This window comes from Flavobacterium micromati (assembly GCF_900129585.1).
Taxonomy (GTDB): domain Bacteria; phylum Bacteroidota; class Bacteroidia; order Flavobacteriales; family Flavobacteriaceae; genus Flavobacterium; species Flavobacterium micromati.
Window position 1 is genome coordinate 170,842 of sequence record NZ_FQWF01000006.1, and the last position, 43,972, is coordinate 214,813.

Annotated in this window: 36 protein-coding genes and 4 tRNA genes (1 of these 40 cut by a window edge); 30 read left to right on the plus strand and 10 right to left on the minus strand. The window is 33.4% G+C overall.

Annotated features, from left to right (window positions below; all coding sequences use genetic code 11):
- The 4 genes from BUB42_RS08300 to BUB42_RS08315 all read left to right on the plus strand — a co-directional run.
- Positions 1-1,618: the 3' portion of a putative porin gene (locus tag BUB42_RS08300; RefSeq protein ID WP_073019074.1), read on the plus strand. It extends 335 nt beyond the left edge of the window; 1,618 of the gene's 1,953 nt are visible here — the last part of the coding sequence; the start codon falls outside the window, past its left edge; it ends in the stop codon at positions 1,616-1,618.
- 249 nt (positions 1,619-1,867) lie between these two features.
- Positions 1,868-3,229: a pyridoxal-phosphate dependent enzyme gene (locus BUB42_RS08305; protein WP_073019143.1), complete on the plus strand. Its 1,362-nt coding sequence runs from the start codon at positions 1,868-1,870 to the stop codon at positions 3,227-3,229.
- 136 nt (positions 3,230-3,365) lie between these two features.
- A complete protein-coding gene (locus tag BUB42_RS08310; protein ID WP_073019076.1) occupies positions 3,366-4,637 on the plus strand; it encodes a DUF2851 family protein in 1,272 nt (423 codons plus the stop codon).
- Between the two features lie 152 nt (positions 4,638-4,789).
- Entirely contained in the window at positions 4,790-5,017 is a 228-nt protein-coding gene (locus BUB42_RS08315; protein WP_073019144.1) for a PspC family transcriptional regulator, read from the plus strand.
- Positions 5,018-5,958: 941 nt separating this feature from the next.
- Here BUB42_RS08315 and BUB42_RS08320 read toward each other — a convergent pair.
- Positions 5,959-7,410 carry an amino acid permease gene (locus tag BUB42_RS08320; RefSeq protein ID WP_073019078.1) on the minus strand — a complete coding sequence of 484 codons (1,452 nt, stop codon included), beginning with the start codon at positions 7,408-7,410 and terminating at the stop codon, positions 5,959-5,961.
- Positions 7,411-7,691: 281 nt separating this feature from the next.
- Here BUB42_RS08320 and BUB42_RS08325 point away from each other — a divergent pair, with 281 nt between their 5' ends.
- Both BUB42_RS08325 and BUB42_RS08330 read left to right on the plus strand, forming a co-directional pair.
- Positions 7,692-8,579: a ComEA family DNA-binding protein gene (locus BUB42_RS08325; protein WP_073019080.1), complete on the plus strand. Its 888-nt coding sequence runs from the start codon at positions 7,692-7,694 to the stop codon at positions 8,577-8,579.
- A 168-nt stretch (positions 8,580-8,747) separates the two neighbouring features.
- On the plus strand, positions 8,748-9,917 hold the full coding sequence (locus BUB42_RS08330; protein WP_073019081.1) for an acyl-CoA dehydrogenase family protein: 1,170 nt from the start codon (positions 8,748-8,750) through the stop codon (positions 9,915-9,917).
- A 152-nt stretch (positions 9,918-10,069) separates the two neighbouring features.
- Here BUB42_RS08330 and BUB42_RS08335 read toward each other — a convergent pair whose 3' ends face one another.
- The gene (locus BUB42_RS08335) at positions 10,070-11,137 is read right to left on the minus strand and encodes an endonuclease/exonuclease/phosphatase family protein (RefSeq protein WP_073019083.1); all 1,068 of its coding nucleotides are present in this window, start codon (positions 11,135-11,137) and stop codon (positions 10,070-10,072) included.
- A 104-nt stretch (positions 11,138-11,241) separates the two neighbouring features.
- Here BUB42_RS08335 and rpsU point away from each other — a divergent pair, with 104 nt between their 5' ends.
- The 18 genes from rpsU (at position 11,242) to BUB42_RS08425 (ending at position 27,225) form a co-directional block, all read left to right on the plus strand.
- Positions 11,242-11,436, plus strand: coding sequence for a 30S ribosomal protein S21 (rpsU, locus tag BUB42_RS08340; RefSeq protein ID WP_035670421.1), 195 nt, complete (start codon positions 11,242-11,244; stop codon positions 11,434-11,436).
- A gap of 67 nt (positions 11,437-11,503) precedes the next feature.
- Positions 11,504-12,400 carry a tyrosine-type recombinase/integrase gene (locus tag BUB42_RS08345; protein WP_073019085.1) on the plus strand — a complete coding sequence of 299 codons (897 nt, stop codon included), beginning with the start codon at positions 11,504-11,506 and terminating at the stop codon, positions 12,398-12,400.
- Positions 12,401-12,433: 33 nt separating this feature from the next.
- Positions 12,434-12,736, plus strand: coding sequence for a ribosome hibernation-promoting factor, HPF/YfiA family (gene hpf, locus BUB42_RS08350; protein WP_073019087.1), 303 nt, complete (start codon positions 12,434-12,436; stop codon positions 12,734-12,736).
- A gap of 90 nt (positions 12,737-12,826) precedes the next feature.
- Positions 12,827-12,900: transfer RNA gene (locus tag BUB42_RS08355), tRNA-Thr, on the plus strand.
- Positions 12,901-13,051: 151 nt separating this feature from the next.
- Positions 13,052-13,132 (plus strand) — tRNA-Tyr (locus tag BUB42_RS08360).
- A 51-nt stretch (positions 13,133-13,183) separates the two neighbouring features.
- Positions 13,184-13,255, plus strand: a tRNA-Thr gene (locus tag BUB42_RS08365).
- Positions 13,256-13,308: 53 nt separating this feature from the next.
- A complete protein-coding gene (gene tuf, locus BUB42_RS08370) occupies positions 13,309-14,496 on the plus strand; it encodes an elongation factor Tu (protein WP_073019089.1) in 1,188 nt (395 codons plus the stop codon).
- A gap of 60 nt (positions 14,497-14,556) precedes the next feature.
- A tRNA-Trp gene (locus tag BUB42_RS08375) sits at positions 14,557-14,627 on the plus strand.
- Between the two features lie 16 nt (positions 14,628-14,643).
- The gene (gene secE, locus BUB42_RS08380) at positions 14,644-14,841 is read left to right on the plus strand and encodes a preprotein translocase subunit SecE (RefSeq protein ID WP_073019091.1); all 198 of its coding nucleotides are present in this window, start codon (positions 14,644-14,646) and stop codon (positions 14,839-14,841) included.
- 10 nt (positions 14,842-14,851) lie between these two features.
- Positions 14,852-15,403, plus strand: a complete 552-nt coding sequence (nusG, locus tag BUB42_RS08385) for a transcription termination/antitermination protein NusG (protein WP_073019093.1) — start codon at positions 14,852-14,854, stop codon at positions 15,401-15,403.
- Between the two features lie 68 nt (positions 15,404-15,471).
- Positions 15,472-15,909: a 50S ribosomal protein L11 gene (gene rplK / locus BUB42_RS08390; RefSeq protein WP_073019095.1), complete on the plus strand. Its 438-nt coding sequence runs from the start codon at positions 15,472-15,474 to the stop codon at positions 15,907-15,909.
- Between the two features lie 13 nt (positions 15,910-15,922).
- Positions 15,923-16,612, plus strand: coding sequence for a 50S ribosomal protein L1 (gene rplA / locus BUB42_RS08395; protein ID WP_073019097.1), 690 nt, complete (start codon positions 15,923-15,925; stop codon positions 16,610-16,612).
- A 22-nt stretch (positions 16,613-16,634) separates the two neighbouring features.
- Positions 16,635-17,147 carry a 50S ribosomal protein L10 gene (gene rplJ / locus BUB42_RS08400; protein WP_073019098.1) on the plus strand — a complete coding sequence of 171 codons (513 nt, stop codon included), beginning with the start codon at positions 16,635-16,637 and terminating at the stop codon, positions 17,145-17,147.
- Positions 17,148-17,237: 90 nt separating this feature from the next.
- Positions 17,238-17,606, plus strand: coding sequence for a 50S ribosomal protein L7/L12 (rplL, locus tag BUB42_RS08405; RefSeq protein ID WP_073019100.1), 369 nt, complete (start codon positions 17,238-17,240; stop codon positions 17,604-17,606).
- Between the two features lie 274 nt (positions 17,607-17,880).
- Complete coding sequence (rpoB, locus tag BUB42_RS08410; protein WP_073019102.1) at positions 17,881-21,693, plus strand: DNA-directed RNA polymerase subunit beta; 3,813 nt, start codon at positions 17,881-17,883, stop codon at positions 21,691-21,693.
- Positions 21,694-21,922: 229 nt separating this feature from the next.
- Complete coding sequence (rpoC, locus tag BUB42_RS08415) at positions 21,923-26,233, plus strand: DNA-directed RNA polymerase subunit beta' (protein ID WP_073019103.1); 4,311 nt, start codon at positions 21,923-21,925, stop codon at positions 26,231-26,233.
- Between the two features lie 81 nt (positions 26,234-26,314).
- Positions 26,315-26,620, plus strand: a complete 306-nt coding sequence (locus tag BUB42_RS08420; protein ID WP_073019105.1) for a DUF3467 domain-containing protein — start codon at positions 26,315-26,317, stop codon at positions 26,618-26,620.
- 251 nt (positions 26,621-26,871) lie between these two features.
- Entirely contained in the window at positions 26,872-27,225 is a 354-nt protein-coding gene (locus BUB42_RS08425) for a hypothetical protein (protein ID WP_073019107.1), read from the plus strand.
- A 113-nt stretch (positions 27,226-27,338) separates the two neighbouring features.
- Here the strand turns inward: BUB42_RS08425 and BUB42_RS08430 are convergent, their stop codons facing one another.
- Complete coding sequence (locus tag BUB42_RS08430) at positions 27,339-28,928, minus strand: peptide chain release factor 3 (RefSeq protein WP_073019109.1); 1,590 nt, start codon at positions 28,926-28,928, stop codon at positions 27,339-27,341.
- 583 nt (positions 28,929-29,511) lie between these two features.
- On the opposite strand from BUB42_RS08430, the gene BUB42_RS08435 reads away from it, so the two are divergent.
- The 4 genes from BUB42_RS08435 (at position 29,512) to BUB42_RS08450 (ending at position 36,546) form a co-directional block, all read left to right on the plus strand.
- A complete protein-coding gene (locus BUB42_RS08435) occupies positions 29,512-30,921 on the plus strand; it encodes a peptidylprolyl isomerase (protein WP_073019111.1) in 1,410 nt (469 codons plus the stop codon).
- 117 nt (positions 30,922-31,038) lie between these two features.
- Positions 31,039-31,992, plus strand: a complete 954-nt coding sequence (locus BUB42_RS08440) for an AAA family ATPase (protein WP_073019113.1) — start codon at positions 31,039-31,041, stop codon at positions 31,990-31,992.
- Between the two features lie 274 nt (positions 31,993-32,266).
- Positions 32,267-34,528, plus strand: coding sequence for an aconitate hydratase (locus BUB42_RS08445; protein ID WP_073019115.1), 2,262 nt, complete (start codon positions 32,267-32,269; stop codon positions 34,526-34,528).
- 584 nt (positions 34,529-35,112) lie between these two features.
- Positions 35,113-36,546 (plus strand): C40 family peptidase, encoded by a 1,434-nt coding sequence (locus tag BUB42_RS08450; protein ID WP_073019117.1) that lies wholly within the window; start codon positions 35,113-35,115, stop codon positions 36,544-36,546.
- A gap of 59 nt (positions 36,547-36,605) precedes the next feature.
- Here the strand turns inward: BUB42_RS08450 and BUB42_RS08455 are convergent, their stop codons facing one another.
- Positions 36,606-37,115: a pyridoxamine 5'-phosphate oxidase family protein gene (locus BUB42_RS08455; protein ID WP_073019119.1), complete on the minus strand. Its 510-nt coding sequence runs from the start codon at positions 37,113-37,115 to the stop codon at positions 36,606-36,608.
- Between the two features lie 265 nt (positions 37,116-37,380).
- Between BUB42_RS08455 and BUB42_RS08460 the strand changes: the two genes are divergently transcribed.
- Entirely contained in the window at positions 37,381-38,385 is a 1,005-nt protein-coding gene (locus tag BUB42_RS08460) for a TlpA family protein disulfide reductase (protein ID WP_073019146.1), read from the plus strand.
- 162 nt (positions 38,386-38,547) lie between these two features.
- Here BUB42_RS08460 and BUB42_RS08465 read toward each other — a convergent pair whose 3' ends face one another.
- Together BUB42_RS08465 and BUB42_RS08470 are read right to left on the minus strand one after the other, a co-directional pair.
- Complete coding sequence (locus BUB42_RS08465) at positions 38,548-39,600, minus strand: glycosyltransferase family 9 protein (protein WP_073019121.1); 1,053 nt, start codon at positions 39,598-39,600, stop codon at positions 38,548-38,550.
- Between the two features lie 139 nt (positions 39,601-39,739).
- Positions 39,740-39,961: a hypothetical protein gene (locus BUB42_RS08470; protein WP_073019122.1), complete on the minus strand. Its 222-nt coding sequence runs from the start codon at positions 39,959-39,961 to the stop codon at positions 39,740-39,742.
- Between the two features lie 257 nt (positions 39,962-40,218).
- On the opposite strand from BUB42_RS08470, the gene BUB42_RS08475 reads away from it, so the two are divergent.
- A complete protein-coding gene (locus BUB42_RS08475) occupies positions 40,219-40,446 on the plus strand; it encodes a CDGSH iron-sulfur domain-containing protein (RefSeq protein WP_073019124.1) in 228 nt (75 codons plus the stop codon).
- Between the two features lie 319 nt (positions 40,447-40,765).
- Here BUB42_RS08475 and BUB42_RS08480 read toward each other — a convergent pair whose 3' ends face one another.
- The 4 genes from BUB42_RS08480 to BUB42_RS08495 form a co-directional block, all read right to left on the minus strand.
- Entirely contained in the window at positions 40,766-41,461 is a 696-nt protein-coding gene (locus tag BUB42_RS08480; RefSeq protein ID WP_073019126.1) for a hypothetical protein, read from the minus strand.
- Between the two features lie 96 nt (positions 41,462-41,557).
- A complete protein-coding gene (locus tag BUB42_RS16730) occupies positions 41,558-41,863 on the minus strand; it encodes a Crp/Fnr family transcriptional regulator (protein WP_244533907.1) in 306 nt (101 codons plus the stop codon).
- Positions 41,864-42,680: 817 nt separating this feature from the next.
- The gene (locus BUB42_RS08490) at positions 42,681-43,088 is read right to left on the minus strand and encodes a type II toxin-antitoxin system VapC family toxin (RefSeq protein WP_073019128.1); all 408 of its coding nucleotides are present in this window, start codon (positions 43,086-43,088) and stop codon (positions 42,681-42,683) included.
- Complete coding sequence (locus tag BUB42_RS08495; RefSeq protein ID WP_073019130.1) at positions 43,088-43,327, minus strand: DUF6364 family protein; 240 nt, start codon at positions 43,325-43,327, stop codon at positions 43,088-43,090. The genes BUB42_RS08490 and BUB42_RS08495 overlap by 1 nt, the downstream gene beginning before the upstream one ends.
- Positions 43,328-43,972: the final 645 nt, after the last annotated feature.

A 43,972-nucleotide genomic window follows, 5' to 3' on the forward strand; every position in this document is an offset into this window, starting at 1 on the left:
AGCAAAACATTTTAACTTTCTAGAAGCTAATCAAATTAAGTATTTTTCGGTGGCAACTCCTGTTACTGAACTCTATTTTAAAAGCACCATACGTAAAGGACAGTCTGTCGATGCGCTTATAACTTTAAATACATCGCAGAATTTAAACTTTTCAATTGCGTACAGAGGATTGCGATCTGAAGGAGAATATATAAATCAATTAGCCAGCACCGGTAATTTTAGATTTACTACTAGTTATAATACAAAAAACAAAAGGTATTATCTCAATGCACATTACACTTTTCAGGATATATTGAATAGTGAAAACGGAGGAATTACAACAACTGATGATTTTGAAAGCGAAGATCCAAACTTTAATAACCGACAACGATTTGAAGTTTTTCTAAATGATGCAAAATCTTTCCTAAAAGGGAAAAGAATTTTTTTAGACCATAATTTTAGAGTGAATGCTAAAAAAGGTGCTAATAATTTATATGTCAATCATCAATTTAATTACGAGAATAAATTTTTTGAATACAATCAGAGAACTTTGTTATCAACAATAGGCGATCAAACAGTTTCTCGTTTTGGCGATTCTTTTCTAGCTGCTGAGATTAATGACCAAACTCGTTTTAACAAAATGTACAATCGAGTAGGTGCTACTTACGAAAATACAACGTTAGGCAAATTTCATTTCTTCGTTGAAGATTTTAGATCTAATTTTTACTATTCGAGAATTTTGATATTTGACAACCAAGGAATTATTCCGAGTTCATTTAGTCAAAACATCAATAGTGCGGGTGGCCAATACGAATACCGTCGTAATAAGTGGAACGGAACGTTTTTGTATTCCAGATCAGTGACAGCGCAGTCGTTATCTAATCTCGATGCAAAGTTAAAGTATGAGTTGAGCGATGAGATTCAGCTCGCTTTTCAATATCAAAATATTAATAAACTACCTAATAATAATTTCAATTTACATCAAAGTAGCTTTGTGCAGTACAACTGGTCGAATAATTATAAAAATGAAAAAATTAATGTTCTTAAAGCGCAAGCCACAACACCGTGGGTAAATGCCGAAGTGCAATTGTCAGTGCTGCAAGATCATTTGTATTTTGATGATGTGTCCACGCCCACTCAGGCAATAGAGCGAATTCAAATTATAGCGCCAAAGCAATTTGATGGTACAATAAATTATTTATCTATTAAAGCGAGTAGAGAATTTCAATTTGGAGAATTTGCATTGAATAATACCATCTTATACCAAAAAACAGAGCAATCCGAAGCAATTTTAAACGTTCCCGAAATTGTTACAAGAAATACCTTTTATTACACAACATTCTTGTTTAAAAAAGCTTTGTTTTTACAAACAGGTTTTACTCTAAATTATTTTTCAAACTATTTTGCTAATGATTATAATCCCGTTATTGGTGAATTTTTTGTGCAAAATCGAAAGCAAATTGGAAATTATCCCAACTTAGACTTTTTTGTTAATGCAAAAATTCAAAGAACTAGAATTTATTTCAAGGTAGAACATTTTAATTCTTCCATTACAGGAAACAATTTCTATGCTTCACCTACTAATCCAGCCCGTGATTTTACAATTCGTTTTGGTTTGATATGGAATTTCTTCAACTAAAGTTACAATTACACCATTTGGTCATTGAAAATACCGTTTTATTTTTGTCAAATCGAGCCCTTTAGCCGCCGCTCAGGAACGAGATAACGCACTACTTAAAGATGATCGTGATTTCATTGAATTTAAAACATGGCACCTTGCAATTATTTTGAACCTATACAGATAAATAGATTGCGGAGATTGTTTTGTGACAAAATAGTATCTTTGCAAAAATATTTACTACAATTTACAATCAAAAAATATAATCAAATGCAATACGCAGAAAATATATTAGGAACAATTGGTAATACACCAATGGTAAAACTTAATAAAATTACAGCAGAAATTGATGCTCTTGTTTTAGCGAAAGTAGAAACTTTTAATCCAGGAAATTCTGTAAAAGACCGTATGGCGGTAAAAATGATTGAAGATGCTGAGGCTGATGGTCGTTTAAAACCAGGCGGAACAATAATTGAAGGAACATCGGGAAATACTGGAATGGGATTAGCTTTAGTAGCCATAGTTCGTGGATACAAGTTGGTATGTGTTATATCAGATAAGCAATCCAAAGAAAAAATGGATATTCTTCGCGCCGTAGGAGCTAAAGTAGTAGTTTGTCCTACTGATGTTGAACCAACTGACCCGAGATCGTACTATTCAGTTTCTAGAAGACTGGCTGAGGAAACTCCGAATTCTTGGTATGTTAACCAATATGATAATCCCTCGAATGCCATAGCACATTACGAGCAAACCGCTCCCGAAATTTGGGAACAAACAGACGGTAAAATCACGCACTTTATTGTTGGCGTGGGAACGGGTGGAACGATATCTGGTGTGGCAAAATATTTGAAGGAAAGAAATCCAAATATTAAAATATGGGGTATCGACACTTATGGTTCGGTATTTAAGAAATATCATGAGACAGGTATCTTTGATGAAAATGAAATCTATTCTTACATAACGGAGGGTATAGGTGAAGATATTTTACCAAAAAATGTGGACTTTTCACTAATTGATGGATTTACCAAAGTAACAGATAAGGATGCCGCTGTTTACACTAGAAGAATTGCATTAGAAGAAGGTATTTTTGTGGGGAACTCCGCTGGAGCTGCTGTAAAGGGATTGCTCCAACTTAAAGAACATTTTAAACCTACAGATGTTATAGTTGTTTTATTTCACGATTCTGGTAGTCGCTACGTAGGTAAAATGTTTAACGATGATTGGATGCGCGAACGTGGTTTTCTCGATGAAGAAGTTACAAAAGCGGAAGATGTAATAAAGGATCATTTAAATAAGTCCTTAATTGTGGTGCGAACAGAAGAACTAGTTTCACATGCAATAGAACGTATGCGTAAGTATAAAATATCTCAAATACCAGTGGTAGATATTTCAGGGTTTGTGGGTTCTGTAGATGAAAGCGACTTATTTCAGAGTTATGTTGCTAATAAAGATGTTGCTGATAAACCCATTAAAGAAATTATGGGAAAACCATTTCCAATAGTGAAACACGGAACTGCGATAGAAGAAGTTTCTAAATTATTCAACAAAGATAACGCCGCAGTATTAGTTGAATTAGAAAATGGGAAACATCACATTATTACAAAGTATGATATTATTGGTTCGATAAAGTAAATAATAAAATAAGATTTATAATTACCCGTTTGAAATTTATTTCTTGCGGGTTTTTTTATGTTTTTTTTTCTTTGTCAAACAGCTAATGATTATTTAATTATTTTATTACCTTAGTATTCAATCTAATACGAGTACTATGAAAGAAGATTTTCTTCATTATATATGGAAATTTAAAAAGTTTAATGCCTCAAACTTAACAACTTCAAATGATGAAGAAATCACAATAATTAATGTTGGACAATATTTAGAGTTGGCAGGCCCTGATTTTTTTAATGCACAAATCACGATTGGTACTCAAAAATGGGCTGGTAATGTAGAAATTCATATCAAATCTTCCGATTGGTACGCACATCATCACGAGATTGATTCGGGCTATGAAAATGTAATTTTACATGTTGTCTGGGAAAATGATGCGGCGGTTTTTAGAAGCGATAATACCGAGATTCCAGTTTTAGAACTTAAAAACCACGTCTCCCACGATATTGTTTTAAATTATCAATCATTAATTAATCCGAAATCTTGGATTTTTTGTGAAAAGCAATTAGAACATATTGATAAATTTATTTTGAAAAATTGGCAAGAACGTCTTTTTTTTGAACGATTAGAACGCAAATCCAAACCGATATTTGAGTTATTACAACAAACAAATTCCGACTGGGAAGCGGTCTTATTTATATTGTTGGCCCGAAATTTTGGACTGAATACAAATGGTGAAATTTTCATGAAAATTGCGCAGTCGATTCCTTTTTCAATCATTAGAAAAGAAAGTTTTGAAGTTGAAAATTTAGAAGCTTTATTACTAGGAATGGCTGGCTTATTAGAAGTTGAAAAAGAGGATAACTATTATAAAAATTTGAATTTTAGATACTTCTATTTATTGCATAAACACCAAATTGACAAAGTATTTATAGCGCCAGTGCAATTTTTTAAACACAGACCGGATAATTTTCCAACAATCCGCTTGTCTCAATTTGCAAATTTGTATCACACACAACAAAATTTATTCTCAAAAATCAATAGTTTAACTACGGCGAATAGTAGTTATGATTTGTTCCAAGTAGCCACATCGGATTATTGGCAAGACCACTATCAATTTGATAAACAAAGCCCTAATAAAAAGAAAATACTCTCCAAATCCTTTATCGATTTGATCATCATAAACACGATAATTCCATTACAATTTGCTTACGCAAAAAGTATAGGAAAAGAAATCGCAGAAGATCTAATCCTTTTGTTGGATGATATAAAGCCAGAGAAAAATGCTATTATAGATAAATTTAGTTCTTTTGGAATAGCGGTAAATAATGCATTTGAAACACAATCGCTACTACAACTTAAAAACGAGTACTGTAATAAGAGTAGGTGTCTCGAATGCGCGATAGGGGTCGAATTACTGAAAAGTGAATAAAATTCAAATCTAGATTTAGATATCCAGACGGAATTCCGCTTAAAATTCGATTTTCAAAAGTTACAATCAAATAATTTTGTAATTTTACGATTGACTTAAATCAAAATTTCTTGTCAATAATCTATAATTCAAAACCAACAAGACCTAAATTAATGACTGCGATAGTAAAACTTAAATTCTTTTTAGAAAAACATGGTTTTCATGTTTCTTCTCGTTTAGCTGATGCGCTAGGAATGCGAGCGAGTAGCGTTCGTCTGTTTTTTATCTATATTTCGTTTGTTACAGCTGGATTGGGTTTTGGAGTCTATCTAACACTTGCTTTCTGGATTCGATTAAAGGATTTAATTCGTGCAAAGCGAACCTCGGTTTTTGACATATAATGTAGGTGAAATAGTAGATCCTAAGTAATCCCTCGAAGATATTTCTTTATTCGTAGCAACTTGTCAAACGTCTATTCTGGTTCTTAAATTCTATTTTAATACCGTTTTTCTTCAACTTATTTTTATCAATTGTAATTCGTCCTATTTTTGTCAAATCGAGCGCAGTCGAAATTACTACCGATTTTTAAACAACGTTGCGTGCTTCATTACAATCATAATGAAGTGCTTAACCTGACAAATTTCAATTCTTTTTCACAGTATATTCAAATCATAAATGGTATTAGCTGTCTTGTTCGGTTAAATTAACATTAAAAACCCGTTTGTTCTGTTTATAATGAACGGGCTTTTTATTTGGGCGTTTCCTTGTTACAAACTTTTCAGGAAAATTCAAGATCCTACTAGCAACAAGGTCAGGTTTTCCGCTACAAATGAAATTCACTGAATACCAAAATTAAAATAAAACCATAATGAAGTAATCTTTTTATGCTCCGTTCCTACGCATAAAAAGGATTTCCACTACAACCCTTAACGCAGGTACTTTTGGTAAATATAACATTCACAATTTCAAAGTAAGTGATAGAACAAAATGATGCTATCTCTTAAACCACACAAGAAATTTAAAGAACAAATAAGTTTTGTTACATTCTTCTCATCATAGACTTTATACCAATTAGTCTTTGAAATTACCGTCCTGTTTTTGTCAAATCCAGCGCAGTCGAGATTACGAACAACTTTTAAACAACGTTTCGTGCTTCATTACAATCATGATGACGTGCTCAACCGGACAAATTTCAATTCTTTTTCACAGTAAATTAAAAACATAAATGGTATCAGTGATAGAGTATTTTAAGGGTAGAACTATTTTGGTTTTGTATACGAATCAAAAAAAAGGGATTAGAAAGTTGTTACTTTCTAATCCCTTTTTTAAATAAATTATTATTTTATTTATCTGGATTATTTAGTTTACTGTGATTTTTACTGTAAACAAAATATATTAAAACTCCCAATCCCATCCATACCGCTAATCTAATCCAGCTTTCGTAAGGAAGTGAATACATCAGATATAAGCAAACTAAAATTCCAGCAATAGGAACGTAAGGAACAAAAGGTGTTTTGAATGATCGTGGCGCATCGGGCATTTTTTTGCGCATTACAAGTATACCAGCACAAACCAATACGAAAGCTAATAATGTTCCTATACTGACCATGTGACCTAAATCACTCACTGGTACAAAACCAGCAAAAAGGCTTACAAATACCATGAAGAATAAATTAGTTTTCCAAGGGGTCCGGAATTTTGCATGAATATCACCAAAAAAGGATGGTAAAAGCCCATCTTTACTCATGGTGTAAAAAACACGACTCTGTCCCATTAACATCACTAGCATTACAGACGTATATCCAGCTAAAATTGCAATAATTAATCCCGTTTGTAAAAAGGAATATCCAGTTACAGCAAATGCTGTAGCTGCTGGTTTCGCGTCACCTGCAAACTGATAAAAAGGGACAAGACCAGTCATTACATGAGCAAATAAAACATATAGAATCGTACAAATCACTAATGATCCTAAAATACCAATTGGCATTCCTTTTTGAGGATTCTTAGCTTCTTGTGCAGCAGTTGAAACAGCATCAAAACCAATAAAAGCAAAAAAGACCGTTCCGGCGCCTGCTGCAATTCCTGACCATCCAAATTGACCTTTCACACCAGTGTTTTCAGGAATGTAGGGTGCATAATTAGCAGGATCTATAAAGTCCCATCCCAAAACAATAAACATAATTACAACGATAACTTTTACTACTACAAGCACATTGTTAATCGATGCAGACTCTTGAGTGCCGCGTATTAGTAATAAAGATAGAGACGAAACTATTAATATTGCTGGCAAGTTAATATATCCGCCGTTTATCACTGTTCCATCACCTAAAGTTAAAGTTTCCCAGGGCGAACAAATGAAATGAGGGTTAAGATTAATACCGTATTTATTTAATAATTCTAATAAGTAGCGCGACCAACTTACGCCAACGGTAGCGGCTCCTAATGCATATTCAAGTACTAAATCCCAGCCTATGATCCATGCCATAAATTCTCCCATAGTGGCGTAAGAATAAGTATATGCGCTTCCTGCTACAGGTATCATCGACGCAAATTCAGCATAACAAAGACCTGCAAATGCACAACCCACTGCAGCTAATACAAAAGATAATGTTACTGCGGGACCTGCATGCTCTGCCGCCGCGATTCCTGTTAAAGAAAATAATCCTGCTCCAATAATTGCTCCAACTCCAAGTGCTACTAGCGAACGTGAAGATAGAGTTCTTTTTAATCCTTTTTCAGATTCTGATGCTTCATTAAGCAACACTGAAAGGGGCTTAGTTTTCCAAATCGACATGGTTAAAATGGTTTTATTTGTTATTAAGTTTCAAATGTATTCTTTTTTAAAAAAAATACAAATAATAATTAGCGATTTAAGTCATATTAGCTAAATTATTATCAGGTAGATCGATTAATTCTGCAATTAAGAAGATTTAATTTGCTTTGTCAAACCGAAATTTAAGTTGTTGTCTAAAAAATTTTTGCGCATCCGCAAATTTTTATCAGATACGACGAACTTTCTTTTTTTAATTTATAAATTTAGGCATCCGTTTTAATAAGTAATCCCAATTAAAGCAAATGAGTTTTAAATCGATACAAAGCTATTTTAGATTTTCAAAAGAGCAACGAAAAGGCATATTTTTACTTTTTCTGATAATACTTACTCTTCAATGTGTTTATTTTTTCAGCGATTTTTCTAGTTCTCCAAACAACGATCCTGAAAAACAAAAATGGATAGCACTTCAAGTTGAAATAGATTCAATGAAAAGTATCAATAAAAACAAGGCAACAAAGAGCTATGCATTCAATCCAAATTTCATTACAGATTATAAAGGTTATAAATTAGGTATGTCAGTTGCAGAAATCGATAGATTATTAGAATTTCGTAAAACGAATAAGTATCTAAACTCCGCTGAAGAATTTCAGATGATCACGAAAGTTTCAGATTCATTATTAAAGACAATGCAGCCGTTTTTTAAATTTCCTGAATGGGTCAAAAATAAAAAGCAGATTAAGAAATTCGAAAATTTTAATGATAAGGCTTTTGCCAAAAAAGAAAAGATTATTATACTTGACATTAATTCGGCTACTAAAGAAGATTTAATCAAAGTTTACGGAATTGGAGATGCAATCTCGATGAGAATTTTAAAGCAAAAGGAAATTTTAGGAGGGTTTATTTCGATGGAACAAATGCAGGATATTTGGGGTTTGTCACCAGAAGTAATTGAAAGTTTACACAGACAATTTAAAGTTATAACAGTTCCTAACATAAAAAAAATTGATATCAATAACGCTTCGTTAAAAGAACTTTCGCAATTCTATTACTTTCGATATGCACTAGCCAAAGAAATCATTACCCAAAGAAGCATGAATGGAGATTTTAAAAATATTGAGGATTTAACAAAAATTAAGGGCTTTCCTGTTGATAAAGCGAAAATAATTACATTATATTTGGTCTTTATTTAGAAGTTCATAATATGTTATGATGAGAACTTCTAAAACACCTTAAAATAGAGGTTCAGAAACGGGAACTATTAAGGTTAAATTGTAAAACAAAAAAGTGATTTGGAGATACAAAGTAAGTGCTTTGTTTATTTGTCAGTTTAATTAATTAAAAAAAAAGATAAAAGTTATATGGAATCAATTTATTTCACAGAAGAGCACCAATTATTTAGAAAGAGTTTAAAAGAATTTCTACAAAAAGAAGTTGTTCCTCATATTGAGAAATGGGAGAAAACGGGAACAATCGAGCGTTTTATATGGAAAAAGTTTGGAGAAATGGGTTTCTTCGGAATATCATACCCTGAAGCTTACGGTGGTTTAAATTTAGATTTATTTTATACCGTTATTTTTCTTGAAGAACTTCAAAAAATCAAGTCCTCAGGTTTTGCTGCTGCGATGTGGGCTCACGCTTATCTTGCAATGACACATTTAAATGCCGAAGGTGATGAAAGAATTAAACAAGATTATTTAGTACCAAGTATTGCTGGTGAAAAAATTGGTGCTTTGTGTATTACGGAACCGTTTGGAGGCAGTGACGTTGCAGGTATGCGCACTACCGCAGTAAAAAACGGGAATAAGTACATCATCAATGGTTCCAAAACGTTTATCACAAACGGTGTTTATGCTGATTATTATATTGTAGCTGCAAAAACAGATCCAAGTCAAGGAAATAAAGGAATTAGTATTTTTCTAGTGGATACAACAACACGCGGAATTTCAGCAACCAAATTAGATAAATTAGGTTGGAGAGCTTCGGATACCGCAGAAATTGCATTTGATAACGTAGAGATTCCAGTGGAAAATTTGATGGGTGAAGAAGGAAAAGGTTTTCCTTATATCATGCAACACTTTGCATCGGAGCGACTAATAATGGCTATAAATGGTCACGCTAGAGCCGAGTATGCGATTGATTATACGATTGAATATATGTCACAACGAGAGGCTTTTGGAAAAAAAATAGATAAGTTTCAAGCGTTACGTCATAAAATTGTAGAACACGCAACAGATGTTGAGCACTGCAAAGTATTTAATTATGCCGCTGCTGCGCGACTTGACAAAGGTGAGTATGTAGTTAAGGAGGCGACAATGGCCAAATTGAAATCGACTAAAGTTGCTGATGAGACAATTTATAGTTGCTTGCAAATGCTAGGAGGTTACGGTTATATGGAGGAATATCCATTAGCTCGTTTATTAAGAGATAGTCGTTTAGGGCCAATAGGTGGTGGAACATCTGAAATCTTGAAAGAGATTTTGTCAAAAATGATAATCGATAACAAAAATTATGAGCCTGCTGTTAATTAAGAAATATCAGTTATAAAACATAATGGTGGTCAACGGAAATTTTTGTTACTTTAATCGTTGCTGCTATTTTTGTCTAATTAACGGATACGGTAATTTAAATTATTTACAAGATTTTTAAAAGCATAATTAAATTTTAAATGAAAAAGCGACATTCAATCCCGATTGTCGCTTTTTTCATTTATACCTTCTTGAATTATTTCGTGTACTGTTTCGCGTTCTTCATCTTCTAATTCATTTACTAAATGTTCCTGTTTTGCTGTCTTTCTATTTATAAAAAATTTAGCGCAAATTGGAAAATGATCAGAACCAAAATACCCAAGGCTTTTCAAATCCTCAACAAATACATCAGGAGTATGAAACATTAAATCAATTGGAAATCTCAAAAACCAATACTTAGTATGAAAAGTCGAGATAAAGCCTCGCCCAATTCTGCCATCAATTGTCTCACTTGTTTTTCTAAATAAGATAGATGATTTAGCCCATGCCACATTATTAAAATCTCCTAGTACAACACAAGTATCAGCATTTTCTTTTATTTTTTTAGCAATGCTCAAAAGTTCACCATCGCGTTCTTTGGCATTTTCCTCCTCGGTAGGACTAGGTGGCGGTGGATGAACAGCAAAAAAAGTAAAATTATAATTGTCATGCGTCGCAATTTTTGCTTCTATACTTGGTAAATCATCAGCGACAAAATAATGTATTGAATGATGTAATATTTCTAACTTAGAATACAAGTGCATACCATAAGTATTATCAAGACTTACTTTGACGCTATATTTATAACTTGCGTCTAATACACTGAGTGCTTTTTCCCAACTTTCATCAGACTCCATCGTTAAAATAATATCGGGATCGTTTTGATTTACTAGTTTTAAAAACGCATCATATTGCTTATTGTCCTGATATACGTTAGCCGATAATACAGAAATAGTCTTCGATGATGATTCGCCCTGTTCTTTCTTGATTGATACATAAAAGCGAGTGTATTTAAAAAGCATCGCAGCATGAATAATTATACTAACGGCTGTTAAAAATTGTAGCGATCGAATTGAAATCGAGAAGTTTACTAAGAAAATAATACTACTTATTAGTAGTATCAATTGCAATAGGAATATTTGAATTTTGGCAAATTCAAAAAATCTATAAAACCAATGTGAAAGCGGTAAGTAGGGTAGTAAACTTGCAATTAATAATAGAGTTGAAATAATAATAAACCACATAGATTTTTAGATTTGGTGTAAAAATAATTAAAAATACACAAATCCTTGTTAGTTCGTTTTATTATTCTACTTTTGCACACTTAAAGAAAGGGGGTGTCTATATTATGTTAATTATACCAATTAAAGACGGAGAAAATATCGATAGAGCGTTAAAACGTTACAAAAGAAAATTTGATAAAACAGGAACTGTACGTCAATTAAGAGCACGTACTGCTTTTATAAAGCCTTCAGTTACCAATAGAATCAAAATTCAAAAAGCGGCTTATATCCAAAATATGAGAGATAACTTAGAAAGTTAGTCGATTCCATTAAATAAAATATCGTTAGTCATCAAAAATTTATAAATTTGATGCTAACGGTTTTTTTATGCGTACAAATTTAGATTCTTTCCGCAATTATCTCGAGTTCGAGAAAAAATATTCTCCACATACCATAAAGGCTTATTGTGATGATCTCTGCTCTTTTAAAACATTCAATAAAATACATTTTGATCAGGAAAATATAGATCAAGTTCATTATAGTCAAATTAGAGCTTGGATAGTTTCATTAGTTGATAAAGAGGTCTCTGCAGTATCTGTCAATAGGAAGGTAGCTTCGTTAAAAGCTTTTTTTCGATTTTTACTAAAAATAAAAGAAATAGAAGTTAGTCCACTATTAAAACACAAAGCACTCAAAGTTTCAAAAATCATCCAGATTCCTTTTTCTGAAAAAGAGATTAATGCTGTTCTGGATCAAATGCAGCAAACAGTTGGTTTTGAAGAAGTACGAAACAAACTAATAATTGATTTATTATACACCACGGGAATAAGGCGGGCGGAATTAATTAGCCTAAAGTTAAAAAATATTGACCTAACAAGTAATACCATAAAAGTGTTAGGTAAGCGAAATAAAGAACGTATTCTTCCGGTTTTACCAATAATTATCGATCAGTTTCAACTTTATTTGAGGCAAAGGGAATCTCTAATAATTATAGTTGATAGTGATTATTTTTTGCTGACAAAAAAAGGATTAAAATTGAATGAATCTTTAGTGTATCGATTAATAAATTCTTACTTTAGTGCTATATCTCAGAAGGTGAAAAAAAGTCCGCACATTTTAAGACATACTTTTGCAACACATTTGTTAAACAATGGAGCAGATTTAAATTCGGTCAAGGAATTGTTGGGTCATTCTAGTTTAGCTTCAACTCAAGTATACACACACAATAGCTTGTCAGAACTTAAAAGCGTTTATAAAGATGCTCATCCAAGAGGTAAGAAATGATTTTGTAAGGATTATTAATTAAACATTAAAATTATGAAAGTAAGTATCCACGCGGTTAATTTCACGGTTGACAAAAAACTAGTAGATTTTGTCCAAGAAAGATTAGATAAGCTTGAAAAATATTATGACAAAGTCGTATCAGCTGATGTGTTTTTAAAAGTTGAAAATATAAGTGAAAAGGAAAATAAAATTGTAGAGGTAAAAATAAATGTTCCCGGAGACGATTTTGTGGTTAAAAAGCAATGTAAAACTTTTGAAGAAGCAATAGAAATTGCCTCTGAATCGTTAGAGCGATTATTAGTTAAAAGGAAAGAAAAAATTAGTTCACATATTTAATTTAATTTTTTTTAAAAAATGTTTTGATTGAGAGATAAAATCTATACATTTGCAGTCCGTTAGAAATAGCGGACTTTTTTTATTGAAATTGCCAGCGTAGCTCAGTTGGCTAGAGCAGCTGATTTGTAATCAGCAGGTCGTGGGTTCGAGTCCCTCCGCCGGCTCAAAAAAAATTAAAGGTGTCGCTAATGATTTTCTTCTTTGGATCTGTAAGGACGAGAAGTTTATCCCGAGCGAAGTCGAGGGGAGTCCCTCCGCCGGCTCAATATTGCAAATGCGATTTGTTATTTGAATTATTGGAATGTTAAAAAAAATGGGGAGATACTCAAGCGGCCAACGAGGGCAGACTGTAAATCTGCTGTGTGAACTTCGCAGGTTCGAATCCTGCTCTCCCCACGATTTCATTACTTCTCCCTCTAATTTGGAGAGAGTCAGGGTGAGGCATCTGCCGACTTAGCTCAGAGGTAGAGTGCTTCCTTGGTAAGGAAGAGGTCACGGGTTCAATTCCCGTAGTTGGCTCAAATAAGTAGGTAATAAAAATTAATATATAACAAGATTAAAAATTAAGTAAAATGGCAAAAGAAACCTTTAACCGTAACAAGCCCCACTTAAACATTGGTACAATTGGGCACGTGGATCACGGAAAAACTACATTAACTGCAGCGATAACTAAAGTATTATCTGATGCTGGTTACTGTCAAGCAAAATCATTTGATCAAATTGATAATGCTCCTGAAGAAAAAGAAAGAGGTATTACAATTAATACATCTCACGTTGAGTATGAAACAGCAAATCGTCATTACGCTCACGTTGACTGTCCAGGTCACGCGGATTATGTAAAAAACATGGTTACTGGTGCTGCACAAATGGATGGTGCTATTCTTGTGGTAGCTGCAACTGATGGGCCAATGCCACAAACACGTGAGCATATCCTTTTAGGTCGTCAGGTTGGTATTCCTAGAATGGTTGTATTCATGAATAAAGTGGATATGGTTGATGACGAGGAATTATTGGAACTTGTTGAAATGGAAATTAGAGACTTATTGTCTTTCTACGAATATGATGGAGATAATTGTCCAGTTATTCAAGGGTCAGCTCTTGGAGGATTAAACAGTGATCCAGCTTGGGTACCAAAAATTATTGAATTGATGGCAGCTGTTGATGTATGGATTGAAGAGCCTATACGTGATACTGCAAAGCCTTTCTTGATGCCAGTTGAAGATGTATTTACAATTACTGGTCGTGGAACTGTTGCCACAGGTCGTATCGAAACAGGTATTGCTAATACAGGAGATGCTGTAGAGATCATTGGTATGGGAGCTGAAAAATTAACTTCTACTATTACAGGAGTTGAGATGTTCCGTAAAATCCTTGATAGAGGTGAAGCAGGAGATAACGTAGGATTATTGTTGCGTGGTGTTGATAAAGAATCTATCAAAAGAGGAATGGTTATCATTAAGCCAGGTTCAGTAAAACCACACGCTACTTTTAAAGCTGAGGTTTACATCTTGAAAAAAGAAGAAGGTGGTCGTCATACACCATTTCATAATAACTACCGTCCACAGTTTTATGTACGTACTACTGACGTAACAGGAGTTATTACTTTACCAGAAGGAGTTGAAATGGTAATGCCAGGAGACAACTTAACTATCAATGTATCTTTATTAAGCCCAATCGCAATGAGCGTAGGTTTACGTTTCGCTATCCGTGAAGGTGGTAGAACAGTAGGTGCTGGTCAAGTAACTGAGATTGTAGGATAGTATCCTAAAAAAATATAAAACCAGTTATTTTCTTAACTGAAAAATAACTGGTTTTTAATTACGGGCGTAGTTCAAGGGTAGAATAGCGGTCTCCAAAACCGTTGATGGGGGTTCGAATCCCTCCGCCCGTGCAAAAAACAAATCACAATGACAAAAGTTGTAAATTACATATCGGAAGCATTTGAAGAATTAAAGTCAAATGTAACTTGGCCAGAATGGTCTGAGGTGCAGCGTTTAACGATTGTTGTAGCCGTATTTTCAGTATTATTCGCCTTGGCAACATGGGGAGTTGATGAAATTTTTGCAAAAGCTTTAGCTGGATTTTTTAACTGGATAAAAGCTTAAATTTTGTGTTATGGCAGATAGTAATGTAAAAAAATGGTACGTAGTTAGAGCGGTGAGCGGACAAGAGAATAAGGTTAAATCATACATCGAGACCGAAATCGCAAGATTAGAGATGACCGATTATGTTTCTCAAGTCCTAGTACCTACTGAAAAAGTCGTTACCGTTAAAGAAGGTAAAAAAATAATCAAAGACAAGGTTTATTTCCCTGGTTATGTAATGATTGAGGCAAATCTTGTTGGAGAAATACCTCATATTATTAAATCTATAACAAGCGTTATTGGTTTCTTAGGTGAAATTAAAGGTGGCGAGCCTGTTCCGTTAAGAATATCAGAAGTAAATAGAATGTTAGGCAAAGTAGATGAGCTAGCGGTTAATACTGATACTCGCGCTATTCCTTTCAATATAGGGGAAACTATTAAGGTTGTTGATGGTCCTTTTAATGGTTTCAATGGAACTGTTGAAAAAATTAATGATGAAAAGCGTAAACTAGAAGTAATGGTTAAGATTTTCGGTAGAAAAACACCATTGGAGTTGAGTTTTATGCAAGTTGAAAAAGTATAATTTTTTGTTACATCTATAATATCCATTGCAATCGCTTCCAATGATTGTGATGTTAAATTTTTTAAAAAATGGCTAAAGAAATTAGTAAGGTAGTTAAACTACAAGTTAAGGGAGGTGCTGCGAACCCGTCGCCACCGATTGGACCTGCTTTAGGAGCTGCTGGTGTGAACATCATGGAGTTCTGTAAGCAATTTAATGCTAGAACTCAGGATAAAGCCGGCAAAGTATGCCCAGTACAAATTACTGTGTATAAAGACAAATCATTTGATTTTGTCGTAAAAACTCCTCCTGCGGCAGTCCAGTTAATGGAAGCTGCAAAGCTAAAGTCCGGATCTGGTGAGCCAAATCGTAAAAAAGTAGCTAGCGTTACTTGGGATGTTATCAAGGTGATTGCCGAAGATAAAATGGTAGATTTAAATGCATTCACAATCAATTCTGCTATGAGCATGATTGCTGGAACAGCTAGATCTATGGGTATAACTGTATCAGGAGACGCTCCTTTTTAATTAAGAAAAAGACATGGCAAAATTGACAAAAAAGCAAAAAGAGGCTGCTTCAAAAATTGAAAAGAATAAACTATATTCTCTTAAAGATGCTGCGGCATTGATAAAAGTAGTTGCTTCTGCAAAATTTGATGAGTCTGTTGATATCGCAGTGCGTTTGGGTGTTGATCCAAGAAAAGCGAATCAAATGGTTAGAGGTGTAGTAACGTTACCTCATGGAACTGGTAAAGATGTTAAAGTACTTGCATTAGTGACTCCAGATAAAGAAGCGGAAGCTTTAGCAGCTGGTGCTGATTATGTAGGTCTTGACGAGTATTTGCAAAAAATTAAAGACGGTTGGACTGATGTTGATGTAATTATCACGATGCCATCTGTTATGGGTAAATTAGGTCCATTAGGTCGTATATTAGGACCTAGAGGTTTAATGCCTAACCCTAAAACAGGTACTGTAACTATGGATGTTGCAAAAGCTGTTCAAGAGGTAAAAGCTGGTAAAATCGATTTTAAAGTTGATAAAACTGGTATTGTGCATGCAGGAATTGGGAAAGTTTCTTTTGGAGCTGAACAAATTGTTGACAATGCTCACGAAATTATTCAAACATTAATCAAACTTAAACCAACTGCGGCTAAAGGGACTTACATCAAGAGTATTTACCTAACTAGCACAATGAGTCCTGCAATTGCATTGGATCCTAAAGCAGTATAATTGGTAGTTAAAAATTTTTAGTATGACTAGAGAAGAAAAATCAATTGCGATTGAAGTTTTAACTGCACAGTTAGCCGGTACAAACATAGTTTATGTATCTGATATTTCTGGTATGAATGCAGAGACTACTTCAAACTTGAGAAGGGCTTGTTACAAAGCAGGTATTAAATTAGAAGTTGTTAAGAATACTTTGCTTGCAAAAGCAATGGAAGCTTCTGATAATGATTATGGTGACTTACCTTCTGTATTGAGTGGTAACAGTGCGATCTTTATTTCAGATGTTGCTAATGCACCTGGAAAGATAATTAAAGATTTTCGTAAAAAATCGGATAAGCCGGTTTTAAAGGGAGCTTTTATCAATTCTGAGGTTTACATTGGTGATGATCAATTAGATGCATTAGCAACAATTAAATCTAAAGAAGAGCTTATTGGAGAAATCATCGGATTGCTTCAGTCGCCAGCTCAAAGAGTTATTTCTGCACTGCTAAACCAATTTGCGAAAAGCGAAGAGGCTTCAGAAGAAGTGGAAGCATAATAAAATCAGGGTTGAACTCTGCTTTTATTAATTAAAAAGCGCACAATAAATTAATTATATTTTACAAATCATTTTAAAACGATAGAAAAAATGGCAGATTTGAAACAATTCGCAGAACAATTGGTTAACCTTACAGTAAAAGAAGTTAACGAATTAGCAACAATATTGAAAGATGAGTACGGAATCGAACCAGCTGCTGCAGCTGTAGTAGTTTCAGGTGGTGGTGAAGCTGCTGCTGAAGATGTTCAAACAGAATTTACAGTTGTATTGAAAGCAGCAGGTGCTTCTAAATTAGCTGTAGTTAAATTGGTAAAAGAACTAACAGGTTTAGGTTTGAAAGAAGCTAAAGATGTAGTTGATAGTGCACCAAGTAACGTAAAAGAAGGTGTTACTAGAGAAGAGGCTGAAGGGCTTAAAAAATCTTTAGAAGAAGCAGGAGCTGAGGTTGAACTTAAATAGTTAACTTCTGTTTTGAGAATTAGGTTTAGGTCTTAGGTGTATGTCTAAGGCCTAAACCATTTTTCGTATAATAAAATTATTTCAATTTTTATTATAAAATAGCATAAATACAAAAAGGTTTTTAAATCAATACGATGAAAGAAAATGGGGTTTGGACTTGCTCTTAAACTATTTTTAAAGATGTATTGGTTATAAAAAAAAAGTATAGATTGTTTTATATATTAAACAGTGTTTTGCACTAAAACTACTTTTTTTAATCAAAATTTCTCCATTGATGATCACAAATCAGACTGAAAGATTAAATTTTGCCTCAACAAAAAACATACCTCAATATCCAGATTTTCTAGATGTTCAGGTTAAATCGTTTAAAGATTTTTTTCAATTAGAAACTAAATCTGACGAGAGAGGCGACGAAGGGCTTTACAATACCTTCATGGAAAATTTCCCTATTACAGATACAAGAAATAATTTTGTATTGGAATTCCTTGACTATTTTGTAGATCCACCACGTTACACAATTCAAGAATGTATAGAAAGAGGTCTGACTTATAGTGTACCTTTAAAAGCAAGGTTAAAACTATATTGTACAGATCCAGAGCATGAGGATTTTGAAACGATTGTTCAAGATGTATATCTTGGAACAATTCCTTACATGACGCCAAGCGGTACTTTTGTTATCAATGGTGCTGAACGTGTAGTTGTTTCGCAGTTACATAGATCGCCAGGTGTTTTCTTTGGACAATCTTTCCATGCAAATGGAACTAAACTGTATTCTGCAAGAGTAATTCCTTTTAAAGGTTCTTGGATAGAATTTTCTACAGATATAAACAGCGTAATGTACGCCTATATTGATAGAAAGAAAAAATTACCTGTAACTACTTTATTCCGTGCTATTGGATTTGAAAGAGACAAGGATATCCTTGAAATTTTTGACCTTGCAGAGGAAATTAAAGTTTCTAAAACAGGTCTAAAAAAATATATCGGTAGAAAATTAGCTGCTCGTGTATTGAATACATGGCATGAAGATTTCGTAGATGAGGATACTGGTGAGGTAGTTTCTATCGAACGTAACGAAATTATTCTTGATAGAGATACTATTATCGACAAAGATAATGTAGAAGAAATCATTGATTCTAACGTTAAATCTATTTTGCTACATAAAGAAGATGCTAATCAAGGTGATTATGCGATCATTCATAATACGTTGCAAAAAGATCCAACAAACTCTGAAAAAGAAGCTGTTGAACATATTTATAGACAATTACGTAATGCTGAACCGCCTGATGAAGAAACGGCTCGTGGTATTATAGATAAATTGTTCTTTTCTGATCAACGTTATAACTTAGGTGAAGTTGGTCGTTATAGAATAAATAAAAAATTAGGTTTAGATACTCCAATGGAAAAGCAAGTCTTAACCAAAGAAGATATCATAACTATTGTAAAATATTTGATCGAATTAATCAACTCTAAAGCAGAGATTGATGATATTGATCACTTATCAAACCGTCGTGTAAGAACAGTTGGAGAACAATTGTCACAACAATTCGGTGTAGGTTTAGCGCGTATGGCTAGAACTATTCGGGAGAGAATGAACGTTAGAGATAACGAGGTGTTTACACCTATAGATTTGATTAATGCTAAAACGTTGTCATCTGTTATCAACTCTTTCTTTGGAACAAACCAGTTGTCACAGTTTATGGATCAAACAAATCCACTTGCTGAGATCACGCACAAGAGAAGATTATCTGCACTAGGACCAGGTGGACTTTCTAGAGAAAGAGCTGGATTTGAGGTACGTGACGTTCACTATACGCATTACGGACGTTTATGTCCAATTGAAACTCCTGAGGGACCAAACATTGGTTTGATTTCATCTCTTGGTGTTTATGCTAAAGTAAACGGAATGGGTTTCATTGAAACGCCTTATCGTAAAGTAACAAACGGAACTGTAGATTTAGTTTCTACGCCAGTTTACTTAAGCGCAGAAGAAGAAGAAGGAATGATGATTGCTCAGGCAAATATCCAAATGGATGCCAATGGAAAAATTACTGCCGAAGACGTAATTGCACGTCAAGAAGGTGATTTCCCTGTAATTGAACCTACAAGAGTTGATTATACAGATGTGGCCCCAAATCAAATTGCTTCTATTTCTGCTTCATTGATTCCTTTCTTGGAACATGATGATGCGAACAGAGCGTTGATGGGATCTAACATGATGCGTCAGGCCGTACCATTAATTCGTCCTGAAGCTCCAATTGTAGGAACCGGTTTAGAGCGTCAAGTAGCTTCTGATTCTAGAGTATTGATAAATGCTGAAGGAGATGGAGTTATCGAATATGTAGATGCCAATATCATTACAATCAAATACGACCGTACTGAGGAAGAAAGAATGGTAAGTTTTGAATCTGATGAGAAAACATACAATCTAATCAAATTTAGAAAAACCAATCAAGGTACAAGTATCAACCTTAAACCTATCGTAAGAAAAGGGGATAGAGTGGTTCTTGGTCAAGTCTTATCAGAAGGTTATGCAACTCAAAATGGTGAATTAGCTTTAGGTAGAAACTTGAAAGTGGCGTTTATGCCATGGAAAGGGTACAACTTTGAGGATGCTATTGTAATTTCTGAAAAAGTAGTACGTGATGATATTTTTACTTCTATTCACGTTGATGATTATTCATTAGAAGTGAGAGATACTAAATTAGGTAACGAAGAATTAACGAACGATATACCGAACGTTTCTGAAGAAGCTACTAAAGATTTAGATGAAAATGGTATGATTAGAATTGGAGCCGAGGTTAAACCTGGTGACATTCTTATCGGAAAAATTACTCCAAAAGGAGAATCAGATCCTACTCCGGAAGAGAAATTGCTTCGTGCAATCTTTGGGGACAAAGCAGGTGATGTAAAAGATGCTTCATTAAAAGCATCTCCTTCATTACATGGTGTTGTTTTAGATAAAAAATTGTTCGCAAGAGCAGTGAAAGATAAACGTAAACGTACGCAAGATAAAGATGCTTTAGGCGCTTTAGAAATGGAATTTGAAACTAAATTTGTTGAATTAAAAGATAAATTAGTAGAGAAGCTTTTCGTGATTGTGAACGGTAAAACATCTCAAGGTGTAATGAATGATTTGGGTGAAGAGGTTTTACCAAAAGGTAAAAAATACACTCAAAAAATGCTTTATGCTGTTGAAGATTTTGCTCACTTAAGTAAAGGTCAATGGGTTGCTGATGATGCAACTAATAAAATGGTTAATGATTTAATTCATAACTATAAAATTAAATTGAACGATTTACAAGGTGCATTACGTAGAGAAAAATTCACAATTACTGTTGGTGATGAATTGCCAGCTGGAATTTTGAAATTAGCTAAAGTATATATTGCCAAAAAGCGTAAGTTGAAAGTTGGGGATAAAATGGCGGGACGTCACGGTAACAAAGGTATTGTTGCTCGTATCGTTCGTCATGAAGATATGCCTTTCCTTGAAGATGGAACGCCAGTTGATATTGTGTTGAACCCACTTGGTGTACCGTCACGTATGAACATTGGTCAAATTTATGAAACGGTATTAGGTTGGGCTGGTCAAAACTTGGGTAGAAAATTTGCTACTCCTATTTTTGATGGAGCAACTTTAGATCAAATCAATGAGTTGACTGACGAAGCTGGAATACCTCGTTTTGGACATACGTATTTATATGATGGGGGAACTGGAGAGCGCTTTAATCAAGCTGCAACAGTTGGAGTTATCTATATGTTGAAACTAGGTCACATGGTTGATGATAAGATGCACGCACGTTCTATTGGGCCGTACTCTTTAATCACACAACAGCCTCTTGGTGGTAAAGCACAATTTGGTGGACAACGTTTTGGAGAGATGGAAGTTTGGGCTCTTGAGGCTTATGGAGCGTCAAGTACTTTACGTGAAATCTTAACAGTTAAATCGGATGACGTAATTGGTAGAGCTAAAACTTACGAAGCAATCGTTAAGGGAGAATCTATGCCAGAACCAGGATTACCAGAATCATTCAATGTATTAATGCATGAATTGAAAGGTCTAGGTCTAGATATTCGTTTAGAAGAATAATATAATTCCGACGTAGAGACGTTGCATTTCAACGTCTCTACCCGGTATTTATAAAAGTTTTTAAGATTTATACCCGTAAACCGTTCCGATTTTTTATAAATATTTAATGTATTTATAACTAGCACTTCTAATTTGAAGTTTAGAGAAGTAACCCGAGGAGTAGAGACGTTATATTGTAACGTTTAAACAAAATCAATTTTTAATTGCAAATAAATCAATAGTAAAAACTATGATCAACAATAGAAATAATAATAAAGATAAGAATCCTGTAAAAAGATTCAGCAAAATTTCGATAGGATTAGCTTCGCCAGAATCTATCCTGAAGGAATCAAGAGGAGAGGTTTTAAAGCCTGAAACAATTAACTATCGTACGCACAAGCCAGAGCGTGACGGTCTTTTTTGTGAGCGTATTTTTGGTCCAGTAAAAGACTTTGAATGTGCTTGTGGTAAATACAAAAGAATTCGTTACAAAGGAATTATTTGCGACCGTTGTGGTGTTGAAGTTACCGAGAAAAAAGTACGTAGAGATAGAGTAGGTCACATCAACCTTGTTGTGCCAATTGCTCACATCTGGTATTTTCGTTCTCTTCCAAATAAAATAGGTTATATCCTTGGCCTACCATCTAAGAAATTAGATATGATAATCTACTACGAGAGATACGTAGTAATCCAAGCCGGTATAGCTAAAAACGCAGAAGGTGAATCAGTTCAAAGATTAGACTTCCTTACAGAAGAAGAATATTTGAATATCCTTGACACTCTTCCTGCTGACAATCAATATCTTGATGATTTTGATCCAAATAAATTTGTTGCCAAAATGGGAGCAGAATGTATTATGGATTTATTAGCAAGAACTGATTTAGATCAATTGTCTTACCAATTAAGACATAATGCCAATAATGAAACGTCTAAACAACGTAAAACAGAAGCATTAAAAAGATTACAAGTTGTTGAATCTTTCCGTGAGTCTAACTTGAACCGTGAAAATCGTCCTGAATGGATGATTATGAAAGTGGTACCAGTTATTCCACCAGAATTGCGTCCGCTTGTGCCACTTGATGGAGGTCGTTTTGCAACTTCAGATTTGAATGATTTATATCGTCGAGTAATTATACGTAACAATCGTTTGAAAAGATTAATGGAGATTAAAGCTCCAGAGGTAATCTTGAGAAATGAGAAGCGTATGTTGCAAGAATCTGTAGATTCATTATTTGATAACACTCGTAAAGCATCTGCAGTTAAAACAGAATCTAACAGACCATTAAAATCATTATCTGATTCCCTAAAAGGTAAGCAAGGACGTTTCCGTCAAAACTTACTAGGAAAACGTGTGGATTATTCTGCTCGTTCGGTAATTGTTGTTGGACCTGAATTAAAATTATCTGAATGTGGTATCCCTAAAGATATGGCAGCAGAATTGTACAAGCCTTTTGTTATCCGTAAATTGATTGAAAGAGGAATTGTAAAAACGGTAAAATCAGCTAAAAAAATAATAGATAAGAAAGAGCCAGTAGTTTGGGATATCCTTGAAAATGTAATTAAAGGCCACCCGATATTACTAAATCGTGCTCCTACTTTGCACAGATTAGGTATTCAAGCATTCCAACCAAAATTAATTGAAGGAAAAGCCATCCAGTTGCACCCTTTAGTTTGTACTGCATTTAATGCGGATTTTGATGGGGATCAAATGGCAGTTCACTTGCCTTTAGGACCAGAAGCTATCTTAGAAGCACAGCTATTAATGTTGGGTTCTCATAACATTCTGAATCCTGCAAATGGAGCTCCTATTACAGTACCTTCTCAAGACATGGTGCTTGGTCTTTATTACATGACCAAAGAACGTTTGTCAACTCCTGAACTTAAAATTTTAGGAGAAGGAATCACTTTCTATTCTGCTGAAGAAGTAAATATTGCTTTGAATGAAGGTAGAGTTGAGTTGAATGCTCGTGTTAGAATTAGAGCTAAAGATTTTAATGAAGCTGGAGAATTAGTATTTAAAATTATCCAAACAACTGCTGGTCGTGTATTGTTTAATGAAGTAGTACCAGAAGCAGCTGGATATATCAATGATGTATTGACTAAGAAAAACCTTAGAGACATTATTGGACACGTTTTAAGTTCTACTGATGTGCCTACAACTGCGGCTTTCTTGGATAACATGAAAGACATGGGTTATAAATTTGCCTTCAAAGGTGGTTTATCATTCTCACTTGGAGACATTAGAATTCCAGAACAAAAACCAAAATTAATTGCAGATGCCAGAGAACAAGTTCAAGGTATTTCTGCTAATTATAATATGGGTCTTATAACAAATAACGAACGTTACAACCAAGTTATTGATGTGTGGACTTCAGCAAATGCTCAATTGACAGAGTTAGCAATGAAAAACATTAGAGAGGACCAACAAGGTTTCAACTCTGTGTATATGATGCTTGATTCTGGAGCAAGGGGTTCCAAAGAACAAATTCGTCAGTTAACTGGTATGCGTGGTTTGATGGCTAAGCCAAAAAAATCTACCGCTGGTGGTGGTGAAATTATTGAAAACCCAATTCTTTCTAACTTTAAAGAAGGTCTTTCTATCCTTGAGTACTTTATTTCTACTCACGGTGCGCGTAAAGGTCTTGCAGATACGGCTTTGAAAACTGCCGATGCAGGATACTTAACAAGAAGATTGCACGATGTATCTCAAGATGTTATTGTTAACATCGAAGATTGTGGTACACTTAGAGGTGTGGAAGTTTCAGCATTAAAGAAAAATGAGGAAATTGTAGAATCATTAGGAGAAAGAATATTAGGTCGTGTTGTTTTACAAGATTTAGTTAATCCTTTGACTAATGAAATCTTGATTCACGCTGGTGAGCAAATCACAGAAGCAATAATGAAATTAATTGACGCTTCTCCTATCGAGAAAGTGGAAGTTCGTTCACCATTAACTTGTGAAGCGTTAAAAGGAATTTGTGCTAAATGTTACGGTAGAAATTTAGCTACTGGTAAAATGACACAAAGAGGTGAGGCAGTTGGTGTAATTGCAGCACAATCTATTGGAGAACCAGGAACGCAGTTAACTTTACGTACGTTCCACGTAGGTGGAGTTGCGGGTGGTATTTCTGAGGAATCTAGCATTGTTGTTAAATTTAATGGTAAGCTTGAAATCGAAGACTTGAAAACCGTTAAAGGTGAAGACAGTGAAGGAAATGCAGTTGATATTGTGGTATCTCGTTCAACAGAATTAAAATTAATTGATGAGAAAACGGGTATTTTATTAAGTACCAATAACATTCCTTACGGTTCAAGTATTTTTGTTAAGGACGGTCAGTCTGTTGTAAAAGGAGATGTAATTTGTAAATGGGATCCGTATAATGGAGTTATCGTTTCTGAATTTACGGGTAAAATTGCTTACGAAGATTTAGAGCAAGGGCAATCATTCATGGTTGAAATTGATGAGCAAACTGGTTTCCAAGAAAAAGTAATTTCTGAATCTAGAGCTAGTAAATTAATTCCAACTTTATTGGTTTACGGTAAAGATGGCGAATTGATTCGTTCTTATAACTTACCAGTTGGAGCCCACTTGATGGTTGACAACGGTGAGAAAATTAAAGCAGGTAAGGTATTGGTAAAAATTCCTCGTCGTTCTTCTAAATCAGGAGATATCACTGGAGGTTTACCTAGAATTACAGAGTTGTTAGAAGCTCGTAATCCTTCTAATCCAGCTGTAGTATCTGAGATTGATGGTGTTGTTTCTTTTGGAAAAATCAAAAGAGGTAACCGTGAAGTTGTGATTGAATCAAAATTCGGGGATATTAGAAAATACCTAGTTAAATTATCAAGCCAAATTCTAGTTCAAGAAAATGACTTTGTAAGAGCAGGTGTTCCTTTGTCTGATGGAGCAATTACTCCAGACGATATTTTAAGAATTCAAGGTCCAGCAGCTGTTCAACAGTATCTGGTAAATGAAATTCAAGAAGTATACCGTTTACAAGGGGTGAAAATTAACGACAAACACTTTGAGGTAGTAATACGTCAAATGATGCGTAAGGTAAGAGTTCAAGATCCAGGTGATACATTATTTTTAGAAGATCAATTAATTCACACTAAAGATTTTATCGTTCAAAATGATAAATTATATGGTATGAAAGTAGTTGAAGATGCTGGAGATTCTAGTGCACTCAAGGAAGGTCAAATTATTACCCCTCGTGAGTTGCGTGATGAAAACTCTTTACTGAAACGTACTGATAAAAATCTTGTTGTAGCGCGTGATGTCGTAACGGCTACTGCTACACCAGTTTTACAAGGTATTACAAGAGCATCTTTGCAAACGAAATCATTTATTTCTGCTGCATCGTTCCAGGAAACTACTAAGGTGTTAAATGAAGCTGCAGTTGCAGGTAAAATCGATTACTTAGAAGGATTGAAAGAAAATGTAATTGTTGGACATAGAATCCCTGCTGGAACCGGTATGAGAGAATATGATCATACAATTGTAGGTTCAAAGGAAGATTACAATGACATGATGGCTAGTAAAGAGGAATATATTTATTAAGGTTTTAGTGCTTAGTCCTTAGCACTTAGCTTCAAAGCTAATTACTGAGGACTAATGGACTAACCACTAAGTACTAAAAATATGAAAGATCAACAACAGGAACAAATAAATATTGAATTGGATGAGAAAACAGCTGAAGGAATTTATTCCAACTTAGCTATAATCAATCACTCTTCATCTGAATTTGTTTTGGATTTTGTCAGCATCATGCCGGGAATTCCAAAAGCTAAGGTAAAATCAAGAATTGTCTTGACACCTCAGCACGCGAAGAGATTGCTAAAAGCAATTGGTGAAAATATTCATCGTTTTGAAGCCGCTCATGGCGAAATCAAAGATACGGAGCAAGTTCCTATTCCGCTTAACTTTGGTCCTGCGGGACAAGCATAATAATCTAAAAAGGCTTTCACTACGGTGGAAGCCTTTTTTTTTAGCTTACAGCGGGTATCAAATAATTTAGTACAGAAAATTGAAATAAAAGTACAGTGTTACACTTAGCTAGAATTTTCAGAGTGAATCAAACTTACTTTAAACGAGTAAAATGGTTATTGATCGAAAAAATTTTAGATGCCTTTACAATTGATATAAGTTTGCGCTCTAAATAATGTGATAATTCATCACATTATAAAAGTTCAATTTTTATGCTATATTTTTTCTCAAACACAAATTCAAATAAAGCTTTAAAATTTATTGTAATTTTTGTTTTTATTTTGGCTTCACATACCACTGTTTCTGCGCAAAATGACACTAATGTAGCAACAGAAAATGAAATAATTTCCGAGAATAAAGTTGGAAATGGTTCGGAAGTTTCCTCCTCAAATACTTCGAATTTTATACTTTGGTTTATGGGTACGAAGCAAGATCCAATTATCAAAATGCCTGCAGAGCATTCTAATCTGAAAAAGCAAATGATTATTTTGGGAACAGCGCCAAACCGTCTGCTAATGAAAGCGTTTTTAAAAAAAGCAACAAACTTAGATAGTATGATTTCCTAAGAAAATTTACATAAAAAAAAACGCTAATTTTTCAATTAGCGTTTTTTTTTGCTTAATTCTAGTTTTAAATAAGGATCGACAATGATTCAATTATTTGTCTTAGAAATTCTTTGTTATTCGAATTCTGATGTGAAAAATAATTTTACATTTGGATATTTGTTTTGAGTCATCTGTATTGTAAAATCAGAATCAGCTAGAAAAACTAATTGTCCATATTTGTCATGAGCTAAAAATTTCTGCTTGATACGTCTAAACTCTTTAAATTCGTCGCTTTTTGGATCATTTGGTTTTACCCAGCAAGCCTTATGAACTGGAAAATTTTCATACGTACATTTTGCTCCATATTCATGCTCTAAACGATATTGAATAACTTCGTACTGAAGCGCGCCAACCGTTCCAATGATTTTTCTATTATTCATTTCTAGAGTAAATAATTGAGCTACACCTTCATCCATCAGCTGATCTATTCCTTTATCCAATTGTTTCGCTTTCATTGGATCAGCATTGTTGATATACCTGAAATGTTCAGGAGAGAAGCTTGGAATCCCTTTAAAACTCATTATTTCGCCTTCTGTCAAAGTATCGCCAATTTTAAAGTTTCCAGTATCATGTAAACCTACAATGTCTCCTGGATAGGAAATATCTACTATTTCTTTTTTTTCAGCAAAAAAAGCATTTGGACTCGAAAATTTTAAATTCTTTTTTTGGCGAACGTGATAGTACGGTTTATTTCTTTCAAAGGTTCCAGAAACAATTTTTATAAATGCCAACCTATCTCTATGTTTTGGATCCATATTAGCATGAATTTTAAAAACAAATCCAGTCATTTTTTCTTCCTTTGAATCAACTAATCGAGTTTCTGATTCTTTGGCTCTTGGAGATGGAGCAATTTCTACAAAACAATCTAATAATTCCCTTACTCCAAAATTATTCAGCGCTGAACCGAAAAATACAGGCTGTAATTTTCCATCTAAATAATCTTGCTGATCAAATTTAGGATAAACTTCATCAATCAATTCTAATTCCTCTCGTAATCTATCTGCTGGCTTTTGACCTATTATTTTTTCTAATTCTGGATTTTTCACATCGGAAAAAGCAATTGTTTCTTCAATATTCTTTCTATTATCGCCGCTAAATAAATTAATATTTTGTTCCCAAAGATTATAAATACCTTGAAAATCGTAACCCATTCCAATAGGAAAACTTAATGGGGTAACCCTCAAACCTAGTTTTTGCTCTACTTCATCCATCAAGTCGAATGCGTCTTTTCCTTCGCGGTCTAATTTATTGATAAAAACAATTATTGGAATCTTTCGCATTCTACATACGGCAACTAATTTTTCTGTTTGTTCTTCAACGCCCTTTGCAACGTCAATTACTACAATGACACTATCTACCGCGGTCAAAGTGCGAAAAGTATCTTCCGCAAAATCCTTATGTCCTGGAGTATCTAAAATATTTATTTTTTTGTCCTTATAATTGAATGCCAAAACAGAAGTAGAAACTGATATTCCTCTTTGTCTTTCAATTTCCATAAAGTCACTTGTAGCACCTTTTTTTATTTTATTGTTTTTTACGGCACCTGCTTCTTGAATAGCACCACCAAAAAGGAGGAGTTTTTCAGTAAGTGTTGTTTTTCCGGCATCAGGATGTGAAATAATCCCGAAAGTTCTTCTGCGTTGTATTTCTTCTAAAAAGCCCATATTTGTATAAATAGGGTGCAAAAGTACTATTTATATATGCCATTTAAAAAAATTGAGAAACTAAATTAAAATTTGAGAAGCGTGATAATTTTTCTATTGTTAATGAAAATTGATTACTTAATTATTAATGCTCATTTTAGAATTATTTATTTAAAATTGTTTGGGCCAAAAGATATAATTGTGTTTGAATTCCGTAACTCCTGTTTTTGTTTATCAAATGCTCAATTTATTGACTTTTTCCTTTAGTGCTATTTTGTTAACGATGCATTAAAACTCATTTGTTTTAGTTAGTAACGTGTGTAATTAGCTAAATTTTTCTATTGGGATAAAGATCGCAATTAACGATATAATTTTTTGTTAATAGTAGGTTCGAAACTTGTATTATATAATTGAATTGTTATTTTTGCTCCTTGCAAATTTTACTGTAGCTAACGTATTGCAATAGAATCCTTTTTTGAGTGTTATTCTTAAAGCGTATATTTGCAAAAATAAGCTTGTACGTTTTGCAGAGAGCGTAAAATAGTCATCAAGAGTATTTGCTATTAACAGCTATAAATAACTATACCAATAAAATAAATCACCAATGAAGTTCATTAATTATAGAATTGCGCTTACCTTTTTTCTTTTACTCTTTACAAATTTTATTTTAAGTGCCCAAGAAATTATTAATGATTCGGTAGTTGCTCCTGTTATCAAAAAGCAAACTACTGGAAAGCTTAAAATTGACGGTGTAATCGCAACAGTTGGAGATTATATTATTTTAGACTCGGACATTGACAAATCTTTTCTCGAAATATCAGCTCAAGGTGGTTCTGTAAAGGATATATCAAGATGCCAGATGCTTGGAAAATTATTAGAAGATAAACTATATGCTCACCAGGCAATTCAAGACAGCATTGTTGTAACTGATTCTGAGATCAAGGGAATGATGGAAGAGCGTGTAAGTTACATGGTTCAGCAAATAGGTTCACTTGAAAAAGTGATTCAATATTATAAGAAAGATACAGAGGAGGAGTTTAGAAGTTATTTTTCCGATATTTTGAAAGAAGGAAAACTGACTTCAGAAATGCAGAAAAAAATTGTTGACGCTGTTGAAATTACTCCAGAGGAAGTACGCAACTATTTCAAAACAATTCCCAAAGATGATTTGCCTTTGTTTGGTGTTGAATTAGAAGTTGCTCAAATTATAGTAGAACCCAAAGTTTCGGAAGCAGATAAGCAAAAAGTAATTGATCGATTAAATGGTTTCAAAAAAGAAATAGAGGAAGGTTCCAGTTTTTCAACGAAAGCAGTATTGTATTCTCAAGATCCTGGATCACGTGCTACAGGTGGTTATTATAAAATGAACCGCAAAACTCCATTTGTCAAAGAATTTAAAGAAGTAGCTTTTAGTTTAGCAGAAGGTGAAATTTCAGCACCATTTGAAACAACCTTTGGTTATCATATAATTTATGTCGAAAAAATCCGTGGACAAGAAGTGGAATTAAGACATATATTATTAGCTCCTTCTGTGACGGAGGCAGCTTTAACTGAAGCGAGAGAAAAAATTACGCTGATTAAGAAAAGGATTCAGGATAAAGAACTAACTTTCGCGCAAGCGGCAAGAACATTATCTGATGAAAAAGAAACAAGAGCAAATGGCGGAGCTCTTATCAATCCAAAAACGCAAGACACACGATTTGAATTGACTAAAATGGATCCCGCTTTTTACAGTCAGGTGTCTAATTTAAAAGCTAATCAGGTTTCAGATCCAATTTTAGAAGAGGTGGAAGAGGGAAAGAAAAAATTTAAATTGGTAACCGTTACCAATAGAATAGATGAGCATACTGCTGATTATGGAAAAGATTTTATTAAAATCAAAGATTTGGCGCTAAAGAGCAAACAAATTACTGCTATTGGAAAATGGTTTGATGAAAAGATAAAAGAAACATACATTAAAATCATTGGAGAATATAGAGATTGTGATTTTACAAATAATTGGCTCAAAAAATAGATCTATTTTATTAGTATATCACAGAAAAGAGGTAAAAAGTTTTCGTTAAATAAGAGAAAGAGTTAGTTTTATGAATTCATAATACTAACTCTTTTTTAATTTAAATATATTTTATAAATGTCAGATGTAGCAGCAATACAAAATTTAGTTCAAAAAAGGAATGAGCTAAAAAAGGAAATAGCAAAAATTATTGTGGGTCAAGATGCAGTGGTAGATCAAATTCTATTATGTATTTTTTCTGGTGGGCATGCTTTATTAGTGGGAGTTCCTGGCTTAGCTAAAACATTACTTGTAAATACATTGTCCCAAGCGCTCGGACTAGACTTTAAGAGAATTCAATTTACACCAGATTTAATGCCCTCTGATATTTTGGGTAGTGAAATACTGGACGAAAGTCGGCACTTTAAATTTATAAAAGGACCTATTTTTTCGAATATCGTACTTGCCGACGAAATTAATAGAACACCCCCAAAAACTCAGGCCGCTCTACTAGAAGCTATGCAAGAACGTTCCGTTACTATCGCGGGCGAAAATTACAAGTTGGCTTTGCCTTATTTTGTTTTAGCAACTCAAAATCCAATTGAACAGGAAGGAACCTATCCTTTGCCAGAAGCACAATTGGACCGATTTATGTTTGCTATCAAACTTGAATATCCTTCTTTTGCGGAAGAAGTTCAAGTGGTAAAACAAACTACTTCCGACGTTACTACTACTATCAATCCGTTATTTTCGGCTAAAGAAATTATTGATTTTCAACATTTGATCCGTCGCATCCCTGTCGCAGATAATGTGATTGAATATGCCGTGACATTAGTGAGTAAAACCAGACCTGATAATCCACTTTCTAATGAATTTGTAAAAAATTATTTAGATTGGGGAGCAGGACCGCGAGCCTCTCAAAATTTAATTTTGGCAGCCAAAGCTAATGCTGCATTTAACGGAAAATTCTCACCTGATATAGAAGATGTAAAAGCAGTGGCAACGGGTATTTTGCGCCATCGTATTATCAAAAACTATAAAGCAGATGCCGAAGGAATTACAGAAGAAATTATTATTGCTAAATTAATTTGATTTCACAGGCAAATAGCAAATAGAAATCGATATAGTTTGCGTTTTTTCGTATTGTTTTTAAGCTTATAAATTATCGTATTTTGTTAAATTTTAGATTAAAAATTATTAATTATACAGTATATTAAATTTTTTTTAGTCTTTTCTCGTTTTTGTTCAGTGAAATTGGTTTTATTGCAATAATAATTTTGCAAAAGTGGAGTTCTATTAAATTCTTTTTAATTCTCGTCTTTAATACTTAAATTTGCAGGACAAATAACAAACAATCCTTTACATTATGGCTTTTGATATTGAAATGATTAAAAAAGTGTATGACAACATGACGAGTCGTGTTGACAAAGCACGCGAAATTGTTGGTCGTCCGCTTACTTTAACTGAGAAAATTTTATACAATCACTTATGGGATGGAATGCCATCTCACGCTTTTACAAGAGGTGTTGATTACGTTGATTTTGCTCCAGATAGAGTGGCTTGTCAGGATGCAACTGCTCAAATGGCATTGTTGCAATTCATGCATGCTGGTAAAACTAAAGTTGCAGTTCCTACAACAGTGCATTGTGATCACTTAATCCAAGCTAAGGTTGATGCAGTAACGGATTTGGCTAGAGCCAAAACTCAAAGTAATGAAGTTTTTGAATTTCTTTCTTCAGTTTCTAATAAATATGGTATTGGCTTTTGGAAGCCAGGAGCTGGGATTATACACCAAGTGGTTCTTGAAAATTATGCATTTCCAGGTGGGATGATGATTGGAACCGATTCTCATACAGTAAATGCTGGTGGTTTAGGAATGGTAGCTATTGGAGTAGGTGGAGCCGATGCAGTTGATGTAATGTCCGGAATGGCATGGGAATTGAAATTTCCAAAATTAATAGGAGTTAAATTGACTGGAAAATTATCTGGTTGGACAGCTCCAAAAGATGTTATTTTGAAAGTAGCTGGAATCTTAACGGTAAAAGGTGGGACAGGTGCAATAGTAGAATATTTTGGTGAAGGTGCCATTAGTATGTCTTGTACAGGAAAAGGAACTATTTGTAATATGGGTGCTGAGATTGGCGCCACTACATCTACATTTGGTTACGATGCTTCGATGGGACGTTATTTACGTTCAACGGATAGAGCAGATATTGCTGATGCAGCAGACAAAATTGCGCCGTACTTAACAGGTGATCCAGAAGTTTATGCAAATCCAGAAGCCTATTTTGATCAAGTAATTGAAATCAATTTAGATGAATTAGAACCGCACTTAAACGGACCGTTTACGCCAGATTTAGCTACGCCAATTTCTAAAATGAAAGAGGAAGCTATCAAAAACAATTGGCCATTAAAAATCGAGGTTGGTTTAATAGGATCTTGTACCAATTCTTCTTATGAAGATATCGCTCGTGCATCCTCTATAGCTAAACAAGTTACGGATAAGAACTTAAAAATAAAATCAGAATTCACGATAACTCCAGGCTCTGAATTAGTGCGTTACACAATAGAACGCGATGGATTTATTGATATTTTCGATAAAATGGGAGCAACTGTTTTTGCAAATGCTTGCGGGCCTTGTATTGGAATGTGGGATAGAGAAGGTGCCGAAAAGGAAGAACGCAACACCATTGTTCACTCTTTCAATCGTAATTTTTCTAAACGTGCCGATGGAAATCCTAATACGTTAGCTTTTGTAGGATCTCCAGAATTGATTACTGCTTTAGCCATTGCTGGCGATTTAGGTTTTAATCCTTTGACAGATACTTTAATTAATGAAAATGGCGAGGAAGTTCGATTAGAAGCACCATCAGGAAATGAATTACCTCCAAGAGGCTTTGATGCAAAAGATCCAGGTTTTCAAGCTCCAGCGGCCGATGGATCTGCTATTATCGTTTCAGTAAATGAAGATTCAGAGAGATTGCAATTATTGGCTCCATTTTTACCTTGGGATGGCAAAAATATTACGGGTGCGAAATTGTTGATTAAGGCTTTTGGAAAATGTACAACAGATCATATTTCGATGGCAGGACCGTGGTTGCGTTTCCGTGGACATTTAGATAATATCTCTAATAATATGTTGATTGGTGCTATTAATGCATTTAATCAAAAACCAAATAAAGTTAAGAACCAATTAACAGGTGAATATGACGCAGTTCCTGCTGTAGCAAGAGCATACAAAGCTGCAGGGATTCCATCTATTGTTGTGGGAGATCATAATTATGGCGAAGGTTCTTCTCGTGAACATGCAGCTATGGAGCCACGTTTTCTTGGTGTAAGAGCTGTTTTAGTAAAATCGTTTGCACGTATTCACGAGACAAATCTTAAAAAACAAGGGATGTTGGGTCTTATTTTTGCTAACGAAGCTGATTACGATAAAATCCAAGAAGATGATACAATCAATTTCTTAGATTTAATAGAATTTGCACCAGCAAAACCTCTAACATTAGAGTTTGTACATGCTGACGGAAGTGCAGATATAATTATGGCAAACCATACCTATAATGAAGGTCAAATAGGATGGTTCGTTGCCGGCTCAGCATTAAATTTAATTGCTGCCGAGGCATAATTAAATGTAACAGCGCTTTAATATGCCTGTCTTTAACAGAAGTGTTTAGTAATTAATTACAATCTATTTTGTAATTAGTTGCTAAACATTTTTTTTATCAGCTTTATCATAACTGTAAACTACTTTTCGTGTGATAATACATTAAAATATTATTGCAATTTTCCAATGAAAATCATCAAAAATTTATGGTGATGAATTTTTAATGTACCGCTGTCGCTGCACGTGTGATCAATTTATCATTATAAACATAAAATATTCGCTTAATGAAACGACTGATTTTTAAATAAATGATTTAAGAACTTCTTAATGTTTTCTAAAAATCACGATACCATAAATAATACAAAATCAGCTAATTATATAATTTTTATTAAAAATTATGAAACAATTTTGCTGATTTTTTGAATATTTTATCTATTTTAGCTTTTCGTGGAATTTAGGATTCATTTAGAGTTATATATTTTTTTGTTGGATCCAGTAATGAAGCTACACTTTAATCGTCACAAATTGCGATTGATATCATCTAAATTAATAATTAGATCCATAGGCAGCATTCATACTAAGCTGGGATAGAAAAACTAAAATATATGACTAAAGGGCTGAAAATTTTAATCGTTTTGGTATTATCTACTACCTATACTGTTTTTTCGCAACAAAAATTTATAAAACACAGCATCAAGAAAGGAGAAACTTTATCGAGTATTGCAAGTAAGTTCGATGTTAAACTAAGCGAAATCTCAAAATTAAACCCCAGTGCCAATAAAACATTAAAGATTAATTCTATATTGCTGATTCCAATAGCTTTAAAGCAAAGCACCTTTGTAGAAAACGAAGTGAAAGTTGAAAATTCAAACCAGTTTCATGAAGTAAAACCGAAAGAAACATTGTACGGAATTGCAAAACAATATGATATCTCGCTTAACGATTTGATGTTAGGAAATCCATCTCTATCTTCAGAGTTAAAAATAGGACAAAAAATAAATTTACCTGAGAATACCAAATCAATTCAAAATTCATCTCTCATTGCTGAAAAGTCAGAAGTACAAGAATTAAAAGAAAATACTGCCGAAGATCAAAAGGCTGGATTTTTTATTAGAGAAGTTTTACCTAAAGAAACTAAGTACTCGCTTACCAAACAATACGGAATCACAATCAAAGAATTTGATGCAATTAATCCTAACCTTGGAACAAAATTGATACGCGTAGGTCAGTTGGTTAATATTCCAATTCATGGAGTAAAAGTTGATGAAAATTCTTTTAACGATAAAATTATTTATACACCTGATAGTAAACTAAATTCCATAGCTGCTAATCAGATAGAAAATAATGACTCTCTGATAATTTCGGAAGCTAAGCCAAAAATTAAAATTAATAATACGCAGACAATTACTTATGAAATTTTGCCAAAAGAGACTAAGTACGCTATCGCTAAGCGTTACGGAATAACAGTAAAAGAATTAGAAAATCAGAATCCTGAAATTAAAAATAAGCTTACTATAGGGAAGAAGATAAGCATTACATACCAAGCACTTGCTGGCGAGGAAACTGCTCTTGCAAATACTGAAACAAATGAAAATTTACCGGTTTTAACCAGCACAATTGACTTTAATAAAAATATGAAAACTGTCTTCAACATTGAAGTTCTGGATCAACTAATAGATAATGCTTCGCAAAACCTTGGCACTCGATATCGCACAGGCGGAACTTCAAAATCTGGTTTTGACTGCTCTGGATTAATTTATAAGACATTTGGCGAATTTGATATAAAACTACCAAGAACTTCCCATCAACAGTCAACAGTTGGTACAGTTGTAAATACAGAAGAAGCACAAAAAGGAGATTTGATCTTCTTTAAAACTAACGGACGCCGACAGATTAATCATGTGGGTATGGTAGTAGAGGTAAATGATGACGAAATAAAATTCATTCATTCATCAACTAGTAATGGTGTAATTATTTCATCAACTAAAGAAAGGTACTACGGTAAAAATTTTAGTCAAATAAATAGAGTAGTTCAATAGTTACCTCTTTATTTATATAACTTAAAACGCTCCTAGATGGAGCGTTTTGTACTTTTATACTAAATCTTTATGTCTCCCTCGGTTCCGGAAACTAAGTTTGTTCCTGTTACAAATGAAGCGGCCATTTTTAATAGATTGATCATTCTGTTTCCATCGGTGTCCCAAAAATAAGCACTAGAAGGAGTTACTTTAATCAAAGAAATATTTGGATCGTCTTTGCCTTTTTCAAACCAAATTGCAGCTGCTGGCGTCCATAGTTCTTCAATTTTATTTGGATCGGTGGTAATTATCGCGTCTCCATTTACAACCATATAGCTTCCTTTCGCAGGATGCGCAAAAAACAATTGTACTGTAGGATTTTGCTCTATTTCTTTATTTTTTTCGCTGTTTTTAGCGTTAAAAAACCAAATATTTCCCTGATCACATACATGAGTAACACTCATAGGTCTTGTTGTAGCGCCATCATGTGTTTTAAGATTGGTGCAAAACAGACATATATTTATAGCTTCAATTAAACTTTTAAATTTATCAATTCCTTCAACAGAGTATTCAATGTTCTTATCGCTCATAATTTTTAATTTTTAGGTGAGTATATTGCTAATAATTGCTATTTTACAAAGTTCATTATTTCCTTACTCAAACCTATTATAAAATTTAGTTTAAAAGTTTCAAATTTTACATATTGCAGAGGCAAATGTAATTATAAGTATTTTTCTCGTGACCAAATATTGAGTTTTAGATATCCTACTGAATGATAAAATTAAATTTGTGTTAATATTTAACATTTAATTTGATTATATGTTAGTTTTGAATAATAATATAAAACTTACACTTATGAATAAATTAAATTTTGTTATTGGATTTTGTCTTTTATCAGTTTGTGTAATAGCTCAAACTAAATCATCAATTGTTTTTCAAGCTGAAATTGCTAACCGGAACTCGGACGCTGTTACCATTTTAGATCCAAAAAATGGAAATGAGATAGTGAAAATTATCGTTGACAAGGCTGGAATATTTAAAAATTCCTTTGCTGTTACTGAAGGTTTGTACATGTTTTTTGATGGCAAAGAGTATACGCAAATGTTTCTTAAAAATGGATATGACCTAAGAATGAAAATGGATGCGAAGCAATTTGATGAGTCAATTGTTTACACAGGGACAGGTGCTGAAGAAAATAATTTTTTAGCCCAAAGTGCATTGCAGGATAAAAGCTATGATTATGATGCGTTGTTAGGCATGAATGAAGAAGATTTTTCAAAAAATCTCCTTACTAAAAAAGCAGCTAATCTCGTGACTTTAGACAAAAAGAAATTGGATGAAAATTTTGTATTATTACAAAAGAAAAATATTGAAAATTCTGTCGTAGGTTTAAATCAATACTATTTGGAATTACTTAAGACCAAAAAATTAAATGGTTCGCTATCTCCGTCATTTGAATATGATAATTATAAGGGTGGTAAAACTAAATTAGAAGATTTTAGAGGGAAATATGTTTACATTGATGTCTGGGCAACATGGTGTGCGCCATGTCGTGCAGAAATTCCTTTTTTAAAGAAATTAGAAGAAAAGTATCATCAGAAAAATATTGTTTTTGTAAGTCTGTCCATCGATCAAGTAAAAGACATTGAAAAGTGGAAAACATTGATTAAAGATAAAGAATTAGGTGGCGTACAGGTTCTTGCTGATAATGACTGGAATTCACAATTTGTAAAAGATTATAATATTTCAGGAATCCCTCGTTTTATTCTAGTAGATCCGAACGGGAAAATAGTAAAAGCAGACGCTCCACGACCATCAAGTCCAACAATTGAAGCAGAATTTGATGCGATATTAAAATAAGTAATTCGAAAAAATTAGCGTAGGCAATTGCTATTTCATACTCTGTATTGATATAACAAGCCACCTCGATTTATATCTTGGCGGCTTTTTATTTGAATGAAAAATTATTTTATGCCGTTTGAATGATCAGTTTTTTTTAGGCTTCAAATATACTATCTGCTCTTAAATTGTTTGTAGAACATTTTTTATTGTCGCAATCCAACTTTCTGTATCTCCGTTATTGGTATTGATTGCTATGCTGCGATTACCGTACGGTAAATACGTATTGCTGTTTTCGCGTGAAAAAAGACCAACGGTTGGAGTCAGAGCTGAACTCGCTAAATGCATAATCCCACTGTCAGCACCGATGAAAATTTCACTGTTGGCGATTACAGCGGCAATTTCACGTATGTCTTTGCTGTAAAATGTTGGTGCTTTAAAGTTTATTTGGGATACATTTTCTACCGGTAAAACCTCTATTATGTTGTATTCTGTAAACTCAGCGACCAAGTTACTGTAAAATTTTTTCCACCATATTTCTGAATAGCATTTATCTGATGTAGCGTAAGTGAAAATGCAAATATTCTTTTTATCATTATCGACCAGTTGTTGTACTATTTCTTTGCCATTTATTACTTCTGAATTTGACAATTTTAAGTCTAATAGCGGAACTGGGCGCTCGATTTTAGCAAACCCTAAATTGCTGAGAAAGTTTCTAAACTCGTAAACAGGATTTTTTGCTATATGATCATAATCCGGATAGGTTTTTTGCAAATCGAGGTTAACTTCACCGTAAAATTTATACTTCGCATCTGAAAATTGCGCTGATAATCGTCCTGAGGATGAATCTTTTGCAACGTTTATGACAATGTCATACTTTTGGCTTTTCAGTTTTATCCAGACTTTAAAATAGTCAGTAAGATTTTTAAAAGGCTTTTTAGGCAGTTCAATGATTTGGTTTATATTTTTGTAATTTTCAAATACAATTGGCGCTAAGCCACCTTTTACAAATAAGTCAATTTTTGTATTTGGAAAAATAGTAGTAACCTCTTGAACAAGTGGAGTTATCAGTAATAGATTTCCTAATCTATGGTTAGGCCGAGAAATTAATACGCGCTTGATACTGCTTTCGTCAGTTATCGATGAATTATCAGAACGATAGGAGCGACCTATATTTTTGGTCAACCCTTGCGTCAAAATTCTCCTAAACTGATTTACTTTTTCTAGAACACTCATGTATAATTATTTGGTGAGAGAATGAAACTTTAAATTTTCCATCGTGAAAAAAACTAATTTTACCTTTTGCATGAAACAGAACAATTATTATTAATAAGGCAAATTTATAATTTATGAAGTGAATAAAACAATTCTTACCTTATAAATTACGAGATTTTTTAATGCTTTCTATCTTATCCATTCCAATGGATTTCGAAAAAAGAAGTGCGCCATTTTGGAAAACGGCGATACTGCCCATAAATTTATTATTGGTTTCCAAAATTTGAAATAAACTGTCTAATTTGGCAACGTTTATTTTTTGGTCAAAGCTATGACCAGCTAAAATTGCTAAAAACAACGTAAGCGCAATTTTATTTTTCATGAAAATGGGAGTATTAAATTGATTTATATTCCTAAAAAATACTAAATTTAATATCTTTATAAAGTGAAAAGAGTTGGAACTCTTTTTTGTAAAGAAATAATAAAATTGGTAATGTTCCAAATATATGAAACTACTCTATCTTTCAATGTAAAATAGAATTAATGTAAATTAGCGTATCACCGCTTAAATAAATGAACTTAAATCGATAGGAGCTAAATTATTTTATAATCTTTGAACATTCAAAAATAAATACTTTCATGAGTACAACAAAACTAACAATTAATCGCAATGGATCTATCAAAATAGAAGGCGATTTTGAAATAACAGATTGCGAAGGAAACATCTACGGATTAGAAGGTAGAACAACTTTAGGTCTTTGTCGTTGTGGTTTATCAGTTAACAAACCATTTTGTGATGGATCACATCGCAATGGTTTTGATCACGAACCAGCTGCGTTTAACTTACCACCTATGAAAACGAAATAGATTTCGTTTTCATTTGATGAAACGAAAAAGCTAAATCTTGACGGATTTAGCTTTTCTTTTATATTATGATTCTGTAAAAAAAAGTGGCGTGTTAGCCTTTTGATCTCGATGATTTAGGGACTTTTTTAATTTTACAATAATTTCCTATTTTTTTAAAGAAATTTAACTGGTTCCAGCTTACTTACTGTAATTTTTGCTGCGGCTATAATCTTTCTCCGTCCGTTATCGCTTGGGTGATCGTTCGCAACAATGTGCCAAACAAGAATAAGCTATTGCATTTAAATTATTTGATCATTTTGGCTTTAAGTTCTTCTGCTTTTTATCGTCCTGCTTTGTAGTTAGGATCTAATGCAATTGCTTTGTCAAGATATGCAATTGCTTCATTTCTCAATTTCTTTCCTTGATTTTTGTTTGCCCAAGCCCAATATGTAAAACTCATTATTTTCCAATTAGCGTAATTGCTGTTTTTGATTTGTTTGTTAATAATGGATTGTGTGTCAATTTTTGCAAATTTTCTTTTAGAAAAGAAAAACCAAGGTAAATTTTCAGATACGCTTGCTCTTAAAAATTCTGGTAAATAACTTATGTCTCCATATTTCTTAATACTCTCTTTAAAAAGTAAAAAAGCATCTCCAACCAAGCTAAGCTTCATTGTTTCACCTGCAACTAAAGAAAGAGCTGATGCTTGATAAGAAGATATAAAAGGCAGCAATTCTTTAGTCGTCGCAGCGTCAAAGAGTAATTCAGTTAAAATATCATAGCTTCTTTGGGAATATCCTTTGAACACTGTTTTTGATAAAAAACCGAGATTCAAAGACGTTTCATGGTAAATTATACCAAGTCTAACTTTGTTTATTTCGTTAGGCTCTTGCTCAAATTGGTTTTCTACTTCTTTGAGTTTTATCTTCAATTCGGTTGGATCAATAATTTCCATCACATCATCTAAACGATGTTCGAACTTTTTAATCTCCGAAAATTCTAATTGCTGAGCTGTTAAGCTATTTGTAATTGTCATTGCAGTAGGATTAAGGTGAATAATTTGTATTTCATTTTTTAAATGTTTTGAGATACAAAGGTGCAATGACAGGAAAGCTAAAAACGATGACTTAAGTTAAGACTTTTCTTTTTGTAAAATTCTTTTTCTGATTCGGCTCAAACTTTCTGGACTTATACCCAAAAAATTAGCAATATATTTTTGAGGAACTTTTTGAAATATATCGGTTTGTTTTGCAAGCAAATTTCGAACTCGTTCTTCTGGTTTTTCTGAAGACAGAGACATTGCAATGTCAGTAGCTCTTTGTGCAACTTGTTCAGCCATAAGACGTCCAAAAGTTTCATATTTACTGCATTCTTTGTATAAAATGTGCAAGTTATCTTTTCTTATAATAATTACGTTAGTGTCCTCAATGGCTTGCAAATTTATAATGCAATTTATATTTTGAGTGAAGCTTTGGAAGTCAGTTACCCACGAGTTTTCAAATGAAATGTCGCAAGTTTTTTCTACTCCATCTTTAATATGAAAATGTCTAATTGTGCCGTCAACAATAAATCCAACAAAATCACAAACTTTTCCACCTTGTAATAAAAACTCTTTTTTCTTTCAAAATCGTAGTTCGTAATAGTTGTCAATAATATTAAGTTCCTCGTTTGTTAGTGGAACTTTTGTTTTGCAATATGTTTTCAGTTTGACAATCATTATCAGGAATTTAAAAAATACGTAGAACATAAGACAGTCTAAAAACCTATTAAGCTTTCTAAATGTATCAACTGTTTGGTAAATATAATTGATTTTAAGTGGATCGAAAAATCATTTTATAAATTGTTTGTAACTGTCTTCATAAATTTTGAAACGTAAAAAAAGGTCGAAATGAGACATGGTGCAGGGAGCAATGAGGCCGCTACTTACAGGTATTATTTTAGTAGAAGTTGCTCTATTAAATAAAGAATCAATAATCTTTATCTAACTAATTAATTAAGAGGTCTCTAGTCAAAAGTTATGAGGAACAATAAAAAAGCAAATCTTATTGTGCTGCAAAAAAGGGAATTTTTTTCATTTGATCCCAAACATGTGAAACAATTATATTTTTGCAATAACGCGCGAAGTGTTTACGATATGCAACTGGTTCCATTTGAGAGCCAAAATAATTTTCCCGCGACTTTATTACTTTGTCCTTTACCTTTAATTCGGTGCGTTGTCAGGCTCACCGTAAACTTAGATTCTTGTGCAAGTCGCTTTATCTACTCATATATTCTCCAGCCGTCATTACAGGGATTTTAGAATTCGCATAATCTTTTTTGTTTCGAGTGATTATAACATCTGCTGCATTATCCATTGCTACAAAATATTGCAATCCATCTTCAAAATCTTTAAAATCTGATGCCAAAGCTAATTCGATAGCTTTATCTGTCAAAGAAAGAATAGTTACTAATACTTTAAATTTTGATAAATACTTTTTTGCATCGACTTCTTTATGATGTCTGACGATAGAATAATATGCGTTGGCAAAAGTTAATGAGGAAATGAAAAGTTGTACCTGCTGTTTGTCACTTAGAGTGAATAAATTTTGAGCTTCTTTATAAAAAGGTTCACGTTTAGCTAAAAGGTCGATAATTACATTAGTATCTACAAAAATATTTTCCATTATGAATATTTTTGGTCAATGTAATTTCTGTAATCATTCTTTTCGTCATAATCATTAGGAATAATTCCAGTCAAACTTTCAACCAAAGGACTAACTGATGACTTTTTCTTAGAGGATATAGTTAACAAATTAAGATAGTTTTCTATAAGTTTAGATAAGCTTATACTTTGACTTTTGGCATAAGTTTTAGCTTCGTTTATTATTTCTTTATCAAGATTTAATGTAAGTTTTGTGTTCATAATTAAATTTTTTTAAGTTTACACGTGTAAAGATAATAAATAGTTACGTGATATTTTTATCAAGTGAAATTTTTATTGTGATTACCACAAAAGGCAGTCCATTTAAAAATCTTAAAAATTTTTGAAGCGCATTAACGTATCGGTAGACTTATTTGATTTGCCGAAAAGTAAAATATGAAAGAAATCACAATAAAAACCATTTTCATTTTACTTCAAAAAAAAGAGGCGTTCTTGCCTCTTGATATCGATTTACCGTTTTTTTTTTACATTAAATCCATGTTGTTAAAGGACTCCCAAGCAGTTCCAGCTTTTACGCTTCGGGGAATTTACTTTCGTAATCAATACTTCGGCCTTTTGTTATTGAAAACATGTTGATTTACCACAGCGAACATAACGAGCATCTTTGCTTTTAGTGTCTGGCTTACTATCCAAATCAAGACTCTATAAGTTACGGGACTACTATTCAAGCTACCATTGCTTATTTGCATACCCGCCAGTAATTTCCTTTTGAAAGAATGAGCGAATTTTTTGCCGGTTTTTGTAATTTGCTTTTAAGTACATGACAAAAAACTGAACATATTGTTTTCTAATGAATTAAATCCCGTTAAAAGGAATTTGGATAAATAATCTAATCCATATTTGAAT

Bases quoted from the DNA above. Each gene is read 5' to 3' on its own strand.
- BUB42_RS08305 (WP_073019143.1), top strand. From the start codon at position 1,868: ATGCAATACGCAGAAAATATATTAGGAACAATTGGTAATACACCAATG.
- BUB42_RS08310 (WP_073019076.1), top strand. From the start codon at position 3,366: ATGAAAGAAGATTTTCTTCATTATATATGGAAATTTAAAAAGTTTAAT.
- BUB42_RS08315 (WP_073019144.1), top strand. From the start codon at position 4,790: ATGACTGCGATAGTAAAACTTAAATTCTTTTTAGAAAAACATGGTTTT.
- BUB42_RS08320 (WP_073019078.1), bottom strand. From the start codon at position 7,410: ATGTCGATTTGGAAAACTAAGCCCCTTTCAGTGTTGCTTAATGAAGCA.
- BUB42_RS08325 (WP_073019080.1), top strand. From the start codon at position 7,692: ATGAGTTTTAAATCGATACAAAGCTATTTTAGATTTTCAAAAGAGCAA.
- BUB42_RS08330 (WP_073019081.1), top strand. From the start codon at position 8,748: ATGGAATCAATTTATTTCACAGAAGAGCACCAATTATTTAGAAAGAGT.
- BUB42_RS08335 (WP_073019083.1), bottom strand. From the start codon at position 11,137: ATGTGGTTTATTATTATTTCAACTCTATTATTAATTGCAAGTTTACTA.
- rpsU (WP_035670421.1), top strand. From the start codon at position 11,242: ATGTTAATTATACCAATTAAAGACGGAGAAAATATCGATAGAGCGTTA.
- BUB42_RS08345 (WP_073019085.1), top strand. From the start codon at position 11,504: ATGCGTACAAATTTAGATTCTTTCCGCAATTATCTCGAGTTCGAGAAA.
- hpf (WP_073019087.1), top strand. From the start codon at position 12,434: ATGAAAGTAAGTATCCACGCGGTTAATTTCACGGTTGACAAAAAACTA.
- tuf (WP_073019089.1), top strand. From the start codon at position 13,309: ATGGCAAAAGAAACCTTTAACCGTAACAAGCCCCACTTAAACATTGGT.
- secE (WP_073019091.1), top strand. From the start codon at position 14,644: ATGACAAAAGTTGTAAATTACATATCGGAAGCATTTGAAGAATTAAAG.
- nusG (WP_073019093.1), top strand. From the start codon at position 14,852: ATGGCAGATAGTAATGTAAAAAAATGGTACGTAGTTAGAGCGGTGAGC.
- rplK (WP_073019095.1), top strand. From the start codon at position 15,472: ATGGCTAAAGAAATTAGTAAGGTAGTTAAACTACAAGTTAAGGGAGGT.
- rplA (WP_073019097.1), top strand. From the start codon at position 15,923: ATGGCAAAATTGACAAAAAAGCAAAAAGAGGCTGCTTCAAAAATTGAA.
- rplJ (WP_073019098.1), top strand. From the start codon at position 16,635: ATGACTAGAGAAGAAAAATCAATTGCGATTGAAGTTTTAACTGCACAG.
- rplL (WP_073019100.1), top strand. From the start codon at position 17,238: ATGGCAGATTTGAAACAATTCGCAGAACAATTGGTTAACCTTACAGTA.
- rpoB (WP_073019102.1), top strand. From the start codon at position 17,881: ATGATCACAAATCAGACTGAAAGATTAAATTTTGCCTCAACAAAAAAC.
- rpoC (WP_073019103.1), top strand. From the start codon at position 21,923: ATGATCAACAATAGAAATAATAATAAAGATAAGAATCCTGTAAAAAGA.
- BUB42_RS08420 (WP_073019105.1), top strand. From the start codon at position 26,315: ATGAAAGATCAACAACAGGAACAAATAAATATTGAATTGGATGAGAAA.
- BUB42_RS08425 (WP_073019107.1), top strand. From the start codon at position 26,872: ATGCTATATTTTTTCTCAAACACAAATTCAAATAAAGCTTTAAAATTT.
- BUB42_RS08430 (WP_073019109.1), bottom strand. From the start codon at position 28,928: ATGGGCTTTTTAGAAGAAATACAACGCAGAAGAACTTTCGGGATTATT.
- BUB42_RS08435 (WP_073019111.1), top strand. From the start codon at position 29,512: ATGAAGTTCATTAATTATAGAATTGCGCTTACCTTTTTTCTTTTACTC.
- BUB42_RS08440 (WP_073019113.1), top strand. From the start codon at position 31,039: ATGTCAGATGTAGCAGCAATACAAAATTTAGTTCAAAAAAGGAATGAG.
- BUB42_RS08445 (WP_073019115.1), top strand. From the start codon at position 32,267: ATGGCTTTTGATATTGAAATGATTAAAAAAGTGTATGACAACATGACG.
- BUB42_RS08450 (WP_073019117.1), top strand. From the start codon at position 35,113: ATGACTAAAGGGCTGAAAATTTTAATCGTTTTGGTATTATCTACTACC.
- BUB42_RS08455 (WP_073019119.1), bottom strand. From the start codon at position 37,115: ATGAGCGATAAGAACATTGAATACTCTGTTGAAGGAATTGATAAATTT.
- BUB42_RS08460 (WP_073019146.1), top strand. From the start codon at position 37,381: ATGAATAAATTAAATTTTGTTATTGGATTTTGTCTTTTATCAGTTTGT.
- BUB42_RS08465 (WP_073019121.1), bottom strand. From the start codon at position 39,600: ATGAGTGTTCTAGAAAAAGTAAATCAGTTTAGGAGAATTTTGACGCAA.
- BUB42_RS08470 (WP_073019122.1), bottom strand. From the start codon at position 39,961: ATGAAAAATAAAATTGCGCTTACGTTGTTTTTAGCAATTTTAGCTGGT.
- BUB42_RS08475 (WP_073019124.1), top strand. From the start codon at position 40,219: ATGAGTACAACAAAACTAACAATTAATCGCAATGGATCTATCAAAATA.
- BUB42_RS08480 (WP_073019126.1), bottom strand. From the start codon at position 41,461: ATGACAATTACAAATAGCTTAACAGCTCAGCAATTAGAATTTTCGGAG.
- BUB42_RS08490 (WP_073019128.1), bottom strand. From the start codon at position 43,088: ATGGAAAATATTTTTGTAGATACTAATGTAATTATCGACCTTTTAGCT.
- BUB42_RS08495 (WP_073019130.1), bottom strand. From the start codon at position 43,327: ATGAACACAAAACTTACATTAAATCTTGATAAAGAAATAATAAACGAA.